The sequence below is a fragment of the Stenotrophomonas sp. 107298_Sma genome, assembly GCF_056480345.1.
This window is the reverse complement of record NZ_CM151094.1, coordinates 3319701-3377371: the sequence shown is the minus strand read 5'-3', so window position 1 is coordinate 3377371 and position 57671 is coordinate 3319701. Positions and strand designations below refer to the sequence as shown.

Sequence of the window (57671 nt, the reverse complement as noted above, 5' to 3'; positions counted from 1 at the left end):
TCGGCACACAGCAGTACCCAGGCCAACAGCGCACCCAGCACGGAAATGATCGAGCCGACGATGATCACTGTCGCGCCCCATTCGCCGACGATGGCACGCAGAACGTAGGCCATCGACGGATTGGGCAGGCCTGCCAGTTCGGCCTGTGAGAGCACGCCCATCGACAGCAGGCTGACCAGCACCAGCAGCAGCCACACACCCACGAAGCCGATCACCGTAGCGCGGCCGACATCGGCGCGGCGGGCGGCACGACGCGAGTAGATGCTGGCGCCTTCGATGCCGATGAATACCCACACGGTGACCAGCATCATGCCGCGCAGCTGCTGGCCGAGATCGCCCAGTGCGGGCGTGCCGAAGAAATCGGCGCGGAACACATCCATGCGGAACGCGCCGGCGGCCAGGATCAGGAACAGTGCGATTGGCAACAGCTTGGCCACCGTCACCAGTCCGTTGACGATGGCGGCAGTACGCAGGCCGCGCAACACCAGCAGGTGTACGGTCCATAGCAACAGCGACGAGGCCGCCACGGCGGCGGGCGTGTTGCCCTCGCCGAAGACCGGCATGAAGTGGCCGAGACCACTGAAGATCAGCACGAAGAAGCTGGCGTTGCCCAGTACCGAGGCGACCCAGTAACCCCACGCAGCAGAGAAGCCGATGTAATTGCCGAAGCCCTCGCGCGCGTAGGCGTAGATGCCGGTATCGAGATCAGGCCGGCGGTTGGCCAGCGCTTGGAACACGAAGGCCAGCATCAGCATGCCCGCGCCGCTCAGGGCCCAGCCGATCAGAGCGGCGGCCGGGCCGGCGCTGCGCGCCACGTTCTGCGGCAATGAAAAGATGCCTGCGCCGACCATCGAGCCGACCACCAGTGCAGTCAACGCGGGCAGGCCCAGGCGCTGCGATGTCGCGGTCATGGAGATCCCCTGCGGCGATGATGCCGCGTGCACACGGTAGCCATGTGCTTGTGAACATGCCTGCAAGGGGCAGAACGACGAAGGCCCGGGCAGATGCCCGGGCCTGCGAAGGTACTGCGTTGACGGATGGCGCTTGTATTACTTGAAGGTGTACTTGGCACCGACGGTGAAGTAACGGCCCAGCGCACCAGAGAAGTGCATCGGGTTGTAATTCACACCGCCATATGTGGTCGGATCGAGAGGAGCAATGCGGTCGAATACGTTGGCCACGGAGGCGTTGAGTTCGAAGGCGTCGGTGATGTTCCAGCGCCCCGACAGGTCGAACGTAGTGAAGGAGGAGATCTTCGTCACCGGCGTGCCGTCTGCATAGAACGCCTGATACGTGCCGCCGCGCTTATCGGTGTTGTCCATCTTGCCGATGTAGTTGGCAACGCCGCTGACGCTCCACGGTCCCTGCCGCCAGGTGGTGCCGAAGTTGATCTTGTCCTTCGGCGTGCCGATGCAGTTGGTGACGTCGCAGTTGCCGTGGGTGCCGGCATAGTCGACGGTCTCAGTGCCTTCGGTTCGCTCGAACTTCAGGATGTGGCTCCACTGCAGATCCATCTCCAGCTGGCCCGGGCCGATGTCGAAGGTCTGGCGGATGTCGGTATCGATGCCGCGAACACGTGAAGAGTTGGCATTCACGTAGGCCGTGTTGACTGCGAGGATATTGCCGCTGTTGGCAACGCCGCCGATGTTGTTGATGTCACGCACCACGTTGCCGGCCCGGATCGCTGCCGTCGTGCTGCCCTGGGCGATTTCGTTGGTGCGCTTGATCTGCCAGGCATCGACGGTCAACGAGGTCGAGGACGTCGGCTGCAGCACGATGCCCACCGAGTAACTCTTGGATTCCTCCGGCTTCAGATCCTTGTTCGGGCGGGTGATGATCGCCACCGTGCGGGCGGTACATTCGTCGGAGTCGATGGCGCAACGAACCGGGTCGGATGCGTTCGAGAAAGCAGCCAGGCCACCGTCACCGTTTTCGGCAGGGTTCGGTGCGCGGAAGCCTTCAGCATAGCTGGCACGCAGTGCGATCCAATCGGCAGGAGTCCACTTCACGCCGAGCTTCGGCGTGGCCTTGCCTTCACCGCTTTCGTACTTGTCGTATCGCAGGGCACCGGACAGTTCCAGCTGTTCCAGCACAGGTGCGGACAGTTCGACGTAACCGGCATACACGTTCTGGGTGCCATCGTAGGCCGAGTAACCCAGGCCGATGATGTCACCCGTGTCGGTGTAGGTCTGCGGGGTCAGGCTGTTGCTGGTCTTGCGCCATTCTGTGCCGATTGCCAGGCCCAGTGGACCACCCTTCAGGTCCATCAGGCTGCGCGACACGGTGAAGTCGAACATGTCCAGGCCGGATTTCGCACGGGCGCTGATGGTTGGTGAGATGTAGTCGTACAACGCCTGCGAATTCAGATTGGCATTGTCGCCGATGCGCCACACGCCACCTGCGCAGTTCGGATTGCCCAGTGCGCACTGCACGGCGCTGTAGCGCAGGAAACCAGTGCGCTTGTTGACCAGGTCGGTCGCCGAATGCAGGTAGGCGGTGTCGTAGCTCCAGTCACCCCAGTTGCCCTTGACACCCACCAGGAAACGGTTGAACTCGTTGGTGTTGTTGGTCACGCGCGGACCGACATCCCAAGCCGAATAGCGCAGCCTCGAGGCCTGGCCGGGAATCGGGTTGTCAGGATGGTTCGGGCCGAGCACGGTGGCTTTGGAGCCACTGTTCGCGGTGACGACGCCGCCCGGATAGCCCCAGGTACCCGCAGCGCCTGACGGGGTGTTGCTGAAGATCGTTTCCTTCTTCGAGTAGCCGATCTCCGTGTAGATCTCGCCGCCTTCGCCGAAAGCGAAGCTGGCACGGCCGAACACGTTGATGTACTTCTCTTCGGGAGTCAGGTCGCGATACTGCTGCGCCGGATCCCACAGGCAGCCTTGCGCCTGCGCGCTTGCATCCGTCTGGCCCGGAATGGTGGTGAGGTTCGCACAGCCCGGCAGCGCAACCAGGAAGGCAGGATTGTCCTTGGTTACATTGCGGTCGTCGAAGACCGAACCATTGGGGCCGACGCCGCCTGCCGTGCCCTTGGACAGATACGCGCCGCCCAGGAACTGCGAATCGGCTGCGTCGTAGCCCCACGGACGTGTGTCGCCGGTGCCGATCCACTTGCGGTTCTTTCGATCGCTGATCTTGATCGCATCGGTCTTGCCGACGTCCAGGCTGAAGAACGCGTTCCAGCCATCGCTGGCCAAGTCACCGGTGCCAGCAGTCAGGGTCGCCTTCTTGGAATCTCCATCGCTGTCGCCGGACAGGCCATAGGACGCACGCAGGATGGCGCCTTGGAAGTCACTGCGCAGGATGATGTTGACCACGCCGGCGATGGCGTCGGAGCCATAGATCGCCGAGGCGCCGTCCTTCAGAACTTCCACGCGTTCAACGGCATCGAGCGGAATGGTGCTCAGATCGGTGAACACTTTCTGACCATCGTCGGCCAGGCCGTAGGTGGCCATTCGGCGTCCGTTCAACAGGACGAGCGTGGAACCCGCACCCAGGCCGCGCAGCGAGATGCCGGCGCCACCACCTGCGAATCCGTTGCCGAAGGTCTTGGGAATGGAACCCGCGCCGTCTGCGGTGATGGTCTGCAGATACTCGGCAAGGGTGGTCTTGCCGGTACGGTCGATTTCCTGGCGGGTCACCACCTGCACAGGGGACGGTGTTTCAGTGTTGGTACGCGGAATGTTCGAACCGGTGACCGTGATCCGGTCCAGGTTGGTGGCCTTTTCCTGCGCGAAGGCGGAGGTGGAAGCCACGGCGCCAACCAGCAGCAGGGTGCCGCCGGTAAGGATATGGGTGATGGACGATGCCAGGGTGCAGCGGCGGCGGCTGGCGGGCCGTTGGATCGGGTGTTTCACAGCTTCTCTCCTAACTGGAAAACCTTAGCGTTGAGGGCTGTCTCCGGAAGGTTCCGGGACGGACCAATCTAGGTTTCCGACAGGTGACGAAGTCGTGAATTTTTGCTTAATTGATAACAGTTGATCCTGTTCCGTCCGTACCCGCCCGGACGGAAGGGCCGGCCCGGCAGATAGCCGGGCCGGCGATCACGTCAGTCCGGCAGCGAGAACTGTACCGGCACCATGCCGATGGCCGGCACGGCCACGCCATCACGCTGGGCCGGCTCGAAGCGCCAGTGCCTGAGCACTTGCTGGCGAGCGGCCTGGTCCAGGCTGCGCGAGCCACTGCTGCGCTCGATGCTGACTGCCACCGGCTGGCCGCTGCGGTCGACCTCCACCCGCAGCAGCACCGTGCCCTGCTCGTGGTTGCGCAGCGCCGGGGCCGGGTAGGTCGGCGGCGGGGCGCTGCGGTACTGCAGCTGGGCACCGGCCAGCGGTGTGGAGCTGTCGATGCTCGCTGCCACCTGCACCGGCGCAGGCTCGGCAGCAGGCAGGATGATGCCCTGTGCCTCCTCGGCAGTGGCGGTGGGAGCGGGCAATGGCGTGGGCACGGTCTGCTGCCGTGGCTCGGCCTTGACCTGTACCTGTTCCGGGTTGGTGGGCGGCTTGGGCGGCTCCGGTGGTCTGGGCTGTTCCTTCGGGATCAGCCGCACCGTGGTGTTGTCGCGGGGCAGTGCGGTGACGGCGTGGTAGGTCGCCGGGATCAGCAACATCAGCAGCGCGATCAGATGCAGGGCGATGGCCGCGCTCCAGGCGGCAACGCGGGCGGGGTCGAAGTGCGGGGATGCAACGGGATACGTACGAACCATGGTCCACCTCCATGCCAGTGACGAAGTCCTCAACGCACCAGGGCCGATCACGGGGTTGCCGCACGCGGCTGGCAGTGCATCAGTAGCGCGGCGCGGCGGCTACTGCCTAGAGGCAGGGGGGCGATCGTTGGGCTGGCCTTCAGCCAGTGCCGGCCGCGGGCATGAAAAAAGGCGGATCCCCTGCGGGATCCGCCTTTGTCGGCAATGACGAACTGGATCAGCGACCCAGTTCGAACACCACATCCAGGTTGACCGAGACGGTCGACTCGCCCGGCGCGACCGGGGTGGCCTTGTCCATCGCTGCGCCGGCCGACATTGCCCGCATCATCGGCATCGGGCGATAGCCGCCGCCGGCATTCTCGGAAATGCTGACGATGCGACGGACCTGCAGGCCCAGCGACTTCGCATAGGTCTGGGCGCGGGCCTGGGCTTTCTTCAGTGCGGCCAGGCGGGCTTCGTCATAGACCGGTTCCGGCTGGTCGATCTCGAAGCTGGGGCCATTGATCTGGTTGGCGCCCTGCGCCGCCAGTGCGTCCAGTACCTTGCCGAGCTTGGCGATGTCACGCACCTTCAGGCTGACCGTGTTGCTGGCCTGGTAGCCGGTGATCTTCGGTGCTTCGTTGTCGGCATAGCGGTACTGCGGGTTGAGGCTGACGCCGCTGGTCTGCACGTCACGCTCGGCAATGCCGGCAGCCTTGATCGCGGCCAGCACCTTGTCCATCTGCTGGGCGTTCTGGCGCATCGCGCTGTTGCCATCGGCGGCCTGGGTGACTACGCCGGCCGACAAGGTGGCCACGTCCGGCACGCGGGTGGCTTCGGCGTTGGACGAGATGTTCAGCAGGGTGCCTTCGGCCGGGGCGGCGATCGACGGCGACGACGGGGCAGCATGGGCGGTCATCGAGGTTCCAAGGGCGAGGGACAGGGCGAGCAGCAGCGGGGTGGCGGTCAGGCGCATGGGATCTCCTTGTTGTGGGGTGAGGGTGGTGTCGTAGCGATGAACGCGTTGTGAGCCTGTTCGGGGTTGGAAGCGTTCCGCGAGGGGTTGCCGACGATTCAGGTGGCGGCCTCAGGTTATGCTGTGCCGATGCTCTATCTTGCTTCCCGCTCCCCCCGACGCAACCAGCTGCTGGCCCGACTCGGACGCCCCTTCCAGGCCCTGGACCTGGAGGTCGTCGAGCAGCGCGCGCCCGCTGAAAGCGCCGAACAGTATGTCTGCCGGGTCGCTGCCGACAAGGCACGTGCCGGCCTGGCCCGGGTGCTGGCCGATGACCCGCAGGCGCGGGTGCTCGGCTCGGACACCGAAGTGGTGCTGGACGGCGAGGTGTTCGGCAAGCCGGCCGATGCTGGCGACGCGCGGGCGATGCTGGCGCGGCTGGCCGGGCGTACCCATCAGGTGATGACCGCGGTGGTGGTGGTCGGCGCGGAAGGACTGGACAGCGAGCTGGTCGTTTCCGAGGTGACCTTTGCGCCGATCGACAGCGCCGACATCGCCGCCTACGTGGCCACCGGCGAGCCGCTGGACAAGGCCGGCGCCTACGCCATCCAGGGCGGTGCCGAGCGCTGGATCGAACATCTTTCCGGCAGCTACTCCGGTGTCATGGGGCTGCCACTGCTGCATACCGATCGTCTGCTGGCGCGCTGCGGCGTGCCGGCCACAACTGCTGATGCCGCCAGGGAGGCTGCCGATGTCTGAGGAAATCCTGGTCAATGTGACCCCGCGCGAGACGCGCGTCGCGGTGATCGAGAACGGCATGCTGCAGGAACTGCACATCGAGCGCGGTTGGCGCCGGGGTGTGGTCGGCAACATCTACAAGGGCAAGGTGCAGCGGGTCATGCCGGGCATGCAGGCGGCCTTCGTCGAGGTCGGGCTGGAGCGCGCCGCGTTCCTGCATGCCAACGACGTGGTGCGGCCGGCCCCGGTGGCCAGCGCCGATACCGAGAACACCACCCTGCCGCCGCCGTCCAGCGTGCCGATCGTCGAGCTGCTGCGCGACGGCCAGGACATCGTGGTGCAGGTGGTGAAGGACCCGATCGGCACCAAGGGCGCCCGCCTGACCACGCAGATCAGCATTCCCTCGCGCTACATGGTGCTGCTGCCGCAGTCCAAGGTGGTGGGCGTGTCGGCGCGCATCGAGGATGAAGGCGAGCGCGCGCGGCTGAAGGCGCTGGTGACCGAGCTGTCGGCCCAGCACGGTGGCTACGGCTATATCGTGCGCACCAATGCCGAAGGCCAGCCGGCCGAAGCCATCGCCGAGGACGTGGCCTACCTGTCGCGGGTCTGGAACGTGGTCGAACGTCGTGGCCGCGAGGCGGCCTCGTGCAGCAACATCTATGAAGACCTGAGCCTGCCGCTGCGTTCGGTGCGCGACCTCATCCGCAAGGACGTTGACAAGGTGAAGGTGGACTCCAAGGAGACCTTCGCCCAGTTGCAGGCCTTCGTGGCCAAGTACATGCCGGTGCTGGCCGAGAAGATCGAGCTGTACAGCGGCGATCGTCCGATCTTCGACATGTTCGGGGTGGAGGACGAGATCGGCCGCGCGCTGGACAAGCAGGTGCCGCTGAAGTCCGGCGGCTACCTGGTGATCGACCAGACCGAGGCGATGACCACCATCGACGTCAACACCGGCTCGTTCCTTGGCCAGCGCAACCTGGAAGAGACGGTGTTCCGTACCAACCTGGAGGCCGCGCAGGCGGTGGCCAGGCAGCTGCGGCTGCGCAACCTGGGCGGCATCATCATCATCGACTTCATCGACATGGATGATCCCGAGCACCGCCGCCAGGTGCTGCGCACGCTGGAAAAGGCGCTGGCGCGCGACCATGCCAAGACCACGGTGTACGACTTCTCGCCGCTGGGCCTGGTGGAGATGACCCGCAAGCGCACGGTGGAAAGCCTGGAGCGCCAGCTGTCGGAAACCTGCCCGCAGTGCAGTGGCCGCGGCACCATAAAGACCACCGAAACGGTGACCTACGAGATCTTCCGCGAGATCACCCGAGCGGTGCGCCAGTTCGATGCCGCGCGCCTGCTGGTGATTGCCTCGACCAAGGTGGTCGCGCGCATCACCGACGAAGAGTCTTCAGCAGTGGCCGAGCTTGAGGAGTTCCTCGGCAAGAGCATCCGTTTCCAGGCGGACGAGCAGTACCTGCAGGAGCAGTACGATGTGGTTCTGCTCTGATCAACGCCGGCAACGCGCCGGCCGAGGCCGATGAGCGCGCCGCCGCGCCTGCGACTGCGAAGGATCCGCCGTCATTTCATTGCCGCCTGTGCGGTCGGCCTGGTCGGGCTTGCGCTGCTGGTGGGAACGCTCAGCCAGCTGCTGCCGCTGGCCGAGCGCCATCCTGAAAAGATTGCTGCGTGGCTGAGCGAGCGTGCCGGCCAGCCGGTCCGTTTCGATCAGTTGCAGACCGCCTGGACCCGGCGTGGTCCGCTGCTGCAGCTGAAGGGCCTGCGCATCGGTGCAGGGCAGGGCCTGGCTATCGGCGAGGCCGAAGTGCTGGTGTCGATGTACAGCGGCCTGCTGCCGGGCCGCTCGCTGACCGAGCTGCGCCTGCGCGGGCTGGCGCTGGACCTGCAGCAGGGCGAGGACGGGCGCTGGTCGGTACGCGGCCTGCCCCGATCCGACAGCGGTGGTGATCCATTGGACGCACTGCGCCGGTTGGGCGAGCTGCAGGTGATTGGTGGTCGTCTGGGCGTGCATGCGCCTGGCCTCGGCATCGACACTACGCTGCCACGCATCGATCTGCGCCTGCGCGTCAACGGCGAGCGTCTGCGGGTGGGCGTGCGGGCCTGGGCCCAGACCGATGCGCTGCCGCTGACCGCGGTACTGGACGTAGACCGCGCAGGCGGCAACGGTCAGGCCTGGTTGGGTGCCGACCCGGTCGATTTCCATGCCTGGTCGCCGCTGCTGGCGGCCGGCGGCATTCGCCTGCGCGAGGGCAAGGGCGAACTGAACCTGTGGCTGACCCTGCGTGATTTCGCACCGGTGGCGTTGACCACCGATTCGGACCTGCGCGACGTACGCATCGACGGCGCGCCGATGCCGGAGCTGGCTGCACCGCAGCTGCAGCTGCAGCGCCTGCAGGCACGCCTCCGCTGGCAACGCCAGGCCGACGGCTGGGCGCTGCAGGTCCCGCGCCTGCGCTTGAAGACGGAAGAGGGCGAGCAGCAGCTCGATGGCCTGCAGCTGCAGGTCGGCAAGCAGCTGCAGATGAGCTCCGGTGAAGTACAGGCCGGTACCGCGCTGCGCGCACTGGCGCTCAGCGACCGCCTTGACCCCGGCCTGCGCCGCTGGCTGTTCCTGTCCAAGCCGCAGCTGGACGTCGCAGAGCTGCAGCTGTCCGGCGAGCGCGATGGCCCGTTGTGGGCACAGGGCGAGCTGCAGTCGCTGGGCTTTGCCAGCGTCGGTCATTCGCCTGGCCTGCGTGGCCTTGGCGGACGCTTCGAGGGCGATGCCAATGGCTTCAGCCTGCAGCTGCAGCCGCAGCGCCAGTTGCAGTTCGACTGGCCGACCGGCTTTGGCGTGCGCCATGACCTGCATCTGGCCGGCCAGGTGGTGGGTTGGCGCGACGAGGGCGGTGGCTGGCGTATCGGCACTGCGGCGATGCGCGTGGAAGGCACCGACTACGCCGCTGACGTGCGTGGCGGGGTCTGGTTCCAGGGCGATGGCACCCGGCCGTGGCTGCAGTTGGCCGCGAAACTGGATGATGTGCCGATGATCGCGGCCAAGCGCTTCTGGATCCACTCCAGAATGAGCAAGGGCGCTACCGACTGGCTGGACATGGCGCTGGCCGGTGGCCAGGTGCGTGGCGGCATTGGTCTGGTCAGTGGTGACCTGGACGACTGGCCGTTCGACAACAATGACGGCCGCTTCGAAGCCACCGGCCACATCACCAACGGCGATATCCGCTTCCAGCACGACTGGCCGCTGATGAGCCAGGTCGACGCCGATATCGCCTTCATCGGGCCGGGCTTCGACATGCGTGGGCGCGGTGACCTGGCCGGTGTGGCCGTGCAGAAATTCGAAGCGGGCATTGCGGACTTCGGCCAGCAGCCGCTGTACGTGCGCGCCGACACCCAGAGCGAGGCAGGCAAGCTGCTGGCGATGCTGCGGCAGAGCCCGCTGCACAAGGATTATGGCGACACCCTGGACAACCTGACCGCGGCGGGCCCGGCGCATGTGACCTTCGACCTGCTGCAGCCGTTGCACCACGATGAAGGTGGCGGCCACCTGCAGGGCACGGTAGATCTGGCGGGGGTGAAGCTGGTCGACAAGCGTTTCCAGCTGACCTTCGACAACATGCAGGGGCAGGCGCGCTACGGCAACGGTGGTTTCGGCGCCGAGGAACTAGCGGTGCGTCATCTCGGCCAGGACGGTCGCCTGAGCCTGCGGGCCGGCGGCTATGTGCACGACAGCAAACTGGCCTTCGAATCGCAGCTGTCGGCCAACCTCGACGCTGGCGTGCTGATCGACCGCGCGCCGGAGATGGCCTGGCTCAAGCCCTACATCAGCGGTGTCTCGCCGTGGACCATTGCGGTCAACCTGCCGAAGGTCGCGCCCGGTGCACCGGCCCCGCCCAGCGAACTGCGGCTGAGCTCGGACCTGGTCGGCACCCGTCTTGACCTGCCGGCGCCGCTGGACAAACCCGCCGGCGAGCCGCTGGCGACCACGGTGGCTGCGCAGTTGCCGATGGGCGCCGGCCGAATCGATGTAGCCTTCGGCCAGCGGCTGGCCCTGGCTGCGCGCAGCCACAACAACCGCACCGGCGTGCAGGTCACCCTGGGCAGCGATCATGTTGACCGGGAGCCCCCACCGAGCGGGCTGACCGTCAACGGCCGCAGCCCGACCCTGGACGCGCTGGAGTGGATCAGCCTGGCCCGTGGTGGTGGCGACGATGATGCGATGCCGCTGCGTGCGGTGGATGTGCAGGTCGGCAAGCTGATGCTGATCGGCGGCGTCTTCGAACAGACCCGGCTGCAGCTGCAGCCCGGCCCGCAGGCACTGGACGTGCGCCTGGATGGACCTACGTTGGCCGGCCGTTTGACGGTACCCAACGCCGAGGGCGGCACCATCAGTGGCCAGCTCGACCGAGTGCACTGGCAGTCGCTGCCGCCGTCCCCCGGGGCTGCCGCGCCGGCGCGGGTGCAGGCCGGTGCCAATGACATGGACCCGGCCAAGCTGCCGCCGTTCGCGCTGGACATCGCCGACCTCAAGTTCGGCAAGGTCGTGCTCGGCCAGACGGTGCTGCGCACGCGGCCGCTGGGCAATGGCCTGAACGTGGATGAGCTGCGCTTCCGCGCGCCGGACCAGGAAATCGACATCAGCGGCCGTTGGCTGGGCCGCAGTGGTGGTGCGCGCACTGAACTGACCGCGCAGGTGCGCAGCGAAGACCTCGGTGGACTCATGCAGAACCTCGACTACGGCGGCCAGCTGCGCGGCGGCTCGGGTCGGGCGCAGTTGCAGGCGTCGTGGAGCGGCGGTCCGTCGGACTTCCAGCTGGGCAACCTGCAGGGCACACTCGATCTGCATGCGCGCAACGGCCAGCTGCTGGAGCTGGAGCCGGGTGCCGGCCGCGTGCTGGGACTGCTCAGCGTCACCCAGCTGCCGCGGCGCCTGATGTTCGACTTCCGCGACTTCTTCTCCAAGGGCTTCGCGTTCAACCAGATCGACGGCAGCATGCAGTTCGGCCAGGGCATGGCACGTACCGACAAGGTGTTGATCGAGGGCCCGGCGGCGAACATCACCATCCGCGGCCAGGCCGACCTGCGCAACCAGCAGTTCGACCAGACCATCGACGTCAACCCGCGTGCCGGCAACCTGCTGACCGTGGTCGGTGCGGTGGCCGGCGGGCCTGTGGGCGCTGCGCTCGGTGCCGCCACCAATGCGGTATTGTCCAAGCCACTGGGTGAAATCGGCGCCCGCACGTACAAGGTGACCGGTCCATGGAAGGAGCCGAAAGTGGAAGTGATCGAACGCAGCCGCGACAAGACTCCGCCGCCCGCGCCGAAGCCGGCGCCGGCCATTCCGCCGACCGTCACCGACCTGCCGCGCTCGCGCTGAGCGTGGCCCTCCTGTTCACGGGGCTTGCCTGAGCGCCCCCGCATCCCCAGATCGAGACCATGACTGATACCGCCCTGACGCTTGCCCAAGACCGCCTGTTGCGCCCCGGTGGCCTGGATACCGCTGGCCTGGAGCGCACCTTCGGCCAGTTGCTCGGCCCTGGTGTCGACTTCGGCGACCTCTATTTCCAGCACGCCCGCCGCGAGAGCTGGAGCGTGGAGGACGGCATCGTCAAGGACGGTGCCCATTCCATCGAGCAGGGCGTGGGCGTGCGCGCGATTGCCGGGGAGAAGACCGGCTTCGCCTACTCCGATGACATCCATGCCGACGCGCTGCTGGCGGCGGCGCAGTCGGCGCGTGCGATCTCGCGTGAAGGCGGTGCCCAGTCCGGGCGTTCGCTGCTGCGCGGCAACGCGCGCGCGCTGTACCCGACCCTGGACCCGATCGACAGCCTGGGCAACGAGGCCAAGGTCGAGGTGCTCAAGCGCCTGGACGGCTACCTGCGTGCCGCCGACCCGCGCGTAAAGCAGGTGATGGTCAGCCTGTCCGGCGGCGTGGACACCGTGCTGGTGGCCCGCACCGACGGCGTGCTGGGCGCCGACGTGCGCCCGCTTGTGCGCCTGAACGTGCAGGTGATCGTCGAGCAGAACGGCCGCCGTGAATCGGGCTATGCCGGCGGCGGTGGCCGCTATGGTTATGCCGAACTGTTCGCCGAGGGACGTCCGGAAGCGTTCGCCCGCGAGGCGCTGCGCCAGGCGCTGGTGAACCTGGACGCGGTGCCGGCGCCGGCCGGTGTCATGCCGGTGGTGCTCGGGCCGGGCTGGCCCGGCGTGCTGCTGCACGAAGCGGTCGGCCACGGCCTGGAAGGTGACTTCAACCGCAAGGGCACCAGCGTCTACGCCGGTCGCATCGGCGAGCGCGTGGCTGCCCCGGGCGTGACCATCGTCGACGACGGCACGCTGGACGGCCGCCGTGGCTCGTTGAACATCGACGATGAAGGCCACCCGACCCAGTGCACCACGCTGATCGAGGACGGCATCCTGGTTGGCTACATGCAGGACAGCCTCAATGCACGGCTGATGGGCATGGCGCCGACCGGCAACGGTCGCCGCGAATCATTCGCGCACCTGACCATGCCGCGCATGACCAATACCTACATGCGCGCCGGCCAGCACGATCCGCAGGAGATGATCCGGTCGGTGAAGAAGGGCCTGTATGCCGTCAACTTCGGTGGCGGCCAGGTCGACATCACCAGCGGCAAGTATGTGTTCTCGGCCACCGAGGCCTACCTGATCGAGGATGGCCGGATCACCGCGCCGGTGAAAGGCGCGACCCTGATCGGCAACGGCCCGGAAACCATGCAGAAGGTGCGCATGGTCGGTAACGACCTGGCCCTCGACGAAGGCGTGGGTATCTGTGGCAAGGACGGCCAGAGCGTACCGGTGGGCGTCGGCCAGCCGTCGTTGCTGATCGAAGGCATCACCGTCGGCGGTACCCAGGCCTGAACCGGGCGATGGCCAGCGCCACCGCCAGGCCCGGCGGGGACTCAGTCCTCGTCGCTGGCGTCGGCCGTGTCGTCGGCCTCGACCTCGTCGTCGCTGGCCTTCAGGCCCAGCGCGGCCGGCAGCATCAGCGTACGCAGCACCTGGAAGATCTCGCGGTAGGCGCGCGGCGGCTTGTTCTTGGCCTTTTCGGCCTGGGCGTTGCGCACCAGCGTGCGCAGCTGCTGGCGGTCGGCCTGCGGGTAGTCATCGAGCAGGGCGGCCAGCGCCTTGTCGCCCTCGGCAAGCAGGCGCTCGCGCCAGTCTTCGGCACGGTGCATCATCGCCACTTCGCGGCGGCCGGTCTCACTGTTGGCATCCAGCGCATCGCGGATCGCATCCAGGGTGGCATCTTCTTCGCGGCGCATGTGCTTGGCCAGGAACGCCAGCTGGCGCTTGTGGGCGATGTGGGCGGTGATCCGCTTGCACTCGGCGATGTGCGGCAGCAGGTCTTCCGGAACCGGCAGGCGCGCCAACTGGGCCGGGGTCAGCGACACCAGCTTCTCGCCCAGGGCCAGAACGTCGAGCGCGTCGCGCCGGTTCTGGCTGCGGCTCTTGTCGTGGAATTCACCGGTTTCTTCGTCGCGTCCGCGCATCGTCCATACCTGATTTCAAAAAAAGTCGCCCGGCGTGATGCCGGGCCCAACCTGTACAGGATAAAGCATTGAACGTGATCGCCCCTGAAGTCGCCGTCGGTGACGACAGCCCGGCCCGGCTGGAACGGCTGGCCGACCTCTCCCAGCAGCTGCTCGACCGTGCCCGCGCGCTGGGCGCCAGCCAGGCCGAGGTCAGCTGCAGCGAGGACCGTGGCCTGGAGGTCAATGTGCGCCTCGGGGACGTGGAGACCGTGCAGTCCACGCGTGACCGCGGCATCGCCGTCACCGTCTATTTCGGCCAGCGCAAGGGCAGTGCCAGCACCGGCGACCTGAACGAGGCCAGCCTGGCGGCCACCGTCGAGCAGGCCTGCGCGATTGCCCGGCATACCGAGGACGACCCGGCCGCCGGGCTGGCCGAGGCCGCGCTGATGGCCACCGATTTCCCGGATCTGGATGCCTGGCATCCGTGGGCGCTGCAGGCCGATGAGGCCGTGGACCTGGCCCTGGCCTGTGAAACCGCCGGCCGTGAGGCTGACGCGCAGATCCGCAATTCCGACGGTGCCTCGGTGTCGAGCATGCAGAGCCTGTCGGTGTACGCCAATTCGCATGGGTTCGTCGGCCGTGAGCGCGGCACCCACCATTCGATCGGATGTGCGCTGATCGCTGGCCAGGGTGATGGCATGCAGCGCGACGGCTGGTACACCGGAGCGCTGGCCCGTGAAGACCTGGAGGATGTGGGCCTGGTCGGCCGCCGTGCCGCCGAACGCACCGTTGCCCGCCTGCAGCCACGGTCGCTGTCCACCGGCAGCATGCCGGTGTTGTTCGCCCCGGAAGTGGCGCGCAGCCTGGTCGGCCATCTGCTCTCGGCCGTGTCCGGCGGTGCGCTGTACCGCCAGGCCAGCTTCCTGCTGGACAGCGTCGGCCAGCAGCTGTTCCCGGACTGGATGCAGATCGAGGAACTGCCGCACCTTCGCCGTGGCCTGCGCTCGGCTGCCTTTGACGGTGATGGCGTGGCTACCCGCGCCTCGGCCCTGGTCCGCGACGGTGTGCTGCAGCGTTATGTGCTGGGCAGCTACTCGGCGCGCAAGCTGGGCCTGCAGACCACCGCCAATGCCGGCGGCGTGCACAACCTGCAGCTGGCCGCCAACGCCGGTTCCCTGCAGGAGATTGCCCGGCAGATGGGCGACGGCCTGCTGGTGACCGAGCTGATGGGACAGGGCGTGAACGGGGTGACCGGCGACTACTCGCGGGGGGCTGGCGGCTTCCGTGTCGAGAACGGCGAGATCCAGTACCCGGTGGACGGCATCACCATCGCTGGCAACCTGCGCGAGATGTTCCGTTCGATCGAAGCGGTCGGCAGCGATGTCGACCCGCGCTCGCACATCCGCACCGGCTCGATCCTGTTGGGGCGGATGACCATCGCCGGTAATGATTGATGGCGTCGATGGCGTAAGCTATGCCCGCCTGACCCAACCAGCTTGGTGCTGGTGGGTCAAGACCACCCAATGAAAAGGAGTTTTGTCGTGAGCGAATTCGATAACGTCCCGCCGCCGCCGGTCACCACCGATGTGCCGGCCGACCAGCGCACCATGGCCCTGGCTGCCCACCTGCTGGGCATCTTCACCGGCTTCATCGGCGCGCTGATCATCTGGCTGATCAACAAGGACGATGCTGCAAAGTCGTTCGTCACCGACCAGGCCAAGGAAGCCCTGAACTTCCAGATCACCGTGACCATCGCCATGGTCATCAGCATCATCCTGATGATCGTGATCATCGGCGGCATCCTGGCCCCGATCGTCGGCATCATCAACCTGGTGTTCTGCATCATCGCAGCGGTCAAGGCCAACAACGGTGAAGCGTACCGCTACCCGTTCACCCTGCGCCTGATCAAGTAAGACCGGCTGCATGCTGAAACGAAAACGCCCGGCATTGCCGGGCGTTTTTGCTTGGCGGCAGCGCCGGGCCATGCCCGTCGAGCGCGCAGCGCGGCAGCATCACCGCCAGCGATCAGTGATCGCGTTCCACCGCCAGCGTCGCCAGCGCACGCAGCGCGTCGGCTTCCTCGCCATAGGCGGCCAAGGTGGCCTGCATGCGGGCCGCGAGTTCGCGCAGCTGGGCCTTCGCACCGTCCATGCCGAGCAGGGCGGGGAAGGTACTCTTGTCCTGCGCCTGGTCCTTGCCGGCGGTCTTGCCCAGCTGCTCGGAACTGGCTTCGACATCAAGGATGTCGTCACGCACCTGGAAAGCCAGGCCGAGCGCATCGGCGAAGCTGTCGAGCTGGGCGAGCTGTGGTTCGTGGGCCTGGCCGCACAGCGCGCCCATGCGCACCGCTGCACGGATCAGCGCGCCGGTCTTCAGTGCGTGCATGCGGGTCAGAGCCGCCAAGGTCTGCTGCTGGCCGGTAGCATCGATATCCAAGGCCTGGCCGCCGCACATACCGGAGGCACCGGAGGCATGCGCCAGGGTCTGCAGGCAGGCCACGCGCAGCGTTGCCGGCAGCGGTGCATCGGCCAGCAGACCAAAAGCACGAGTCTGCAGCGCATCGCCGGCGAGGATCGCGGTGGCTTCGTCGAAGGCGATGTGGGTGGTCGGCTTGCCGCGGCGCAGGGCGTCGTCGTCCATGGCCGGCAGGTCGTCATGCACCAGTGAATAAGCGTGGATCAGTTCGACCGCCATCGCCGCCGCGTCCAGGCTTTCCGTCTGCGCGCCGAACAGCTGGCCGCTGGCATACACCAGCAGCGGGCGCATGCGCTTGCCGCCGCCGAGCACCGAATAGCGCATGGCCTGGTGCAGGCGCTGTGGCGCCTCGGCCGGCGAGGGCAGGGCGGCGTCGAGCTGGCTTTCGATACGGTCGCGCCAGCGCGCGAACAATGCCTCAGCCGTCATGGCTGGGCGGGTCGAAAGGTTCGGCGGTTTCCGGCTGGGCCGGATCGCTGAGCAGGCGCACGCGCAGTTCAGCCTGCTCCAGCGCCTGCTGGCACTGGCGGTACAGACCGACACCGCGTTCGTAAGCACTGAGCGACGCTTCCAGGCTCAGCTCGCCGGTTTCCATCTGCTCCACCAGCTGCTCCAGCGATTCGAGCGACTGCTCGAACTGGGCGACCGGGGAGGCGTTTTCGGGGGACTTCTTGGCCATGCGGCAAGTGTGGACGGGCCGCGCGCGGGGGTCAATTCACCAGCCGCCCGGCCGCCACTGCAGCTGCGCGTCGTGCGCCTGCAACCAGGCCTGCAGTGGTGCGGCGATGACCACGTCGGCGGCGGCCAGCAACTGCGCGCCATCAAAGATCAACGGCAGCTGCGCGCGACGCCACGGCGCAAGATGTTCGCGCTGCAGGCAGTCCTTCAGCGCGTGTGAATGTTGGCGTCCGGGCAGCTGGATGCGCTCGCCACCCACGCGCGCGCGCACCTGCAGCGGGCGTTCGAAGGCAGCGATGCCCTGCAGGCGCAGCTGGCCACCGTCGGGCAGGGGCAGCGGCGCTCGCCCGTCCCATTCGGTCTGCCAGTCGTTCGGCAGCACGGGAAGCTGCGCGGGCAGCAGGTAGGCATGGTCGCGCCATTGCTGGATCGCGTGATCGTGCCAGCACGCGCGCGCCTGGCGGTCGTTGTCGGCCGGCAGCAGTTCGTCCAGTGCCTGCTGCAGCACCGTGGCCGGCAGCGGCGCGGCACCGTGGCCGACCACCCAGGCACGCAACACGCGCGCGGCGCGGCCCGGCGAGACCTGGCGCAGCAGCTGCAGCGACAGCACGCGCGGTGCCACTTCCAGATGCGTGATCAGTTCCGCGTCTTCTTCATCCAGCAGGTCCCGCGTCTGCCTGCAATGCAACGCGCTGCCCGCCAATGCGCTGGCCGCATGCGGCCAGCGCTGGCGCAGCAGCGGCAGCACCTGAAGGCGCAGGAAATTGCGATCGGCGTGGTCATCGCCATTGCTGGGGTCTTCGATCCAGCGCAGTGCGTGCTGGCGGGCATGGTCGAGCAGGGTGCTGCGGGGCACCTGCAGCAGTGGTCGCCACAGACGGTGACCGTCGAGCAGGCTGTCGGCGGACATCGCCGCAAGGCCGTCGACGCCGGAGCCACGCAAGGCGCGCAGCAGGAACGTTTCGGCCTGATCGTCCTGGTGCTGCGCCAGCGCCAGCGTTTCGCCCTCGCGCAGTTCGGCCGCGAACGCCGCCCGCCGTGCCTGCCGGGCCGCACCTTCGGGTCCCAGGCCTGTATCGCTTTCGACTTGCACGCGGTGTACGGCCAGTTCGATGCCCAATGCTATGCACTGCTGTTGGCAGTGCAGTACCCACTTGTCAGCTGCAGCTTGCAGGCCATGGTGGACGTGCACCGCGCGCAGCGGGGTACCGGAGGCCTGTGCACAGCGCCACAACCAGTGCAGCAGCACGGTCGAGTCGACACCGCCGCTGTAGCCCACCAGCACGGGCGCATCCAGCGGAACAAGGGCAGGGAATTCACTCACGTCGGCAAGTATAGGGTTGGTCGGCAGGGCTGCGCCCTGCACCCGCAGACGCGCAAGCAACGGCAACGGCCGAAGCAACAGCAGAAGCGGGTTTCCTGAGGGCAGGCGGGGTGGGTCCGGTTGCGGGGGGGCGCTGCAAGTACATCCATGTAAGCTCGGTCGCCGCATCCATGCGGCTCACGCCCCCGCAACCGGACCCACCCCGCCTTCGACAGTTTCCTGCGAGCTGTCCGGCATGTTGATGGGGTCAGATCCGTTTTCCGCAGGAAAACGGATCTGACCCCGGATTCAATTCGATATCTGACAGATCTGATCCACGCATGGCGTGGATCTACCGGCCGCCGGAAAACTGTCGAAGGCGGGGCACTGTGGGTTTGCGGGGTGTGAGCCGCATGGATGCGGCGATCAAGGCTACATGGACGTACTTGCGCCGTCCCCGCAAACCCACAGTGCCCCGCCATCCCACGGAATGCACGCTGTTGCTTCGGCTGTTGCCGTTGCGTCTGCAGGTGCAGGGCGCAGCCCTGCCGAAAACCTACTTCACTCGACGACCCTTGCGGTCGATGCGGAACCAGTCGCCGCCTTCCATCGGCGTGTGGCCATCGCCATCCGGCGTGCCACGACGGCAGCCATTGCAGACTTCAGCCACGCCATCCTGGAATGGCCACGCAAAATCGAAAGTGCCTGGTACCGTCTGCTGGAACTTCAGATCGAAGTAGGCCACGCGATTGCCAACGCGCCCGCGCAACAGGCCTTCCTGCGGTGTTTCCGGGCCGTTGTCCCAGGTGATCACCGGCAGGCTGCGACCCTTGCGGTTGATGTAGTGGAAGCCTTCGCCTGCGTAGACCACGGCCAGGCCGTGATCGTCGTACGGCAGTTGCGCCAGGATGTCCCGGCTGATCTGCGGCCGGCCGTTTTCGACCTCGCAGCCCGGCAGCATCCAGAGACCATGCTCTTCGGTCATGACCTTGCAGGCCGGTCCCTGCGCCAGCGCACTGCCGCTGGCCAGCACGCCGAGCAGGACCAGCGACCGCGCGAGGCGGCCGCTGGTAGGGGCAGGGCGTGCCGGCCACACCATCACTTGGCCTCGGCCTTGCGCTCGAAGACGGTCGGCGCCGGCAACTGCACCGGCACGCCCTTGTCATCGCAGGTACCGGCCTGGCACAGGCGCTCGCGCAGGGCCGGGGTGGCCTGCACGATCATGTGGTAGATCGCGTTCTGTTCCAGCGTGCCGCGGATCGCCTTGCTGCCGGGGCCACGGGCCCAGATGCCGACGTCCTCGCCACCGTGCGATTCGGACTTCATCGGCACCAGCGCTTCCTGCATGTAGTCCGGATGCTCGGTGTCGACCTCGCGCAGGTTCGGGCGGCCGTGGGCCGGTTCGAAGGTGCTGGGATTGTGCGGGTAGCGCTTGCTGCCGGCCGGCTGCTGGTTGCTGCTGCCGGTGTGGCCCGGGCCGTTGGCGTAGCTCAGGGTGGTGTAGGGCTGGCCGGTGCCGTCCAGCGCGTAGTCGAGCTTGCCGGCGCCATCTTCGCCGCCCTTGTCCTTCACCTTGCCCAGGATCGGGTTGCCGCGCGCCGGGTAGCCGACAAAATTCAGGGTGTGCGAGTGGTCGGCGGTGACAATGATCAGGGTGTCATCGGCCGAAGTCAGTTCGTTGGCCACGCGCACGGCGTCGGACAGCGCCACGGTCTCGGTCAGCGCCCGGTAGGCGTTGCCGCTGTGGTTGGCGTGGTCGATGCGCGCGCCTTCGATCATCAGCACGTAGCCTTCCTGGTGCTTTGAAAGATTCTTGATCGCGGCGGCAGTCAGTTCGGCCAGGCTCGGCTCACCACCCGGATCCTGCGGACGCTCGTATTCGTAGCGCATGTGGTCCGGCTCGAACAGGCCGAGGATGGCCGGCGCATTCGCGGCCGCCGCCAGCTGCTTGCTGTTCCAGACGTAGGCACCCTGCGGATGCGCCTGCTGCCATTCCTGCACCAGGCTGCGGCCGTCCAGGCGCTGGCCGACCTTGTCGTCGTACTCGGGGTCGCGCTCCTCCACGGTGGTGAACTCGCCACGGCCACCGCCCAGGGCGACCAGCGGGCCGCGGCCATAGCGCGAGGTGGACAGCAGCTGCTGGGCGATGTCCTTGCAGCCGGCGGCCTTGGCCGCTTCGGTCAGATCAGTGTCGTTTTCCCAGTTGCGCTCGGGCGAGTGCGCGTAGGTGGCGGCCGGGGTGGCATGGGTCAGGCGCGCGGTGGAGACCACGCCGGTGGCCAGGCCGGCGCTGTCGGCCAGCTGCAGCCAGGTGAGCAGACCCTTGGACAGGCTGTCGGCACAGTCAGTGCGGCTGCCGGCGCTGACGCCGATCGCGCCCATGTGGGTCTTCACGCCGGTGGTGATGGCAGTCATGGTGCCGGCCGAATCCGGTGTCTGCGAATCGGTGTTGTAAGTCTTGCTGAACGCCGTGGCCGGGAAGCGCTCCCAGGACAGCAGGTTCTCTTCACCCGAGCCGCCCTTCTGCTGGCCTTCGTAGATGCGCGAGGCGGCCACGGTGGTCAGGCTCATGCCGTCGCCGAGGAACAGGATGACGTTTCTGGCCTTGCCGGACATCGCGCCGTTGGCGGCGGCCTGGGCGGCGCCGCTGCGGTACCACCACTGCGGGGTCTCGCCGGCCGGATGGGCAACGGGATCGACGGCGACCTTCAGGCCGGCCGGGGCGGACGCGGGGGTGGTGCTGGCGCAGGCGCCCAGCAGCAGGGTGGTGGCGCAGGCGGCCAACAGGGAGACGGAACGGCGCATGGACGCTGGGATCTCACAAACTGTAACGGGACGTTCATTATGCCCGCCCTCGCAAGGCACGCCGATGACACACTGATTTGCCCGCCCGGCGGTCGTTCTGCGGGCCGCCTTGGGCTATCGTGCCAGCATCCCTTCCTTCCCCTCTGGATTGCCTATGAAGCTGGTCTCTGCCTGGCTGCGGATTCCATTCTGGCAGCGCGTGGTCGGTGGCTTCGTGCTTGGCGCGCTGGCCGGCTGGGCGCTCGGCCCGGCTGCTGAAACCTGGTTCGGCCCGCTGGGCGAGCTGTACGTCACCCTGATCAAGATGATCGCGGTGCCGCTGGTGTTCTTCGCGGTCATCAATGCGATCTCGTCGCTGCACGGCCAGAAGTCGGTCGCCGCGCTCAGTGGCCGCACCTTCCTGTGGTTCGTGATCACCGCAGCGCTGGCGGTCTGCGTCGGCCTGGGCGTGGGCACCGTTCTGCAGCCCGGCGCCGGTGGCCTGCAGCTGTCGATGGCGAGCAACTACGTGCCGCGTGAAGTGCCCAGCGTGGTGCAGGTGCTGCTGGACGTGGTACCGGCCAATGTCTTCTACGCGCTGTCCGGCATCGGCACCAAGGTCAACGCAGCGGGTGAAACCGTGCTGGCCGCCGGCCGAGGCTCGATCCTGCCGGTGATCTTCTTCGCCGGCCTGGTCGGCTTTGCCATCGTCAAGCTGGGCGAGAAGGTGACCGAAGCGCGCAAGCTGGTCGGGCAGATGAGCGACATCATGATCCAGGTGACCCGCTTCGTGCTTGAGGTTACCCCGATCGGTACCTTCGGCCTGATCGCCGGCCTGGTCGGCAGCTATGGCTTCGAGAAGCTGCTGCCACTGGGTCATTTCGTGCTGGCGCTGTATGTCGCCTGCGCGCTGCACATCGTGGTGGTCTACAGCGCGCTGCTGCTTGCCCATGGCCTGAACCCGCTGAAGTTCTTCCGTGGTGCGGCGCCGGGCATGCAGGTCGCCTTCGTCAGTTCGTCCAGCTTCGCTGCGATGCCGGTGGCGCTGCGTTCGATCACCCACAACCTGGGTGTGAACAAGGACTACGGTTCGTTTGCCGTGCCGCTGGGCGCGAGCATCAAGATGGACGGCTGCGGCGCGATCTACCCGGCGCTGTGCGCGGTGTTCATCGCGCAGTACAGCGGCGTGCCGCTGACGCCGGAACAGTACGTGGTGGTGCTGATCGCCTCGGTGCTGGGCAGCTTCGGCACCGCCGGCGTACCGGGTACGGCGGTCATCATGGCCACCGTGGTGCTGAGTGCGGCCAACCTGCCGCTGGAAACCATCGGTTACCTGTACGCGATCGACCGCATCCTGGACATGATGCGCACGATGACCAATGTGACCGGCCAGATGCTGGTACCGGTGATCGTGGCCAAGGAAACCGGGTTGCTCGACCAGGCGGTGTACGACAACCCGTCCAGCAACGTGGGCGTGGACGATCCAGATCCGACGCCGCCACGCGGCTGAGGTTGCGTGGAAATGAAAGGCCCGCCCTGACCGGCGGGCCTTTTGTTTGGGGGATGGCGGACGCGTTGCCGACCAAGGCGGCCCCCCCCCCCGGTAGATCCACGCCATGCGTGGATGGAGAGTGCCGACCAAGGTCGGCAGCTACCCACCCATAACGGGCAACAACAAAAAAGCCGCTGCAGGGGCAGCGGCTTTTTCTCCTATCAGGCGGCGCCGTGGCGCCAGCGGGCCAGATCAGAGGTCGACCCGGCGGGCCTGCATGAACTTGTTGCCCCAGTAGCCACTGAGCAGGGTGTCCACGCGGACGTCCTTGCCCGAGCTCGGAGCGTGCAGGAAGCGGCCGTCGCCAACATAGATGCCGACGTGGTCAACACGGCCCTTGCGGCCGAAGAAGACCAGGTCACCCGCGGCCAGCGCGGTGCGGTCATTGATCAGTTCGGCGTTGTCGTCGTGCGCCATCTCGCGCGAGACGCGCGGCAGCTCGATGCCCAGGGCCGAGCGGAACACGTAGCCGACCAGGCCGCTGCAATCGAAACCGCTGTCCGGGTTGCTGCCACCCCAACGGTACGGGGTACCCAGCAGCGTCATTGCGCGGCGCAGCAGCGACTGCACCTTGCCGTTGTCGGCGGCGGTACCGACAACGCTGCCGTTGGCGGCGCTGCTGGTGTCGTAGTTGGCAAGCAGGCGGCTGAGGTCGCCGGCCACTACGGCCGAGCGGTCCATCAGCGGAATGGTGTCGTTGGCGGCCAGGTGCGGCAGCAGGGCGGCCAGCGTGGCGCTGGCGGCGGCATCGACGCGGCTGCGCTGCGGAGCAGCAGCCTCGGCCTTGGCAGCCGGTCGGGCGGTGTTCTCGGCCGCCGGGGCCGGGGTCACATCGGAACGGTTCGGAGCAGTCTGCGACCAGGCCGGAAGGCTGGTCAGACACAGTGCCAAGCCAAGCAACAGCGGGCGGGCACTACGTGAAGATACGGAAGTCTGGCCTTCGCTTTTCAGGTCGTCAGTCGTCACGCGTCGGTCACAGGAAAAAAACGATGGGGCATCATGCCCTGCGGACGCATCTAAAAGTTAAAAATTCCGTTATAAAACCGTTATTTTGATGGTGATGGACGTCACACTTTTGAACATGTCGCCTGTTCATTTTAGCGAAGAACACGTTTTGCGCCGGTGTAGTGGTCTTTCCAATAGGGCCCGCTGAGCGAATCGAGGCGAACCGTACCGCCGGTGCTCGGCGCGTGCACGAAGCGTCCTTCACCTACATAAATGCCTACATGGGTGACGCTGCCGCGGCTGCCGAAGAACACCAGGTCACCCGTGGCCAGGCGCTGCGGATCGATCTTCGGGCCCTGCACCGCGGCCAGGTCGCGCGAGGTCCGCGGCAGCTTCAGGTCCAGCATCTCGCGATAGACGTAGGCGACCAGTCCGCTGCAGTCGAAGCCCGAATCAGGCGTGTTGCCGCCATAGCGGTAAGGCGTGCCGACCAGGCTGATGGCGCGCATCAGCACCGAGTTGGCGGCCTCGGGATTGTCCGGCACCGTCTTCGGCCAGTTCGCCGAGGGCGGTGGTGGGGCCGGGCGCGTGGCCTTGCCGCCGCCACAGGCGGTCATCAACAGGGGCAGGGCCAGCAGCAGGGCCGGGGCGAGGAGCCGGCGCGGGCCGGACGAAACTGGCGTGATCTGCATGATCTCCGGATAATGCGCCACCTTGGATTGGCCGTCATGATGGCGGCGTCCCCGCCGGGCGACAACCCGCCCCAACCCGCCTGCCTCCGGCAGATCCATACAGAGTTGCGCATGAAGATCGAAAAAGACCGCGTTGTCCGCTTCCACTACACCGTTTCCGAAGCCGGCCAGGAGCCGATCGAATCGTCCAAGGACCGCGGCGAGCCGCTGGCGATCCTGATTGGCCACGGCAACATCATCCCGGGCCTGGAAAACGCCATGATGGACAAGGAAGCCGGCGCGACCTTCAATGTCGACGTCAAGGCGGCCGACGCCTACGGCGAGCGCCGTGACGGCCTGTCCCAGCGCGTGCCGAAGAAGCACTTCGGCAACACCAAGCTGGTCCCGGGCCAGCAGGTCGTGCTGCAGACCAACTTCGGCCCGCGTGCGGTGACCGTGCAGAAGGTCGGCATGAGCGTTGTCGACGTTGACCTGAACCACCCGATGGCCGGCAAGGACCTGCATTTCGACGTGGAAATCGTCGACGTGCGCGAAGCCGGCAAGGAAGAGCTCGACCACGGCCACGTCCACGGCGACGGTGGTCACCAGCACTGATCGCAGCGCGATCGTGATGGCTGCAACGGCCCGCTACGGCGGGCCGTTGCGTTTGTGGAACACGGCGCGGCCATCCATGGCGCGCAGGCCAGCGGCATAATGGCGAATCTGCCCGACGGATCCCCCGTGAACGCCGCTTCTCCTTCCCTGCAGCCGGTGGCTTCCGGCGAACGCATCGCGGTGCTGGACATGCTGCGCGGTGCCGCGCTGCTGGGCATCCTGCTGATGAACATCGAGGCCTTCAGCGGACCGCTGGATCTGGCTTTCACCGGCATCGACGCGCATTGGCAGGGCATCGACTATTGGGCTGACGCCTTCGTCTACGTGTTCGTGCAGGGCAAGTTCTTTACCTTGTTCTCGCTGCTGTTCGGTGCCGGCTTTGCGGTGATGGCGCAGCGCGCTGAAGTGGCCGGGCGTGGCTTCACTCCGTTCTACCTGCGCCGCAGCGCCGGACTGCTGCTGATCGGGTTGTGCCATGCGCTGCTGGTCTGGTCCGGTGACATCCTGGTGATGTACGCGCTGGTGTCGCTGCCGTTGCTGGCTTGCCGCGAGGCGCCGCGCAGCTGGCTGCCATGGATGGGCGTGATGCTCTATCTGGGCGGTGTGGTGATGATGCTGATGGTCGGCGCGATGGTATCGATGGCCTCGGACGAGGATGTGCAGAAAATGCTGGCTGAGGCGCAGCAGAGCATCGATCAGCAACGGTTGGTGTACGGGCACGGCGGCTGGATGCAGGCCAACGTGCAGCGGTTGAGCGAGTTCGGCACGTCGATGGGTGCGCTGCTGATCACCGGCCCCGAAGTGCTGGGCATGTTCCTGATTGGCAGCTGGTTCGCCGGCAGCGGTGCGCTGGTGGCGCCGGAGCGCTTCCCGCGGCTGTACGCGGTGCTGCGCTGGATTGCGCTGCCGCTGGGCCTGCTGGTCACGGTACTGGGCGTTGCCTGGAAGCCGTACCTGGTGCCGGGTGCCTACGACCTGCCGGTGACAGCCGCGATGGCACTGGTGACGATCGGCGGTCTGCTGATGTGCTTGGGCTACCTGGCGTGGATCGTGCGCTGGCGCACGCAGCTGGGTTGGCTGGCACCGGTCGGGCGCATGGCGCTGACCCATTACCTGGCGCAGTCGCTGGTCTGCACGCTCCTGTTCTATCACTACGGCCTGGGATGGTTCGAGGTGATGCCTCGCAGCGTGCAGCTGCTGTCGGCATTGCTGCTGTTCGCCAGCCAGGTGGTGATCAGCCATCTCTGGTTGCGTCGGTTCCGCTTTGGTCCGATGGAATGGCTGTGGCGAGCGATGACCTACGGGCAATTGCCGGCGATGCGACGTGTTGCCGGGCAGGGCTGATCGATGCCTGGCACACACGCCGTTGACCTTGATCGCCGCCATCATCTGTGCAGCTGTTGCAGATCATCGGTCGCGTCAGTTCACGTCTGGCCTGCAGTGGGCCGTGTCATGCTCGATATCAGCATGAGTGCCGGCACCGGCCCGCTGATCACCGATCCTGTCTGCGACCGTCCACCCGTGATCGATCCTGCCTCCTACCCACCCGAGCGATTCCGATGAGCACTGCACTCTATGATTACGATCTGATCGTCCTTGGCGGTGGCTCCGCCGGCCTGGCTGGCGCGATCCGCGCCGCGCAGCACGGCAAGCGCGTGGCGATGCTGGAGCCGGGCGAACTGGGCGGGACCTGCGTCAATGTCGGCTGCGTGCCGAAGAAGGCGATGTGGCTGGCGGCCGACCTGCACGAGCGCATCGGCCTGGCCAGTGCGATGGGCTTCGATGTCCAAGCGCGCCCGGCACTTTCCTGGAAGGAACTGGTGATCCATCGCCAGGCCTACATCAGCAACATCCACACCAGCTACCACAAGCGCCTGGATGAGACCGGCGTGGTGCGTATTCCAGCGCGTGGCCATCTGCTGGATGCGCACACCGTGGCCTGTAGCGATGGTGTGCGCTACAGCGCCGAGCACATCCTGATCGCCACCGGTGCGCACCCGTTGCGGCCCGACATTCCCGGTGCCGAACTGGGCCTGGTCTCCGACGATTTCTTCGATCTGCGCGCGGCGCCTGCCGAGGTCGCGATCATCGGGGGTGGTTACATCGCAGTGGAACTGGCCGGCCTGCTGCAGGCACTGGGCAGCAAGGTCAGCCTGCTGGTGCGCGGCAAGCGACTGCTGGAGCGGTTCGACTACGAACTGACCGATCAGTTGGCCGAGAACCTGAAACAGCAGGGCGTGCGCATCCATTTCGACTACCGCCTGCGCGAACTGCAGCGCGATGGTGAACGCGTGCGTGCATTCGGCCATGACGGCCCACTCGACAGCGTGTTCGATGCGGTGTTCTTTGCTACCGGCCGCCGCGGCAACAGCCGTGATCTGGGCCTGGAAGCACTCGGCATCGGCATCGGCGAGCACCAGCAGGTGCAGGTGGACGAGTGGCAGACCACGAACGTGCCGAGCGTGCACGCGGTGGGGGACATCGCCGGCAAGGTCGGCCTGACCCCGGTGGCGGTGGCGGCATCGCGGCGGCTGATGGACCGCCTGTTCGGTGGCCGGCCGCAATCGAAGATGGATTACGAGAACGTGGCCAGCGTAGTGTTCTCGCACCCACCGCTGGGCGCGGTGGGCATGAGCGAAGAAGAAGCACGCGCGTGTTTCGACCAGGTGAGCGTCTACCACAGCCGTTTCCGCCCGATGCTGCAGGCGCTGGCAAATGGCACCCAGCGCAGCCTGTTCAAGATGGTCTGCGCCGGCCCGGAAGAACGCGTGGTCGGCATCCATCTGCTGGGCGAGGCCGCAGACGAGATCCTGCAGGGCTTCGCAGTGGCGGTGAAGATGGGCGCGACCAAGGCCCAGTTCGACGACACCGTGGCGATCCACCCGACGTCTGCTGAAGAAGTGGTGTTGATGCGCTGAGCCGACACTCACGGTAGTGCCGGCCGCTGGCCGGCAACCTCGACAGCAACGGCCGAAGCAACAGCAACAGCAACAGCAACAGCAACAGCGTGCATTCCGTGGAATGGCGGGGTGGGTCCGGTTGCGGGGGACGCTGCAAGTCCCCCTCCGGGGCCCGGCCCAGCCGCTGGCGGCTGTGCGTTCGGGCGCTTGCGAAGCAGTGCTTCGCAAGCAAAGCGCCCTCACCCCCGCAAGCTCGGTCGCCGCTTGCTCGTGTGCGCTGTCCTGCGTACACGGCAAGACCGGGGTTGGGCGTCCTGCCCAACCCGCCCGAGGCGTGCCTCGGGCCCATGCGGCTCACGCCCCCGCAACCGGACCCACCCCGCCTTCGACAGACTCCTGCGATCTGTCCGAACTGCGTTTTGTGTTGCTGTTGGTAGGTGTCGACCTTGGTCGACACGTAGATCCACGCCATGCGTGGATCAGGAGTTGCAGTGAGCATGAACGGACATCGGATCGTTCGCCCGGAAGTGCCATGAGACAATTGGAAGCAATCCGGCTGCTTCCAGCCGCCCATGCGGCCCGTTTTCTTCCTGATGTCCACTTCTTCCCCCCGCATCGCCACCACGTCCCCGCGCATCGCTCTGGGCGGCATCGGCCTGGCTGCAATCGGCGCCATTGCCGCTTCAGGCAAGGCCATCATCGTCAAGCTGGGGCTGCGCCATGGCGTGGATGCCACAACGCTGCTGGCGCTGCGCATGCTGATGGCGCTGCCCCTGTTCGCGCTGATGGCGGTGTGGGCCTCGCGCCGTGCCGCACCGCTGTCCTGGCGCGACCGTGCACGCGTGCTGTGGCTGGGCTTCACCGGCTATTACCTGTCCAGCCTGCTGGACTTCCAGGGGCTGCAGTACATCAGCGTGACCCTGGAACGATTGATCCTGTACTTGAACCCGACCCTGGTACTGCTGATCAACGTGCTGCTGGCACGACAGCGGCCGGGCCGCTGGCAGATCGGTGCGCTGGTGCTGAGCTATATCGGCGTGCTGATCGCCTTCGGCCACGATCTGCAGCGTGAGGGCGGGCAGATCATCCTCGGCAGCCTGCTGGTGCTGGGCAGTGCACTCAGCTATGCGCTGTACCTGTTCGGCAGTGGGCAGGTGGTGGCGCGCATCGGTGCGGTGCGGCTGACCGCCTATGCCAGCTGCGTGGCCAGCGCGCTGGTGCTGCTGCATTTCGCGGTGACCCATCCGCTGCCGCTGCTGTGGCAGGCTCCGGCGCCGGTGCAGTGGCTGTCGCTGGTCAACGCCACCGTGTGCACGGTGCTGCCGGTGCTGGCGATCATGCTGGCGGTGCAGCGCGTGGGTTCGTCGCTGGCCGCGCAGGTCGGTATGCTGGGCCCTGTTTCCACCATCGTGATGAGCCTATGGCTGCTCGACGAACCGATGGGGCCGGCGCAGATCGCCGGCACCGTACTGGTGCTGATCGGCGTACTGCTGGTGACCCGCCTGCGACGCTGACGCCGGAGCAGGCGCGTGCGCGCATCCTGGCGGTGATCCGTGCGATTCCGCCTGGCAAGGTGATGGGCTACGGCCAGGTGGCGATGCGTGCCGGCCTGCCTGGGCGCGCGCGGTTGACCGCACGCATCCTCGGCCAGAACGACGATCCAGACCTGCCCTGGCACCGCGTGCTGCGCTCGGATGGGCGCATTGCCATGGAAGAAGGGTCGGCCGGCTGGCGCGAGCAGTCGCAGCGGCTGCGTGCCGAGGGCGTAGTGGTGGAGAATGGCCGGGTGCGGATGCCCGCGACCGATCCGGTTGCAGCGCTGGATGCGGCCGTGTGGGGCCCCGGTTGAGCGCCGCTGGCGACTGAACAGGCTACGCCTGCCGGTCGCCAACAAGACACGGTGCTGCGGCTATGATGGAGGCCGTTCCATGCCGGTGCTCCCATGTTCCCGCGACTGCCTACCGTTACCAAGGCCCTGCTGATCGCCAACGCGATCCTGTTCCTGCTGCAGCAGCCGTTCCTGCTCGGCATGCAGACCTTCGAGCCGTTCATGCTGCAACCGTTGCAGCAGGGCTTCGACGCATTCTCGCCGGGTGGCAACTTCCAGCCGTGGCAGCTGCTGACCTATGGCTTCCTGCACGGCAGCTTCGGGCACCTGTTCTTCAACATGCTGGCCGTCTTCATGTTTGGCGCGCCACTGGAGCAGACCTGGGGCGAGAAGCGCTTCCTGCTCTATTACCTGGTGTGCGTGGCCGGTGCCGGCGTCTGCCAGCTGCTGGTGGGCACGCTGCTGGAAAACCCGGCCACGGTGCTGGGCGCTTCCGGTGGCGTGTTCGGCCTGCTGCTGGCCTACGGCATGTTGTTCCCGAACCAACGGGTGATGCTGCTGTTCCCGCCGATTCCGATGAAGGCACGGACCTTCGTGATCCTGTTCGGCGTGGGCGAGCTGGTGCTGGGCATGACCGGCTGGCAGCCGGGCGTGGCCCATTTCGCGCACCTGGGCGGCATGCTGTTCGGCTGGTTGCTGATCCGCTACTGGCGCGGGCAGCCGCCGTTCAACAAGCGTCGTCCGCCCGGCCCGCCGAAGCGCCCGAACCATCTGCGCAGCGTGAAGTGAGGCGCGATGCGCCTCGCTTCACGCGAGTAGGTGCCAACCTTGGTTGGCACGCTTTGAACGGGATCATTTGACGCTGTAGGTGCCGACCGTTGGTCGGCACGCATTGCCCGGTAGTTGCCAACCTTGGTTGGCACCTACCAACAGCAGATCGCGGCAACGGCAGGGCAAACCCGCATCCGCGCGTGGCGAGGATCTACAGATCCTGCAACACCACCTGGGCGGCATTGTGTCCCGGCGCACCGGTCACACCGCCACCGGGATGGGTGCCCGACCCGCACAGGTATAGTCCGGGCAGGGCGCCGCGATAGCCGGCCTGGCCGACCATCGGTCGAGCCGAGAACAGCTGGTTGGCACTGAGCGCGCCATGAAAAATGTCGCCACCGATCAGGCCAAAGGTCCGTTCCAGATCCAGCGGTGACAGCACCTGTCGACCGAGAACACTGTCGGCGAAGCCGGGTGCATACCGTTCAACGGTGGCGATCATCAGGTCGGCAACGGTATCGCGGTGATCATCCCAATGGCGGCCTTCAGGCAACACCGGCGCCACGTGCTGGCAGAACAGGCTGGCCACATGCTGGCCGGGCGGCGCCAGCGAATCGTCCAGCGTACTGGGAATGAGCATTTCCACGATCGGTTCGCGCGACCAGCCGTCGCGGCGCGCATCCAGCCAGGCCCGGTCCATGTAGTCCAGGCTGGGCGCAATGATGATGCCGGCGCTGAGGTGATCGCCGGGGCCGGGCAGGGCGCGGAAGTCCGGCAACCGCGACAGCGCCACGTTCATCCGGAAGGTGCCGGAGCCGCAACGCCAGTTCGCCATCCGCTCGCGCGTAGCTGCCGGTACCTGCGAAGGTTCCAACAATTGCTCGTACAGCAGTTTTGGATTGACGTTGGCGATCACTGCTCTTGCACGCAGGATTTCACCGTTGGCCAGTTCCACGCCCACCGCGCGGCCCTGTTCGATCCGCACGCGCTGCACCCCGGCCTCCGCGCGCAGTTCCGCGCCGGCCTCGCGTGCCGACGCCGCAATCGCCTGGCTGATCGTTCCCATGCCGCCGATCGCGTGGCCCCACGCGCCTTTCACGCCATTGCACTGGCCGAATACGTGGTGCAGCAGCACGTACGCACTGCCCGGTGTGTACGGGCTTGCGTAGTTGCCGACGATGCCATCGAAACCAAACAGCGCCTTGATCGGCGCGCTCTCGAACCAGCGATCCAGATACTCGGCCGCCGACAGCGTGAACAGGTCGAGCAGTTCCTGCCGCAGCGAGGTATCCAGCGTAGCCAGTTCACGACCGAGGCGGCCCATCTGCCACAGGGCGGGCAGGGCACGCCAACCGCCCGTCACGCCCAGATCCGGTGGCGCACGCAGAGCCCACGCGCGCAGTACGTCGGCGAAGATCTCCAGGCGCGCCTCGTACGCTGGCAAGCGCTGCGCATCCTGTTTGGAGAACTTCGCTACTTCGGCCTGGGTGCGGCCCAGCGCCGACAGCAGATAGCGGTCATCAGGCAACGGCAGGAAGTTGTTGGCCGGACGCGCGACGATGCGCAGCCCATGTGCATGCAGCTGCAGGTCATCGATCACCTGCGGTTGCAGCAGCGAGACCGTGTATGACGCCACCGAATTGCGGAAACCGGGATGGAATTCCTCGGTGACTGCCGCGCCGCCGAGAACGCCACGACGTTCCAGCACCAGCACTTTCTTTCCGCCGCGCGCCAGATAGGCCGCGCAGACCAGGCCGTTGTGGCCACCGCCAACGATGATCGCATCCCAGGTCATCAGCACCTCGGAAAAAGGGACGGAGGGAGTTAAGTCGCAATCTGCATCTGAGCACAGGACAGGGGCAGAAACGACTTAATCCCCTCCGTCCCCTTTTTTGATTGCCGCTTCGATGGTGGCGATGTCGATCTTCTTCATCGGCATCATCGCGTTGAAGGCGCGCTTGGCCAGTGCCTTGTCCTTGCTGGTCACCGCTTCGATCAGCATGCGCGGGCTGATCTGCCAGGAGATGCCCCAGCGGTCCTTGCACCAGCCGCATTGGCTCTCCTGTCCGCCGTTGCCGACGATCGCATTCCACAGGCGGTCGGTCTCGGCCTGGTCCTCGGTCTGGATCTGGAAGGAGAACGCTTCGCTGTGCTTGAACGCGGTGCCGCCGTTGAGGCCGACACAGGGAACACCACAGACCGTGAACTCGACCGTCAGCACATTGCCTTCCTTGCCGTCGGGATAGTCACCGGGGGCGTGATGCACGGCGGTCACCGCGCTGTCGGGCAGGAGGCTGGCGTAGAAGGTGGCGGCCTCGAGCGCGCCGTTGTCGTACCAGACACAGATCGTATTCTTGTGTGCCATGTCGGGGCTCCGCGATGGACGAAGCCGCAGCGATAGCACGCCCGGTGTTAACCCGGGATCGTGCTGCACCCGCAAAAAAGGGCGCCCGAAGGCGCCCTCTGCATTACCGGTGCGGCAGTTGGCTCAGCGCCAGACCTTGATCTGCTCGGCTTCGCTGCGCTGCATCGGCTGGCCGGCCTTGCAGCTGAAGGTGGCGCCAAATGCCGGCAGGTTGGCCAGCGTGCCGTTGCTGCGCCACAGGCCCGGCGCACGGATGTCGGCGGTCAGGCGGCGCACGGCTTCGTTCGGCGACAGCTGCTGTGCCCACAGCGCCGACCAGGCGCGGAAGAAGCCCTGCTGCTGTGCCTGCTTGGCCTTCGGCTCCTGTGCGAGATAAGCCGCCCAGGCCAGCTCCAGGCCGGCGATGTCGGCCAGGTTCTCTTCCTGGGTCAGCGTGCCGTTGACCTTGGCACCCTTCACGCCCGGGAAATCATAGCTGCCGTACTGCGCGGCCACGCGGTTGCCGAGCAGGGTCCAGGCGGTCTTGTCGGCCGGGGTCCACCAGCTGCGCAACTCGCCCTTGGCGTCGACCAGCGCACCCTTGGCATCGATCGCACGGGTCAGTTCGTGGCCAACCAGGCCACCGAAGCTGCCGAACTTGTCGGCGGCATCGGCCTTGGCGTTGAACACCGGGCCCTGCAGGATCGCGGCGGTGACGATCAGGCGGTTCTGGGCCAGGTCGTAGGCCAGCGACGGCTGCTGCGGCAGCACGTCCCAGCGACGGTCGGCGTTGCCCTTGCCGATGCGCTTCATTTCCTCGCGATGGCGCCAGGTCGAAGCGATCAGCATGTTGCCGCCGAACGAGCCACGGCCCATCGGCTGCACGCTGTAGTCGAGGTCGCGCAGCGGGGTGCCGATCTCGATCTTCAGCGCGGCCAGCTTGGCCTGCGCTTCGGTCTTGGCCTCGGCGCTCATCCAGCTGCTGTTCTTGACCGCTTCGATCTGCACTTCACGGACCTTGTCGACGATCCACGCCGCCTGGCGACGGTCTTCGGCCGGCAGGTAACGGGCGGCGTATTCGCGACCGACCATCGGGCCAGCGGCCACGTTGATCGCATCGAGCACGTCTTCCCAACGCTGCGGCGGCAGGGTCTCGCCACGCAGCACGCGGCCGCGGAATTCGAACTCGGCGTCGCGGTAGGCCTTGGACAGGTACGGCGCCATCGAGTCGCCCACGCGCCAGCGCAGGTAGGCCTTCCACTGGTCCGGCTTGAGCTTGGTGACCATGCCGTCGAGCTGCTTGAACAGGCCCGGGTCGGCCAGCGAAACCAGGTCGTCATCCACGCCCTGTGCCTTCAGGAAAGCGTCCAGCTGCAGGTTGCGGTAGCGGCTGTTGAGCTCCTTGGTGGAGATCGGCGCGTAGTTGTTGAACGGGTTGTTGATGCCGGCCAGCGACTGCGCATTGCGTGCCAGCTCGGTTTCCAGCGCGATCACCGCCTGCGACTCGGCATCCAGCTTGGCGGCCGGGGTGCCGGTCAGCGCCAGGATCTGCTTGACGTAGTTGCGGTAGCGCCCCATCAGGGCCACGGTGTCGGCATCTGTACGGGTATAGAACGCCGGATCCGGCAAGCCCATGCCGCCCTGCATGAAGTAGCCGATGTGGCGGTCAAGTGCCTTCAGGTCGACGTCCGGGCCGAAGTTGAAGGCCACCGGGATGCCGACCTGGTGCAGTGCCGCGATCGAGGCCGGTACATCCTTGGCCTTCTTGATCGCGTTGATGCGGGTCAGCAGCGGTGCGATCGGGTTGGAGCCGTCCGCTTCCACGGCCGCTTCGTCCAGGCCACTGGCCCAGAAATCACCCAGCAGCTTCTGCACGTTGCCCTGCGGCGACTTCATCGCCGCGTCGAGCAGTTCGCGCTGCTGCTGGCGGCTGCGGTCGACCAGCTGGCCCAGCGCGGTGATGGCGCCGGTCTGCGGTACCGGGTTGGCCTTCAGCCAGCCTGCATTGGTGGCGTCGTAGAAGTCGCTGCACTGGGCGCTGACAGCCGGGGCGCGCGCGGCCTTTTTCTTGGCGGCGAATGCATCGTGGGTCGGGACCAGGGTCGCCAGGCTGATGCCCAGGGCGATGGCAAGCGGACGGAAATTGGGCATGTGGAACGAATCCGTGATGGATTGAGGGCGCGCGCACTATAGCAAGCTGTGCATCGACGCGGCATGCAGGCGTCACGCCCTGTTCGCGGGTCACCGGCATCAGTAGATCCAGGCCATGCGTGGATGACATGCAATGCGCCGCCAAAAGCAGAGGCCCGGGAATTCCCGGGCCTCTGCAGGTCTACCTTGGCATCAGCCAGGGCTTACCAGATCACCACCTGCTGTTCGCCGGCGCGGACCATCGGCGAACCGGCCTTGCACTGGAACGCAGCGGCGAAGGTCGGCAGGTTCGACGGCGCACCCATGGCACGGAACTGCGCCGGGGCGTGCGGATCGGTGGCCAGGCGGACCTTTGCGTTCTCCGGGGTGTACTTGGTGCGCCACACGGTGGCCCAGTTGAAGAAGAAGCGCTGGTCGCGGGTGAAGCCGTCGACCTTCGCATCTTCCTTGCCGGCGGTGGCCTTCTGCAGGGCATCGTAGGCGGTGGCAAGGCCACCCAGATCGGCGATGTTCTCGCCCAGGGTCAGGTGGCCGTTCACCGCCTGGCCGTCGACCTTGTACTGGTCGAACTGCTTGACCAGCTTGCCGGTCAGGCCTTCGAAGTTCTTCTTGTCGGCCGGGGTCCACCAGTCTTCCATGTTGCCGGTCGGCCCGAAGCGCGCACCCTGGTCGTCGTAACCGTGGGTCATTTCATGGCCGATCACCGCACCGATGCCGCCGTAGTTCAGCGCGTCGTCGGCCTTCGGATCGAAGAACGGCGGCTGCAGGATGGCAGCCGGGAACACGATCTCGTTCTGCAGCGGGTTGTAGTAGGCATTGACCGTCTGCGGGGTCATGCCCCACTCGGTCTTGTCCACCGGCTTGCCGATCTTGGACAGGTTGAACTTGTAGTTGAATTCGCTGGCGGCGCGCACATTGCCCAGGAAGCTGTCGCGCTGGGTCTGCAGGCCCGACCAGTCACGCCACTTGTCCGGGTAGCCGATCTTCGGGGTGAAGGTTTCCCACTTGGCGATGGCCTTGGCCTTGGTTTCCTCGCTCATCCAGCTCAAGCCCTGGATGCGTTCCTTCAGCGAAGCCGCCAGGTTCTTCACCAGCTCTTCCATCTTCGCCTTGGCTTCCGGCGAGAAGGCCACCTTCACGTACAGCTGGCCGAAGGCTTCGCCGGCATCGTTCTCGATGGTGCCCAGCACGCGCTTCCAGCGCGGCTTCTGTTCCTTCTGGCCATTGAGGGTCTTGCCGTAGAACTCGTAGTTCTCCTGCACGAAGGCGTCGGCCAGGTACGGCGAAGCGCTGTCCACGGTGTGGAAGCGCAGGTAGGCACGCCACACCGACGGATCGGTGTCGCCCAGCGCCTTGCTCACTTCCTCATGGAAAGCCGGCATGGCCAGCGAGAACTTCTCCGGCGCGGCTACGCCCTGCGACTTGAAGAACTCGGTCCAGCTGAAGTTCGGGGTCAGCTTGTCGGCGTCGGCCAGGGTGACCGGGTTGTAGAACAGCTCGACGTTGCGCGACAGCTCGACGCGCGACTTGGAGGCCTTGGCCAGGCGGGTCTCGAATTTGACGACTTCTTCGGCCTGCTTGGCCGCATCGGCGGCGGCGACACCGGACAGCTCCAGCACCTTGGCGACGTGCGCCTGGTAGGCCTTCAGCTTGTCGGCGTTCTTGGCATCGGTGTAGTAGGTGCTGTCCGGCAGGCCCAGGCCGCCCTGGCTGGCGTAGGCCAGGTTGACGGCCGAGTTCTTGAAGTCGGCTTCGGCGCCGAAGCCGAACAGGACGTTGTCGCCCTTGGCGGCGCTGCTGCGCAGGTAGTTGGCGATGGCCGCCTTGTCCTGCAGGCCCTCGATCGCGGTCAGGTCGGCCTTCAGCGGCTCGATGCCCTGGGCATTGATCTTGGCTTCGTCCATGCCGGTGGCCCACAGGTCGCCGACGATCTTCTCGATATGGTTCGGGTTCTTGACCTGCGCGACCTGCTCGGCCAGCTGGTGCTGCACGGCCACCGAACGCTCGTCGAGGATGGTGAATGCGCCCCAGCTGGTGCGGTCGCCCGGAATCTCATTGGCCGCCAGCCACTTGCTGTTGACGTAGTCGCCGAACGCGCCGCAGGCGTCCTTGCTGGTGTCCAGATCGCTCGGCTGGAAGGCGTTGTAGGCCGGCAGCTTGCTTTCGTCCAGCGTGTAGTTGGTGGCTTCGGCGGTAGCCGGCGTGGAGGCGGTGGCGTCCTTGGCCGGGGTTTCGTTCTTGCCGCAGCCGACCAGCGCGGCCGAAACGGCCAGGGTCAGCAGCACGATCTTGGGAGTACGGGTCACTTGAATGGCCTCCAGGCCGAGTGAGTCAGGGAAGGGCCGCGGGGACGGCCGTGGGCCGAACGATACGCCGCCGGCCTGCCCTGCAAGGGTGTCGAAGGTCATGGCCGGGCGCAAGGGCCGCTGCCTTGCCCGGAAAAGACAGACCCGGCAAAAGCCGGGTCTGTCGGGGTACTGCTATCCGCCCAGGATCAGAACTTGTACTTCAGGCGCACGAACGGGGTGCGGCCGTAGTAGTCGTACTGGGTTGCGAACGGGTAGGTGTTGCCGTAGCGCGACGAGTAGACGCTGCTGGAGATCAGCGGCGGCTTGGTGTTCAGCACGTTCGCCACGCCCACCAGGATCTGCCAGTCGGCCTGGTCGTAGCTGACCGAAGCAGTGTGGTAGAAGCGGCTTTCCAGAGTGGTATCGCGGTAGGAGTTCGGACGGCCCTGGTAGGTGAACTTTTCGTCCAGGTCCGGATCCTTGGTCTGGGCGATGTACTGCGTCAGCCAATTGTAGGTCCAGTCACCACGCTTCAGGCTCAGGCCCAGGTTGCCGACCAGGTCCGGACGGCCAAGGTCACCCAGGCGGTCGGACGAGGACAGGCCGCTGGCAGCGGCGCTGTCGAACAGCTCGGCGGTGTCTTCCACCGTGTAGGTGATCTGCGAGTCCAGCGAGAACTTGCCGAAGCTGAACTCATGATCCCAGTTCAGGGTCATGTCCCAACCGCGGGTGCGCTGGCGGTTGATGTTCAGGTACTGGGCATACACCTCGGTCACCATGTTCGCGTTTGCGCTGGTGCTGGGATTGCGGCGCAGCAGATCGCAGTAACGGTTCGGATAGGTGGTCGACTCGTAGCAGCCCTGCAGGATGGAGGGCGCACCGAGCGAGGTGATCTGATCGCGCACTTCGTAGTCGAAGTAGTCGATGGCGATGCTCAGGTCGGCGAACGAAGGCGTGAATACGAGGCCGACGCTGCGCGCGCGCGAGGTTTCCGGAGTCAGGTTGCCGTCCTTGCCGCCGCGGGTATACACGGTAGCGCTGGAGTTGCCGGCACCGGTGTAGTCGGCCGGGATGCCTGCCGCGCCGCAGTTGGCCTGGATGCGGGTGTTGTTGCTTTCACCCCAGCGGATGCAGGGGTCGATCTGCGTCTGCGCCAGGAAGCCGGTCTGATTGCCCAGGTACATTTCGTACAGGCCCGGTGCGCGGTACGACGTGCCGATGGTGCCGCGCAGGCGCAGCGAGGGAATGATCTGCCAGTTCAGGCCGAGCTTCCACACGTTGTCCGAGCCGGAGATCGAGTCGTACTTGAAGACGCGGCCTGATGCATTGGCCGACAGCGATTCAACACCCGGCAGGCCCTTCAGCAGCGGAATGTCGAATTCGACGAAGGCTTCCTTGACCTTGTCGTCGCCCTTGGTGCGATCGGCGGTGGTCGAGCCCCACAGATCGTAGTTCTCCGGTGCCGGCTTGTCGTCGATCTTGTAGTTGCGGTACTCGAAGCCAACTGCGGTGGACACGGCGCCGGCCGGCAGGTCGAACAGTTCACCACTGAACACCGCGTTGACGGTGGTCTGGTCGTAGGTGGTTTTGCCGTTGGCCCAGACGCCGAGGATGCTCACCAGTTCGTCGACCTTGGCACCGCTCAGATAGCCCGGATCGAAGTAGTTGGCGGCCATCGTGGTGCCGGCCCCCGGACGACCGATATCGCCGCTGATCGAGTTGCGGATGCCGAGGGTGCTGTACTTGCCGCTGGACCGGCTGTAGTTGGCGTTAACTTCCCACGCCCAGGTGTCGGTGCCCTTGATCAGGCCATCGAGCTTGTTGGCGAAGTAGAAGTAGTCAACCTCGGTGTTGGAGATGTTCTTGAACGGCATGATCGGCTGTGCCGTAGCCGTTGCACTGCCCGGCAGGCGGACGGTCGGGAAGAACTGGCGCCACTGGAAGTTGTCGGTGGTGCGGTTGTTGTACAGGAACTGGGTTTTCCAGTTGAACGAATCGAAACCGAAGTCAGTGGCGAAGTAGACTGACTTTCGCTCCTGCTTGTTGACGATGTGGGACTTGCCGTACTCCTGGAAGTTGTACGGTTCTTCATAGGTGGCAATCGGATTGCCGTTGGCATAGGTCTGGTTGGCGCGCGGGCGGTAGCCCGGGAACGGACCTACCGTGGAGCCATCCGCGCTGGGCACGTAGCGTGTGGTGACCCGGTTGTTGGTCACGTCCACTACGTTGTGCAGCATGTTCTGGCAGCCACCCAGGTTGGTGTTGGCCAGGATCGAGCGGTCGACACGGTCGACGCGGTTGCCATCTGCGTCCCAGACCAGGTCTTCGGCGCACTTGAAGTAGTCGCGGTCACCGCGAGTCAGCTCATTCTGGCGGTACCACTCGACGGCGGCGACGATGCTACCGCGCTCGAAGTTCCAGCCATTGGCCAGCGACGCGGAGAACACTTCCCCGCCGCCTTCGGTCGGTACGCGGCCGGTAACGGTCAGTTCCGGACGATCGAAGTGCTTCTTGGTGATCAGGTTGACCACGCCGGCGACGGCATCGGAACCATAGATCGAGGACGAACCGTCCTTCACGATCTCGGCGCGCTGCAGCACGGCGGTCGGCAGCACGTTCAGGTCGAATGCACCGACGGCACCACGGGTGCCGGCCGGGCCCGGGCGCTGGCCGTCCAGCAGGACCAGCGTGCGGTTGGCACCCAGCCCACGCAGCGAGAAGGTCTGCACACCGGTACCGCCGTTGGTGTTGAAGCCACCGAACTGGTTGGTGATCTGGGTTTCAGCGGCACCAATGGCCGACTTCTGCAGGAACTCGGCGACGTTCACCTGGCCCTGGGTTGCATTTCGTTCTGTATCGATGGTGAAGACCGGCGAGGTGGTCTCGTAATCGGCACGACGGATCAGTGAGCCGGTGACCGTGACCTTGTCAAGGTTGGTCGCCTTCTTGCTTTCATTGGAGGCGCTTGACGCCGCCGATTCCGTTTGTACTGCTTCCTGGGCCAGGACCGGGGCTGCCTGCAGGCAGGTGAGCACTGCCAGGGCGAGCGGCAGGCGGCTTGGCGTAGTAAGGCGGTTGGTTTTGCGCATGTTGCTGGACCCCCATTTGTTATGCTTCGGTTAATGGAGTGTATGTGTCGCGTAAAGTAAATGCAACGTGAATGGACACTCTCTGTAAACTGTTGTTGCTAATGGAAAATTCAGGTTTCAGTATGAAAAACCCCGCCGACCAGAGGTCGGCGGGGTTGTCGGGATTGCCGGGGCGGCAGCGGACTTGCCGAGGATCAGAGGCCGCCGGGACCGCAGTCCTTGGCGAGGAAGTCAGCCATCAGCGGCAGGGTTGCCTGGAAGTGGCTGGGGTACCACGGCATGCTGTGTGGCATGTCCGGGATAAGCTCGAACTTCGCTGGCACCTTGTCCTTGACCGCGTTGTAGAAGTTCCTGGCGTGGAAGGCCGGGGTGCGTACGTCGCGGTCGCCAACGAAGGTCAGGAGAGGAATGTTGGCCTTGGCCGTGTTCTGCATCGGGTCCATGCCCTTCACCGTCTGCCCCTGCAGGATGCGTTGCAGCCTGTTTTCGCTCCAGGAGACACCCAGCCGTGCGAGATCTGTGACGGGAGCGCCAGCGATTGCACACTGGAAGGGCGACGGGGCGCGCACGGTCGCTGCAGCTGCGGCAAAGCCGCCGTAGGAGTAACCGAAAATGGCCAAGCGATCCTTGGCGGCGATGCCCTGTTGTACAAGCCAGGCGGCGGCGTCGTCATTGTCGTCCTGCATCGACAGGCCCCACTGCTTGTCGCCGGCGAGCCAATGCTCTCGGCCAAAGCCGGTGGAACCACGGTATTGCGGGCGGATCACTGCGTAGCCGCGCGAGGTGAAGAAGGGCACCCAGCCCGAGACATCCCATCCCGTGTAGTCACGTGCCCAAGGGCCGCCATGCGGGTGCACCAGGGCCGGAAGCGGTGCATCTCCCTGTTTCCAGCCGGCGGGCAGATCGACAATCGCCGGTATCCTGCGGCCGTCGCGCGCGGTGTAAGTGACCCAGCGCTGCTCGCCGATCTGCTTGCCATCGATCCAGGGGCGTTCGCTTCCCAGGGTGGTGACCTGCTTGCGATCGCTCAGCATGCGGTAGGTCGTAGGCAGGTTGGCCGCGTTGGTAGTGAACAGGACCCGCGACAGGTCGTCGTTGTAGCCGGTGATGGCAATGTAGGTGTCCGGGTAGGCCTTCTTCAGGCCCTCGTACAGCCCCTTCATCTGCGGGTCCACATACACGGCTTCACGGCGCGGGCCCTCGAGGTAGAAGCCAAGGACCTGGTTGAAGTTGCTCGGCTTGGTGCCCAGGATCAGGCCGCCAATCGGGTACTGCGGGTGGGCCGCCAGCGGTTCGCTGTCGAAGGTGCGGGTGACCGGGTCATACAAGCGGGCCTGTACCTGCTCGGAGAACCTGTCGGTGAGCACGTACAGCTTGCCTGTCTGGTCGTCGATCCCGGCCACATCCATGGTGTAGCGATCGCTCAGGCGCGTGGTCAGCGGGTCATGCTTCTCGAACTGGCCGCTGCTCTTGTTCTTGATCAAGATCTGCTGCTCGTACTCGTTCGAGCCGGCAGGTTCGATCTGGGTGCGGGTCAACAGTTCGCCATCGCGAGGATGGAACAGGCCCGGGGTGGAACGGGCGTCGCCGCGGAACAGCAGTCCGGTCTCTCCGGTGCGCAGGTTGAACAGGTAATAGTTCGACGAAAGCGTGGATTGGTTGACCTGCGAGATGATCACCTTGTCCGGGTCCAGCGGCAGCGAATGCACCAGTGAGGCCGTGCCGGCGATCTCCAGGCAGCGTCGCGTCTGCTCGCTGATGCCAAGCTTGCGGCTGTTGTCGGCAAAGGCTTCGTCGAACTTCGTCTGGCTGCTGTCGGTCAGGTAGGCCTTGGCCAGGAAGGTCTTGGTCGAGCCCACCGAATTACCTTCGCCACAGCCGGCCAGCTGTGCGGTCAGTTCCTGGCGACCGATCACCAGGCTGCGTCCTGCTTTCAGGGCGCTGGCGGCAATGAACTTCATGCGGTCGCCGGAGGGCGTGATGGCGACCGGCCCCGCCCCCATCTTGTCCAGGTTCCAGTTGGCCAGGGCGGTGTCGCCGTTGTTGCTGCCAGGCGCAGCGATGATGGCAACCAGCTGCTTGCCGTCAGGGCTCATCGAGACCGACTGGATCGAAGGGATCCTGGCGAAGTCTTCAACCGGCAGGGGAGTGGGGGCGGCCATGGCCTGACTGGCGGCGAGCGCCAGGACAGCGACCAGTGCGGCAGGGGTCACAGCGGGGTGGTTCATCTTCGGGACGTCCTTGGCGTTGATCCATCAAGATGACCTGAAGATGAACGAGTGCCCGCGGTCCGTCAACTCTGTGTGAATTCTCAGTTCCGCCCGGCCCAATGGGCGCCCCGCCAAGGCGGGGCGCCCACAAGCGTGGTCGGCTTGCTTACTTGCCGCCGAACTCGTACTTGGCCTGCACATAGATCGCACGCCCGTAGGCGTTGTACAGGTAGTTGTTGTACGGCTGGCCGCTGGTGCCGGCGAAGCTGAAGCGCTGGTTGTCCGGCATCTTGTTGAACACGTTGTTGACCATCAGCGACAGGGTCAGGTTGTCCAGCGCACGGTAGTTCACGCTCAGGTTGTAAGTGGTGTAGGAGCCCCACTTGCCTGCCTTGTAGCCGGAGCTGTGGACGTAGTCGTAGCCATTGCCCACATACGCCATGTAGTTCGGCGTCTTGCCGATGTAGTTGGCGTACAGGGTGGTGGTCCACTTGTCCTTGGCCCAGCCGACTGAACCATCGGCACGCACCTTGGCGTACGAGTCGTACACCCACATCGCGTACGGGTCACGCAGCAGGTCCAGGAACTCATCGCCCGGCTGCGGCTGCAGTTCGCGCTTGAGCATGTCGGTGTAGTTGCCCGAGAACTGAAGCGAACCGAAGCGGCCCATGTCGTGCACGTACTTGAAGCTGGCGGTCAGCGCTTCCAGGTTCTGGCGGGCGACGTTCATCTTCGGGGTGTAGATCTCGTCCAACACGCCGGACGCATCGCGGGTGATCCAGTCGTTGACGTTCTGGCAGCTGGCCGAGGTGTTGTTGGCCTGGCCGCCACGGCAGTAGTACTCGGCCAGCAGCAGCTGGTCGGAGCTGAGCGTATCGACCTCGTTCTTGATCTTCCAGTTGTAGTAGTCCACCGACAGCGACAGGTTGTTGATCGGTGCCCACACAACACCTGCATTCCAGACGTCGGCGGTGATCGGTTCCAGGTCCGGATTGCCGGCGCGGGTGCCGAACACCGAGACGCTGTCATACGGACAGCCGGTGGTATTGGCCGGGTCGTAGCCCAACTGGCCGCAACGGTAGTAGTCGGTGGAGCCGTTGGCGTAGTAGCCGCTACGGCCCTGGAATGCGTCGGACAGGGTCGGAGCGCGGAACGCCGTGCCGTACTTGCCGCGGAACAGCAGGCTTTCGATCGGACGGAACTCGATGCCGATGCTGTAGGTGGACTTGTCGACGGTGTTGCTGCCGATCTTGAAGGCGTCGTAGCGGCCGGAGCCGGTGACGGTCAGCGTGTCATGCAGCGGCAGGCGCAGTTCACCGGTCACTGCGTAGTTGCTGCGGTGGCCGGCACCGGAAACCGCCGTGGTGCCCCACACGCTGCCATCCATCAGGCCCGGATCAGGGCTGTAGTCCCAGCCTTCGCTGCCGCCTTCAACGACCACGGCCAGGCCGGCGTCGCCACCCGGCAGCTTGAACAGCGAACCGTTGGTGACCTGCGCACGGGCCAGGTTCTGCCAGGTACGGCTTTCGCTGTAGCTGTAACCGGTGAAGCTCTGGAAGTCGCCAGACGGCAAGGGTGAGTAGAACGCTTCCCAGTTCGGGCTGTAGATGTCGTAGCCGGTGCTGGTGGTGCCCAGTACCGGACCCAGCACGCGCTGCTCGAAGTAGTCGTTGATCGGGTCGTTCCAACGCACGAAATTGCGCTCGGTCAGCTTGTACTCGCCGCGGGTGAAGCTGAGGCTGTAGTCCCAGTTGCCGGCCGTGCCGCGCCCGCCCAGCGTTACCTGGTAGGCCTTGTTGCGGTCGGTGTTCATGATGTCGCGGTAGCCGCCGCCGCCGATGTCCTCCGGAGCGAACACGCGCTGCAGGTTCATGTACTGGCCACTGGCCTGGTCGTAGAAACGGCCCCAACCGGACGAGGTGCCCCACCAGGTGTAGCCGGAACCCGTCGCGTACTTGACCTCTTCCAGGCTGTACAGCGCATCGCCGAACAGCTGGAAGTTGTCATTCACGTCGAAGGTGGCAGAGCTGTAGATCTGCGCGCTTTCCTTGCCGTTCTTGATGGTCTTGTAGCCGGTGCCATAGGTCGAGCCACATGCCTGGCCGGTGGGCCGGGTGCCGAGCACGGTGGTGCCATCGAACTGCCCGGCCACATTGGCGCACAGGTTCGGGTCCATCATGGCGTAGGCGTTGTTGGCAGCCGGCAGCAGCACCAGGAAGTCGTTGGAGACGTACTGCGGGCTGTAGCCGTCGGGATTGTTGACCTTGGTCAGGTCACGCTGGTAACCCCAGATCGGGCTGGTCTTTTCGTACTGCACGTTGACCAGGGCATGGAAGCGATCATCGACGCCATTGAAGCCGCGGGCGCCGCTGAGGCGGAAGCTGTTGCCGCCGCCTTCACTGTAGGCGCCGCCACGTACGTTGAGGACGCCACCATCCATGCGTTCCTTGAGGATGATGTTGACCACGCCGGCGATCGCGTCCGAACCGTAAAGGGAGGACTGGCCACCCGGCAGGATCTCGATGCGCTCGACGATGTCGATCGGAATGCCGCTGATGTTGTTGAACGTATCGCCGCCGTTGTACAGCGCCGGATACGAAAGCATCGGGCGGCCATTGATCAGGTATTTGGTATAGCCCGGGCTGAGGCCGAACATGCCGGCCGCTTCGGCGCCCTGGGTGAACGAAGCCGAAGTCTGGCCACCCTGCAGGCCGCCGGTGGACAGCGAGGACTGCTGCAGTACGTCGGCGACGCTGGTGAAGCCTCGGGTCTGGATGTCCTCGGCGGTCACGGTCAGGACCGGTGTGTGGTTCTCGATCTCGGTCTGCGGAATCAGCGAGCCGGTGACGGTGACACGGTCGAGCTGGGTCGGCGCGTTGCTGCTCTGTGCCAGGGCGGTGCCCGAGGCGAGGAGGGTGCCGAGCAGGGCGAGGGTCAGTGGGTGGCGTGGGAGTGTGGAACGATGGCGAGACATGGTGAATCCCCGTAGTGAGCAATGTCTTGGCGACCGGCGTCCTTGCCGGTTTAACAATCTGTTCAGTTGCATTCCATTCAGTTGGACCGTAACACGCGTTTAACGCGTTCAACACGCAGCCGTCATCTCGTCAAGCGGTCTTTGAGTTCAAAACAGCCCTGAAATCAATGGCTAACGACAATTGTTTTGGTGTGTTTCAAAACATGGCAATGTGCGATGGATCCTTTCGTACTGCACGCAACGCTTCTGCATCAATGGGTTGCGCTAGCTGCGACGCCGATGTCCGTTGCCTGGATCGCGGCCGCTCGACCGCCTTCTGCGAGCAAAAAAAAGGCCCCGCCGAAGCGGGGCCTGGTCCAGACACGAAGTCCGGAAAACGACGGGATCAGAAGTTGTACTTGACCTGGGCCGAGATCTGACGGCCGTAGACGCTGTAGAAGCCGTCGTTGAACGGGGTCGATTCGTTGCCCGGGTAGTTGTAGCGCTGGCCTTCCGGCAGCTTGTTGAACACGTTGTTGACCATCAGCGACAGGACCAGATCTTCCTGTGCCTGGTAGTTCATGCTCAGGTTGTACGTGGTGTACGAACCCCACTTGCCGGCCTTGGCGCCGGAGGAGTGGACATAGCCGTAGCTGCGGCCGGTGTAGGCCAGGTAGTTCGGGGTGCTGCCGACGTAGTTGGCGTACACGGTGGTGGTGAACTTGGCGATGTTCCACGCCACCGACAGATCGCCGCGGACCTTGGCGAAGTTGTCGTAGTACCACATGTTGTACGGATCGCTCAGCAGGTCGAGCTTGGCGGCACCCGGCATCGGCTGCACTTCACGCTTCAGCATGTTGGTGTAGTTGCCGGAGAACATCAGCGAGCCGAAGCGGCCGATATCCTGCTGGTACTTGGCCGCCACGGTCACCGCTTCCAGGTTCTGGCTGGCAACGTTGAGCTTCGGCGTGTACACGCGGGTCAGGTTGCCACCGGCATCGCGGGACACCCAGTTGGTCACGTCACCGCAGCTGGCCGAGGTGTTGTTCGGCAGGCCGTTGTGGCACTGGTACTCGGCCAGCAGCAGCTGGTCGCTGCTGAGAGTCTTGACCTCGTTCTTGATCTTCCAGTTGTAGTAGTCGGCCGACAGCGAGAAGTTGCTGACCGGGGCCCACACCACACCTGCGCTCCACACATCGGCGGTGATCGGCTTCAGGTCCGGGTTGCCGGACTTTTCGCTGTACACCGAGGTGTTCTTGTAGAACGAGCAGGCCTCATCACGCAGGCCATAGCCCAGCTGGCTGCAGCGGTAGTAATCGTTCTGGCCGGACGAGTACGAACCGCTCATGCCCTGGAAGGCATCGGACAGGGTCGGTGCGCGGAAGGCGGTACCGTACTTGCCGCGCAGCAGCAGGCTCTCGATCGGACGGAATTCCAGGCCGATGCTGTAGGTGGCCTTGTCGACGGTCTTGTCGGCGATCTTGAAGGCGTCATAGCGGCCCGACGCGCTGACGGTCAGCTTGTCGTGCAGCGGCATGCGCAGCTCGCTGGTGACCGCGTAGTTGCTGCGGTGGCCGGCACCGGCGACGGCGGTGGTGCCCCACACATTGCCATCGACGAATGCCTGGTCCGGCGAGTAGTCCCAACCTTCGCTGCCACCTTCCAGCACGACGGCCAGGCCGGCGTCACCGCCCGGCAGGCTGAACAGCGAGCCGTTGGTCACCTGCACGCGGCCCAGGTTCTGCCAGGTCTTGCTGCGGTGGGTACCGTAGCCGGTGAAGCTGGCGAACTGGTCCGGAGTGATCGGCGAGTAGAAGGCCGCGTAGTCCGGGTTGTAGATGCCGAAACCGCCAGCCGAGGTGCCCAGGCGCGGGCCCAGCACGGTCTGGCCGAAGAAATCTTCGATCTTGTCCTTCCAGCGCACGAAGCGGTTCTGGTCCAGGCGGTACTCGCCACGGGTGAAGCTGGCGCTGTAGTCCCAGTCGCCGACCATGCCCTTGCCGCCCAGGGTGACCTGGTAGGCACGGCTTTCGTCGGAGTTCATGATGTTGTTGTAGTGGCCCGGGCCGATTTCTTCCGGCGCGAAGGCACGCTGCAGGTTCACGACCTTGCCCAGGCCCTGGTCGTAGAAGCCGCCCATGACCGACTTGGTGCCCCACCAGAGGGCGCTGGAGCCGGAGGTGAACTCGGTCTTTTCCTTGCTGTACAGCACGTCGGCGAACAGCTGGAAGTTGTCGTTCACGTCGAAGGTCATCGACGAGTAGAACTGGCCGCTGTTCTTGCCGTTCTTCAGGGTCTTGTAGCCGGCGCTGTACACCGAACCGCAGGACTCGCCCGACGGGCGCTGGCCGACCACGGTGGTGCCGTCATACAGCCCTGCCACGTTGGCGCAACGGCTCGGGTCCATCATCAGCAGCTTGTTGTCAGCGTTGGTGATGACGGCGAAGTCGTTCGACGGAACCTGGGCGGTGTAGCCGACCGGGTTGTTCTGGCGGGTGATGTCGCGCTGGTAGCCCCAGATCGGGCTGCCATTCTCGATCTGCACGTTGAACAGTGCATGGAAGCGGTCATCGAAGGCATTGATGCCCTTGGCAGCGCTGAAGCGGATGTTGCTGCCACCGCCTTCAGTGTAGGTGCCGCCACGGAGGGTCATGGTGCCGCCGTCCATGCGCTCCTTCAGGATGATGTTGACCACACCGGCGATCGCGTCCGAGCCGTACAGCGAGGACTGGCCGCCCGGCAGCACTTCGATGCGCTCGACGATGTCGATCGGAATGCCGCTGATGTTGTTGAAGGTTTCGCTGCCGTTGTACAGCGCCGGATACGAGAGCATCGGGCGGCCGTTGATCAGGTACTTGGTGTAGCCCGGATTCAGGCCGAACATGCCGGCTGCCTCGGCGCCCTGGGTGAACGAACCCGAGGTCTGGCCGCCCTGCAGGCCGCCGGTGGTCAGCGACGACTGCTGCAGCACTTCAGCAACACTGCTGAAGCCGCGGGTCTGGATGTCTTCGGCGGTGATGGACATCACCGGGGTCTGGGTTTCAACCTGGGTCTGCGGGATCAGCGAACCGGTGACGGTGATCTTGTCCAGGTTGGTCGCCTTGTCCTGGGCCATTGCCGGAGAGGCGGCCATCAGAGCGGAAATCAGGGCGACGGCGAGCGTATTGCGACGTGCGGTGTTGCTTACGTATTTCATGTAGTTCCATTGGAGAGCAAAAACAAAATCGGCACTGCGCATGCGCCATCGTGCGCGCTGGAAAGCCAGCTTCGCAGCCCAAAACAGTGCTCTGCGAACGTAACATGAACTTAACAATCTGTGCACGAATCTGTAGCAACCCTGAATTTCAGTCAGGTTGCGTCCAGCTTGTATGATGTTGGGTTATTACCCCTGACCCCGCCGGTGCTCGTTGTGAACAGTTCTCCCCGCCGTCCCCATGCCAGCCAGGTCCAGAAGGGACTGACGCCGCATGCCCGCATCCGCAACGTGATCGCGGTCGGCTCGGGCAAGGGCGGTGTCGGCAAGTCGACCACGTCGGTCAACCTGGCCGTGGCGCTGCAACAGTTGGGCGCGCGCGTCGGCGTGCTCGATGCAGACATCTACGGCCCGAGCGTGCCGGCCATGCTGGGCCTGTCCGGTCGCCCGGAAAGCCCCGACAACAAGAGCATCGAGCCACTGCGCGCATTCGGCGTGGACACCATGTCGATCGGCTATCTGATCGAAGAGGACACGCCGATGATCTGGCGCGGTCCGATGGCCACCTCGGCGATGACCCAGCTGTTCAACGACACCCTGTGGGACGACCTGGACTTCCTGCTGATCGATCTGCCGCCGGGTACCGGTGACATCCAGCTGACCCTGACCCAGAAGATCCCGTTGGCCGGGGCGGTGATCGTCACCACGCCGCAGGACATCGCCACCCTGGATGCGAAGAAGGCGCTGAAGATGTTCGAGAAGGTCGAGGTGCCGGTGCTGGGCATCGTCGAGAACATGGCAGTGCATACCTGCAGCAACTGCGGCCATGTCGAGCACCTGTTCGGGGAGGGCGGTGGCGAGCGCATGGCCGCGCAGTACGGCGTGCCGCTGCTGGGTTCGCTGCCGCTGCAGATCGGCATCCGCGAGCAGGGCGATGCCGGGACGCCCATTACCGTCGCCCAGCCGGACTCGGTACCGGCGCAGGCCTATCGTCATGCCGCACAGCGCCTGATCGAGGAAGTGGGCAAGCGCCCGCGCGCCTCGATCCCGATCCTGTCGTCGCTGCTGTAAGGGACGGGGCAGGGGCCGGCGACGATGCCCGGCCCCCTGCTAGAATCCTCGCGCCCCCTCGTATTCCCCAGGACAAAGCATGAGCATCAAGAGTGACCGTTGGATCCGCCGCATGTCCGAGCAGCACGGCATGATCGAGCCGTTCGAGGCCGGGCAGGTCAAGCAGGCCAACGGCGAGCGCATCGTCAGCTACGGCACCTCCAGCTACGGCTATGACGTGCGCTGCTCGCGCGAGTTCAAGGTGTTCACCAACATCAACTCGACGATCGTCGATCCCAAGCATTTCGATCCGGGCAGCTTCGTCGACATCGTCGGTGACGAGTGCATCATTCCGCCGAACAGCTTCGCGCTGGCACGCACGGTCGAGTACTTCCGCATTCCGCGCGACACCCTGGTGGTGTGCCTGGGCAAGAGCACCTACGCGCGCTGCGGCATCATCGTCAACGTGACCCCGCTGGAGCCGGAATGGGAAGGCCACGTGACCCTGGAATTCAGCAACACCACGCCGCTGCCGGCGCGCATCTACGCCAACGAAGGCGTGGCGCAGATGCTGTTCTTCCAGGCCGCAGCCGATGACGTCTGCGAAACGTCGTACCGCGATCGTGGTGGCAAGTACCAGGGCCAGACCGGCGTGACCTTGCCGCGTACCTGACTGCCTGCGTCAGCGCGTATCGGTAGCGCCGGGCCATGCCCGGCGTTTCCGTTTGTGGGGCTGCGCGCTGCTTTCGCCGGGCAGGGCCCGGCGCTACCTTATTTCCCGCGACCAAACAGCATCGCGATACCGACGCCGACCAGCGCCACCGGCCACCAGGTCAGCAGCAGCTTGGACAGGTTCAGGTGGGTCCAGCCCAGGTTGCTGGCGAGCATGAACAGCCCGACCAGGATCAGCAGGACGGCGGCAACGAGGTTGAATCGCATCGGTCGGCAACGGCTCAGGACTGGGCCGGATATCCTAGCCGTTCCTTCCAGTAGGCGACATGCTGGTCCAGCGCCGCCGGCTCGTAGCGGTGCGCTGGACCGCTGCCCCAGACCGGTCCCGGCCAGGCCGGATCGCCGTCGTGGCGGCCGATCACGTGGAAGTGCAGCTGGCGCACGATGTTGCCCAGCGCGCCGATGTTGATCTTCTCCACCCCGTCGGAACCGTGCAGGGCCTTGCAGGCGCGGTTGAGCTCTGTGCGCAGCTTGTCCTGCTGCTCGCCGTCCAGCTCGATCCACTCGGTCACCCCGGCCAGGCGCGGTACCAGTACCAGCCAGGGAAATCGTTCGTCGTTCATCAGCCGCACTTGCGACAACGGTCCTTCCGCCACCAGCACGCTATCGGTGGCCAGGCGTGAATCGAGTTCGAAATCGCTCATCCAAGATGCTCCGAGAAGAAGTCCAGGGTGCGTTGCAGCGCCAGGGTGGCGCTGTCTGGATCATACGCATGTCCGACCTCCCGGTTGAAGGCGTGATCGGCCGGATAGACGTAGGTGGCCATCTGCGGCAGCTTCTGGCGATGGGCCTGGATGGCTTCCGGCGGGATGCTCTTGTCCTGGGCGCCGAAGTGGAAAATCACCGGGGCTTTTGGCGTCTCATCGAGGAACTGGACGTTGCGAGCACCGTAGTAGCTGACCGAAGGCAGGCCCAGGCGCAGTGCGGACAGCAGGGCGACGCTGCCGCCCCAGCAGTAACCGACCGTGCCGACCTTGCCGTAAGGGGCCAGCCGGGTCGCTGCGGCACGGACCACCTCCAGTGCCTTCTCCATGCCCAGAGCGGTCACCCGCTCCAGGCCCTGCTTCACGCCGTCGGCGTCGTAGGGCAGGGCGTCCGGATCGGCATCAGCGCCATCGACCAGGTCGAAGAACGACGGCGCCAGCACCGCATAGCCTTCGGCGGCAAAGCGCTCGGCCACGCTGCGGATGTGCGGGTTGGCGCCGAAGATTTCCTGCACCACCACCAGCCCGCCGCGCGGGGTGCCCTCGGGCAGGGCCTGCCAGGCGCGGACAGGGCCATGATGCGTATCCAGGGTGATCCACTCGGCCATCGTCATCTACCTCGTTGTGGGGAACCGGACTGCATTGTCGGTGCTGCGCGGGTTAGCGCGGTGTCAGCGGCTGTGCGTGATCAGGCGGCTGGCCATTCAGAGCGCGGCCGCCAACCCCGGTATACTGGCGCCCTTTCAGGCCCCGGCCCCCAGGAACCCCTGCCACGACGGCAGGGGCCCAGGCCCCCAGAGTCCCGCGATTCCATGTCCCAGCTGAACCCCAAAGTCGGCTTCGTCAGCCTTGGCTGCCCGAAGGCCCTTGTCGATTCCGAGCGCATCCTTACCCAGTTGCGGTCCGAGGGATACGACATCGTCCCGTCCTACGATTCGGCCGACGTGGTGGTGGTCAACACCTGTGGCTTCATCGATTCGGCGGTGACCGAATCGCTGGACGCCATCGGCGAGGCGATGAACCAGAACGGCAAGGTGATCGTCACCGGCTGCCTGGGCAAGCGCCCGGAACAGATCCGCGAGGCCTATCCGAACGTGCTGGCGGTGTCCGGCCCGCAGGACTACCAGAGCGTGATGGAGGCCGTGCACGAAGCGCTGCCGCCCAAGCACGACCCGTTCGTGGATCTGGTGCCTGACTACGGCATCAAGCTGACCCCGCGGCATTACGCGTACCTGAAGATTTCCGAAGGCTGCAACCACAAGTGCAGCTTCTGCATCATTCCGTCGATGCGCGGCAAGCTGGTCTCGCGCCCGGTTGATGAGGTGCTGCGTGAAGCCGAGCGCCTGGTGCGCGGCGGCGTGCGTGAGTTGCTGGTGGTGTCGCAGGACACCTCGGCCTACGGCGTGGACGTGAAGTACGCCGAGAAGATGTGGCGCGACAAGGCCTACCAGACCCGCCTGAAGGCACTGTGCGAAGGCCTGTCCGAGCTGGATGCGTGGGTGCGCATGCACTACGTCTACCCGTACCCGCACGTGGACGAGGTGGTGCCGCTGATGGCCGAGAACCGCATCCTGCCGTACCTGGACATCCCGTTCCAGCACGCCAGCCCGCGCATCCTGCGTCTGATGAAGCGCCCCGGCGCGGTCGAAAAGACCCTGGAGCGCGTGCAGAACTGGCGCCGCATCGCGCCGGACATCACCGTGCGCTCCACCTTCATCGTCGGCTTCCCGGGCGAGACCGAAGCCGAATTCGAAGAGCTGCTGTCGTTCCTGGACGAAGCGCAGCTGGACCGCGTCGGTGCGTTCGCCTACTCGCCGGTCGAAGGTGCCACCGCCAATGACCTGCCCGATGCAGTGCCGGAAGAAGTGAAGCAGGAGCGCCTGGCCCGATTCATGGAAAAGCAGGCGCAGATTTCCGCCGCACGACTGGAAGCCAAGATCGGCACCGTGCAGCAGTGCCTGGTCGACGCCATCGAAGGCGATATCGCCGTGGCCCGCTCCAAGGCCGATGCCCCGGAGATCGACGGCCTGGTGCATATCCAGAACGCCGATCAGGTGCCGCTGCGCGTGGGTGAGTTCGTCGACGTGGAAATCACCGAGAGCGACGAGCACGACCTGTACGGTGACGCGCTGCCGGCCGCCACCCGCCCGGCATTCGATCTCAAGATGCTGTGACCGCAGCGACGACCGCCGCCGGTGACGGCAGCGGTGTCCGTCGCTTCGTGCCGCCGCCGCGTGCGGCGGTCGACGCCACTGTATTCGAGCACCCGGTGTTTGCGGGGTTGAAGGACTTCCATGACCTGCTGGCTGGCCGCGAATGGCCAGCCATCGCCGATCTGGATGTGCGGCTGGGGCTGCCGGGACTGCACCTGGTCGAGCAGGATGCCACGCTGCTGGCCGACGGCCTGCACTACGAAGTGCGCATCGCACAGGGGCGCCTCGCGACCCGTGCCGACAATTGGCACGACCTGTTCAATGCGCTGGTGTGGGCACGCCATCGGCAACTCAAACATGCACTCAATGCGCGGCAGTGCATGCATATCGAGTCCATGCCGCCGGGCCAGCGCAACCGCGCGCAGGCCGCGCTGACCCAGTTCGACGAAACCGGCGTGATCGTGCGCGTGCGCAATCACGCGTTGCTGGCTGCGTGGGATGCGCACGACTGGCGCGCGTTGTTCGAACCTGCGCACTGGCAGAGCGGCGACATCGCCATCGCTGCGGTATTCGGCCATGCATTGATGGAGCAGGCGGTGCTGCCTGGACGCAGGCTGGTGGGCAAGTGCGTGGTGGTGCAGGGTGATGCCGACGCGGAGTGTGTCGATGCCGTCGCACGGGCCATCACCGTGGGCGGGGTACTGACGGATCCCTTGCAACTGCGGCCCCTGCCGCTGGCTGGCATTCCCGGCTGGTACGAGGTGCAGGATGCTGCCTTCTACGCAGATGCCGACTATTTCCGCCCGCTGCGTGCCGGCCGCGCGTATCCGGCGCCGTTGCCTGGCGGTAGAGTCGACTGTTAGTCGACTGCTCTTCCTGCAGCACCGCGAAAACCCCGCGCTGCGCGCGATAGTCGACTCTACAGGGGCTCGTAGTCCACGCCGATCACCGCAAAAGTATGCGGCCCGCTCGGCAGCTCCACCGAGAATTCATCATCCAGCCGTTTCTTCAGCAGCGCACGCGCCAGCGGTGAGTCGATGCTGATCCAGCCCAATCCCGCATCGGTCTCGTCCGGGCCGACGATGCGGTAGCGGCTGGTCTGCCCGCTGTCCACGTTCTCCAGTTCCACCCACGCACCGAAGAACACCGCCTGCGGATCGGTCGGCGTGGTATCGACCACCCGCAGCGACTCCAGCCGCTTGGTCAGGTAGCGAACGCGACGGTCGATCTCGCCCAGCTGCTTCTTGCGGTAGGTGTACTCGGCGTTTTCCGAACGGTCGCCTTCTGCAGCCGCCGCGGCCAGTGCTTTCACCACTTCGGGGCGCCGCACACGCCACAGCTCATCCAGTTCAGCCTTCAACCGTGCATGGCCGGAGGCGGTGATCAGTGCGGTGCTCTTTTCTGCAGGGGGACGCCAACGCGACATATGGTGCGATTTCTTTTCAGGGGAGCGATGGAGGCGTGGGGTCGGATCCCTTTCCACGGGAAAGGGCTCTGACCCCAGCAGGGGCAGCTAGCGTTTGCCGCCGAAAATGCCACCCAGGATGCCGCGCACGATCTGGTTGCCCAGCTTGGTGCCGACCGTGCGCGTGGTCTGCTTGGCCATGGTCTCGATCATGCCCTGGCGGCGCTTGGTGCCGAAGATCGCGTCCTTGATCGACTGGCCGAAGCCACCTTCCTGCGCCTCGTCCTGCTCACGGCTGCGGGCAGCGGGAGCCTCTGCTTTCTCAACCGCCTTCTGCGCACGTTGTGCCAACAGTTCGGCAGCCGATTCGCGGTTGATCGCCGTGTCGTAACGGGTACCGACCGGGCTGCCGGCACGCACCTGGGCGCGCTCGGCCTCGGTGATCGGCCCCATCCGGCAGCGCGGCGGTGCGATCATCGTCTGCTGTACCGGCATCGGCACGCCCTTGTCCTGCAGCGTGGAAACCAGCGCTTCGCCAGTGCCGAGCTGGCTCAGTACCTTCACCACATCCAGTTTCGGATTGGGCACGAAGGTTTCGGCGGCGGTCTTGACCGCCTTCTGGTCGCGCGGGGTGAACGCGCGCAGTGCATGCTGCACGCGGTTGCCCAGCTGGCCGAGGATGTTGCCCGGCACGTCGTCCGGGAACTGCGAGCAGAAATACACGCCCACGCCCTTGGAGCGGATCAACCGCACCACCTGCTCGATGCGCTGCACCAGCGAGGCGGGTGCATCGTCGAACAACAGGTGGGCCTCGTCGAAGATGAAGACCAGCTTCGGCTTGTCCAGGTCGCCCACTTCCGGCAACTGCTCGAACAGCTCCGACAGCAGCCACAGCAGGAAAGTGGAGTACAGCTTGGGCTTGAGCACCAGCTGGTCGGCGGCCAGGATGCCGATCACGCCGCGGCCGTCGTGATTGACCCGCATGACGTCGGCCAGTTCCAGCGCGGGTTCGCCGAAGAAGTTCTCGCCGCCGTCCTGCGCCAGGCGCAGCACCGAACGCTGGATGGCAGCGATCGACTGTGCGCTGACCAGGCCGTACTCGGTGGAGATGTCCTTGCGTTCCTCGGCAACCAGTCCGAGCAAGGCGCGCAGATCGTCCATGTCCAGCAGCAGCAGGCCGCGGTCGTCGGCCAGCTTGAACACGATGTCGAGCACGCCGGCCTGGGTGTCGTTCAACTCGAGGATGCGCGACAGCAGGGTCGGGCCCATTTCGCTGACGGTGGTGCGCACCGGGTGGCCGAGCTTGCCGTACAGGTCCCAGAAAATGGTAGGGCTTGCCGCTGGCGCATAGTCGGCTACGCCGATCTCGGCGGCGCGCGCGAGCAGGTTCTCGGCGCCGGTGCCGGGCACGGCCAGGCCGGATACATCGCCCTTCACATCGGCCAGGAACACCGGCACGCCCAGCCGCGAGAAGCCCTCGGCCAGGGTCATCAGGGTCACGGTCTTGCCGGTACCGGTGGCGCCGGCAACCAGGCCGTGACGGTTGCCCAGTTTCGGCAGCAGGGTGACGGCAACATCGTCGGTGATGCCTTTGCCGAGCAGAATCGGATCCATGGTCCAGCCCTTGTGGTGAATAGCCCAATGTTAACCGCCGGCGGTGACGGTCCGAAGGTCCGCTTGCCCGGACCTTGGCGGCGCCGCTACTCTGCCTGCCTGTTTCGCACACAGTGCCATCAATGCCCGTTCCTGTCCTGATTTCCCGCGGTTGGCCGCTGCTGGCCCTTGCCGGCCTGGTTTCCCTGGCACCCGATGCCCATGCACAGCGGGTCTCGGCCCGGGACAAGGTGAAGGTGGATGCGCTGCAGCAGCGCATGACCGCCGCCGAGAAGCGCTACAGCGATGCCCTGCTGCTGGTCGCCAATGCCGACCCCAAGGGCAGCAACGAGGCCGATGCCGCGCTGGAGGACATGGAAGATGTCCTCAACGACTGCGTGAAGCAGAAGGGCTGCCAGATGGGCACCCTGCTGGCCAGCTACAAGCGCCTGCTCAAGCACGATGCCGATGCAGCTGCCAGCGATGACGTGGCCGATGAAGGTGGCGACCGCCTGGAAGCCGACCCCGACCATATCGGCCCGCTCACCGCCGACGTGCCCGAGGCGGCCCGCGCCGCTGCGCTGCTGAACGACAAGCGGCACGCCTTCGACAGCATGGTGGAGTACAACCCGGCGGTACAGGCCGGTATCCGCCGCTGGCTGACCGACATGCGCCCGGCGCTGATGACCACCTACGAGAACTACCAGAACCTGCGCGCGGTTATGTGGCCGGAGTGGGAAAAGCGCGGTCTGCCCGAGGCATTGCTGTTCGGCATCATGGCCAAGGAATCCAATGGCCGCGTACATGCCTCTTCGCGTGCCGGTGCCGCCGGCCTGATGCAGTTCATGCCGGCCACTGGCCGCCGCTTCGGCCTGGGCCCGGATGGCACCGGTTTCGACACCCGCTTCGATGCACGCAGTGCTGCAGAAGCCAGTGCCACCTACCTCAACGAGCGCATGCGCGAGCTCAACAACAACGTTGAACTGTCGCTGGCCGGCTACAACGGCGGCGAAGGCCGCGCAGCGCGCGTCTACAAGCAGTACCCGGGGCAGAGCTTCTGGGTGGACAGCGTCTACAACCAGTTCCCGGGCGAAACCAAGGACTACGTGCCGATGGTGATCGCCGCGGCGTGGATCTTCCTGCACCCGCAGCAGTACGGCGTGGAGTTCCCGAAGATCAGCGCGCAGCCGGCAACCATCCGCCTGGCGCGATCCACCACGATCTATGAACTGACCATCTGCCTGGGCAGCCATGGCACCCGCGATGGTTACATGCGCGCGCTGCGCAATCTCAACCCGCGCTATGAGGCTGATGGCTGGATTCCGGCCGGCACGCTGATCAACGCCACTACCCGCATTGCCGGCCTGTACCAGCGCAACTGCGTCAGCGGTCCGCGTGCCGA

43 protein-coding genes (2 of these 43 cut by a window edge) are annotated in these 57671 nt (G+C 65.7%); 18 read left to right on the top strand and 25 right to left on the bottom strand.

Features of this window, described 5'->3' with window-relative positions; all coding sequences use genetic code 11:
- The 4 genes from ACZK2G_RS15875 to ACZK2G_RS15860 all read right to left on the bottom strand — a co-directional run.
- On the bottom strand, nucleotides 1-911 hold the 5' portion of the coding sequence (locus ACZK2G_RS15875; protein ID WP_478473813.1) for a basic amino acid/polyamine antiporter. Its footprint begins 511 nt before the window's first position; the window shows 911 of its 1422 coding nt (coding positions 1-911); its start codon is at nucleotides 909-911; its stop codon lies off the left edge, out of view.
- 138 nt (nucleotides 912-1049) lie between these two features.
- A complete protein-coding gene (locus tag ACZK2G_RS15870) occupies nucleotides 1050-3860 on the bottom strand; it encodes a TonB-dependent receptor (protein WP_046983564.1) in 2811 nt (936 codons plus the stop codon).
- 191 nt (nucleotides 3861-4051) lie between these two features.
- Nucleotides 4052-4708, bottom strand: a complete 657-nt coding sequence (locus ACZK2G_RS15865) for an energy transducer TonB (protein ID WP_046983565.1) — start codon at nucleotides 4706-4708, stop codon at nucleotides 4052-4054.
- 217 nt (nucleotides 4709-4925) lie between these two features.
- Nucleotides 4926-5663, bottom strand: a complete 738-nt coding sequence (locus tag ACZK2G_RS15860) for an SIMPL domain-containing protein (RefSeq protein WP_046983566.1) — start codon at nucleotides 5661-5663, stop codon at nucleotides 4926-4928.
- Between the two features lie 129 nt (nucleotides 5664-5792).
- Between ACZK2G_RS15860 and ACZK2G_RS15855 the strand changes: the two genes are divergently transcribed.
- The 4 genes from ACZK2G_RS15855 to tldD are packed head-to-tail and all read left to right on the top strand — an operon-like array spanning nucleotide 5793 to nucleotide 13268.
- Nucleotides 5793-6401, top strand: a complete 609-nt coding sequence (locus tag ACZK2G_RS15855; RefSeq protein WP_046983567.1) for a Maf family nucleotide pyrophosphatase — start codon at nucleotides 5793-5795, stop codon at nucleotides 6399-6401.
- The gene (rng, locus tag ACZK2G_RS15850) at nucleotides 6394-7881 is read left to right on the top strand and encodes a ribonuclease G (protein WP_478473811.1); all 1488 of its coding nucleotides are present in this window, start codon (nucleotides 6394-6396) and stop codon (nucleotides 7879-7881) included. Before ACZK2G_RS15855 ends, rng begins: the two co-directional genes overlap by 8 nt.
- A 30-nt stretch (nucleotides 7882-7911) precedes the next feature.
- Entirely contained in the window at nucleotides 7912-11763 is a 3852-nt protein-coding gene (locus tag ACZK2G_RS15845) for a YhdP family protein (RefSeq protein ID WP_136639647.1), read from the top strand.
- A 59-nt stretch (nucleotides 11764-11822) separates the two neighbouring features.
- Nucleotides 11823-13268: a metalloprotease TldD gene (tldD, locus tag ACZK2G_RS15840; RefSeq protein ID WP_046983570.1), complete on the top strand. Its 1446-nt coding sequence runs from the start codon at nucleotides 11823-11825 to the stop codon at nucleotides 13266-13268.
- A gap of 41 nt (nucleotides 13269-13309) precedes the next feature.
- On the opposite strand, the gene yjgA is transcribed toward tldD, so the two are convergent.
- Complete coding sequence (yjgA, locus tag ACZK2G_RS15835; protein ID WP_012511756.1) at nucleotides 13310-13900, bottom strand: ribosome biogenesis factor YjgA; 591 nt, start codon at nucleotides 13898-13900, stop codon at nucleotides 13310-13312.
- A gap of 68 nt (nucleotides 13901-13968) precedes the next feature.
- Here yjgA and pmbA point away from each other — a divergent pair, with 68 nt between their 5' ends.
- Together pmbA and ACZK2G_RS15825 are read left to right on the top strand one after the other, a co-directional pair.
- Nucleotides 13969-15336, top strand: a complete 1368-nt coding sequence (gene pmbA, locus ACZK2G_RS15830; protein ID WP_136639648.1) for a metalloprotease PmbA — start codon at nucleotides 13969-13971, stop codon at nucleotides 15334-15336.
- A gap of 87 nt (nucleotides 15337-15423) precedes the next feature.
- Entirely contained in the window at nucleotides 15424-15795 is a 372-nt protein-coding gene (locus tag ACZK2G_RS15825; protein ID WP_012511754.1) for a DUF4870 domain-containing protein, read from the top strand.
- 112 nt (nucleotides 15796-15907) lie between these two features.
- Here ACZK2G_RS15825 and ACZK2G_RS15820 read toward each other — a convergent pair whose 3' ends face one another.
- From ACZK2G_RS15820 to ACZK2G_RS15800, 5 genes are all read right to left on the bottom strand, one after another.
- Nucleotides 15908-16786, bottom strand: coding sequence for a polyprenyl synthetase family protein (locus ACZK2G_RS15820; protein WP_046983572.1), 879 nt, complete (start codon nucleotides 16784-16786; stop codon nucleotides 15908-15910).
- Complete coding sequence (locus ACZK2G_RS15815; RefSeq protein ID WP_006381978.1) at nucleotides 16776-17036, bottom strand: exodeoxyribonuclease VII small subunit; 261 nt, start codon at nucleotides 17034-17036, stop codon at nucleotides 16776-16778. The genes ACZK2G_RS15820 and ACZK2G_RS15815 overlap by 11 nt, the downstream gene beginning before the upstream one ends.
- Nucleotides 17037-17072: 36 nt before the next feature.
- Nucleotides 17073-18359 (bottom strand): tRNA lysidine(34) synthetase TilS, encoded by a 1287-nt coding sequence (gene tilS / locus ACZK2G_RS15810; protein WP_478473807.1) that lies wholly within the window; start codon nucleotides 18357-18359, stop codon nucleotides 17073-17075.
- A gap of 535 nt (nucleotides 18360-18894) precedes the next feature.
- Nucleotides 18895-19437, bottom strand: coding sequence for a WG repeat-containing protein (locus tag ACZK2G_RS15805; protein WP_478473806.1), 543 nt, complete (start codon nucleotides 19435-19437; stop codon nucleotides 18895-18897).
- Nucleotides 19437-21143, bottom strand: coding sequence for an alkaline phosphatase (locus ACZK2G_RS15800; protein WP_478473805.1), 1707 nt, complete (start codon nucleotides 21141-21143; stop codon nucleotides 19437-19439). The genes ACZK2G_RS15805 and ACZK2G_RS15800 overlap by 1 nt, the downstream gene beginning before the upstream one ends.
- A gap of 154 nt (nucleotides 21144-21297) precedes the next feature.
- Between ACZK2G_RS15800 and ACZK2G_RS15795 the strand changes: the two genes are divergently transcribed.
- A complete protein-coding gene (locus ACZK2G_RS15795) occupies nucleotides 21298-22632 on the top strand; it encodes a dicarboxylate/amino acid:cation symporter (protein WP_046988032.1) in 1335 nt (444 codons plus the stop codon).
- Between the two features lie 234 nt (nucleotides 22633-22866).
- On the opposite strand, the gene ACZK2G_RS15790 is transcribed toward ACZK2G_RS15795, so the two are convergent.
- On the bottom strand, nucleotides 22867-23625 hold the full coding sequence (locus ACZK2G_RS15790; RefSeq protein ID WP_426355739.1) for a C40 family peptidase: 759 nt from the start codon (nucleotides 23623-23625) through the stop codon (nucleotides 22867-22869).
- 146 nt (nucleotides 23626-23771) lie between these two features.
- Complete coding sequence (locus ACZK2G_RS15785) at nucleotides 23772-24311, bottom strand: C40 family peptidase (protein WP_012511748.1); 540 nt, start codon at nucleotides 24309-24311, stop codon at nucleotides 23772-23774.
- Between the two features lie 111 nt (nucleotides 24312-24422).
- Between ACZK2G_RS15785 and ACZK2G_RS15780 the strand changes: the two genes are divergently transcribed.
- The 6 genes from ACZK2G_RS15780 to ACZK2G_RS15755 all read left to right on the top strand — a co-directional run bounded on the left by ACZK2G_RS15780 (nucleotide 24423) and on the right by ACZK2G_RS15755 (nucleotide 30422).
- On the top strand, nucleotides 24423-24905 hold the full coding sequence (locus tag ACZK2G_RS15780) for an FKBP-type peptidyl-prolyl cis-trans isomerase (RefSeq protein WP_012511747.1): 483 nt from the start codon (nucleotides 24423-24425) through the stop codon (nucleotides 24903-24905).
- A gap of 99 nt (nucleotides 24906-25004) precedes the next feature.
- Nucleotides 25005-26249 carry a DUF418 domain-containing protein gene (locus ACZK2G_RS15775; protein WP_478473802.1) on the top strand — a complete coding sequence of 415 codons (1245 nt, stop codon included), beginning with the start codon at nucleotides 25005-25007 and terminating at the stop codon, nucleotides 26247-26249.
- A gap of 215 nt (nucleotides 26250-26464) precedes the next feature.
- The gene (gene gorA / locus ACZK2G_RS15770; RefSeq protein ID WP_478473801.1) at nucleotides 26465-27823 is read left to right on the top strand and encodes a glutathione-disulfide reductase; all 1359 of its coding nucleotides are present in this window, start codon (nucleotides 26465-26467) and stop codon (nucleotides 27821-27823) included.
- A 575-nt stretch (nucleotides 27824-28398) separates the two neighbouring features.
- Nucleotides 28399-29319, top strand: coding sequence for a DMT family transporter (locus ACZK2G_RS15765; protein WP_046983623.1), 921 nt, complete (start codon nucleotides 28399-28401; stop codon nucleotides 29317-29319).
- Entirely contained in the window at nucleotides 29226-29654 is a 429-nt protein-coding gene (locus ACZK2G_RS15760; RefSeq protein ID WP_428705144.1) for an MGMT family protein, read from the top strand. The genes ACZK2G_RS15765 and ACZK2G_RS15760 overlap by 94 nt, the downstream gene beginning before the upstream one ends.
- Nucleotides 29655-29747: 93 nt before the next feature.
- Nucleotides 29748-30422 carry a rhomboid family intramembrane serine protease gene (locus tag ACZK2G_RS15755; RefSeq protein WP_005410509.1) on the top strand — a complete coding sequence of 225 codons (675 nt, stop codon included), beginning with the start codon at nucleotides 29748-29750 and terminating at the stop codon, nucleotides 30420-30422.
- Nucleotides 30423-30615: 193 nt separating this feature from the next.
- Here the strand turns inward: ACZK2G_RS15755 and ACZK2G_RS15750 are convergent, their stop codons facing one another.
- The 8 genes from ACZK2G_RS15750 to ACZK2G_RS15715 form a co-directional block, all read right to left on the bottom strand.
- Complete coding sequence (locus tag ACZK2G_RS15750; RefSeq protein WP_046983624.1) at nucleotides 30616-32199, bottom strand: phytoene desaturase family protein; 1584 nt, start codon at nucleotides 32197-32199, stop codon at nucleotides 30616-30618.
- 75 nt (nucleotides 32200-32274) lie between these two features.
- Nucleotides 32275-32769 carry a VOC family protein gene (locus tag ACZK2G_RS15745; RefSeq protein WP_046983574.1) on the bottom strand — a complete coding sequence of 165 codons (495 nt, stop codon included), beginning with the start codon at nucleotides 32767-32769 and terminating at the stop codon, nucleotides 32275-32277.
- Nucleotides 32770-32892: 123 nt separating this feature from the next.
- Nucleotides 32893-34899, bottom strand: coding sequence for a M13 family metallopeptidase (locus ACZK2G_RS15740; protein ID WP_046983575.1), 2007 nt, complete (start codon nucleotides 34897-34899; stop codon nucleotides 32893-32895).
- Nucleotides 34900-35102: 203 nt separating this feature from the next.
- Entirely contained in the window at nucleotides 35103-37205 is a 2103-nt protein-coding gene (locus tag ACZK2G_RS15735; protein ID WP_478473797.1) for a M13 family metallopeptidase, read from the bottom strand.
- 188 nt (nucleotides 37206-37393) lie between these two features.
- Nucleotides 37394-40276, bottom strand: coding sequence for a TonB-dependent receptor plug domain-containing protein (locus ACZK2G_RS15730; RefSeq protein ID WP_478473795.1), 2883 nt, complete (start codon nucleotides 40274-40276; stop codon nucleotides 37394-37396).
- Between the two features lie 194 nt (nucleotides 40277-40470).
- A complete protein-coding gene (locus tag ACZK2G_RS15725) occupies nucleotides 40471-42504 on the bottom strand; it encodes an alpha/beta hydrolase family protein (protein WP_046983577.1) in 2034 nt (677 codons plus the stop codon).
- Nucleotides 42505-42652: 148 nt separating this feature from the next.
- On the bottom strand, nucleotides 42653-45460 hold the full coding sequence (locus ACZK2G_RS15720; RefSeq protein ID WP_046983578.1) for a TonB-dependent receptor domain-containing protein: 2808 nt from the start codon (nucleotides 45458-45460) through the stop codon (nucleotides 42653-42655).
- 385 nt (nucleotides 45461-45845) lie between these two features.
- Entirely contained in the window at nucleotides 45846-48635 is a 2790-nt protein-coding gene (locus ACZK2G_RS15715) for a TonB-dependent receptor plug domain-containing protein (RefSeq protein ID WP_046983579.1), read from the bottom strand.
- A gap of 213 nt (nucleotides 48636-48848) precedes the next feature.
- Between ACZK2G_RS15715 and apbC the strand changes: the two genes are divergently transcribed.
- Together apbC and dcd are read left to right on the top strand one after the other, a co-directional pair.
- Complete coding sequence (apbC, locus tag ACZK2G_RS15710; RefSeq protein WP_049447715.1) at nucleotides 48849-49703, top strand: iron-sulfur cluster carrier protein ApbC; 855 nt, start codon at nucleotides 48849-48851, stop codon at nucleotides 49701-49703.
- A 79-nt stretch (nucleotides 49704-49782) separates the two neighbouring features.
- The gene (gene dcd, locus ACZK2G_RS15705) at nucleotides 49783-50355 is read left to right on the top strand and encodes a dCTP deaminase (RefSeq protein ID WP_012511735.1); all 573 of its coding nucleotides are present in this window, start codon (nucleotides 49783-49785) and stop codon (nucleotides 50353-50355) included.
- A 98-nt stretch (nucleotides 50356-50453) separates the two neighbouring features.
- On the opposite strand, the gene ACZK2G_RS15700 is transcribed toward dcd, so the two are convergent.
- The 3 genes from ACZK2G_RS15700 to ACZK2G_RS15690 are packed head-to-tail and all read right to left on the bottom strand — an operon-like array spanning nucleotide 50454 to nucleotide 51726.
- Entirely contained in the window at nucleotides 50454-50621 is a 168-nt protein-coding gene (locus ACZK2G_RS15700) for a LiaI-LiaF-like domain-containing protein (RefSeq protein WP_046983580.1), read from the bottom strand.
- Between the two features lie 14 nt (nucleotides 50622-50635).
- A complete protein-coding gene (locus tag ACZK2G_RS15695; RefSeq protein WP_006381641.1) occupies nucleotides 50636-51058 on the bottom strand; it encodes an HIT domain-containing protein in 423 nt (140 codons plus the stop codon).
- Nucleotides 51055-51726, bottom strand: a complete 672-nt coding sequence (locus ACZK2G_RS15690) for a dienelactone hydrolase family protein (RefSeq protein WP_253078232.1) — start codon at nucleotides 51724-51726, stop codon at nucleotides 51055-51057. Before ACZK2G_RS15690 ends, ACZK2G_RS15695 begins: the two co-directional genes overlap by 4 nt.
- A 204-nt stretch (nucleotides 51727-51930) precedes the next feature.
- Here ACZK2G_RS15690 and rimO point away from each other — a divergent pair, with 204 nt between their 5' ends.
- Nucleotides 51931-53292 carry a 30S ribosomal protein S12 methylthiotransferase RimO gene (gene rimO, locus ACZK2G_RS15685; RefSeq protein ID WP_049436796.1) on the top strand — a complete coding sequence of 454 codons (1362 nt, stop codon included), beginning with the start codon at nucleotides 51931-51933 and terminating at the stop codon, nucleotides 53290-53292.
- Nucleotides 53289-54134, top strand: a complete 846-nt coding sequence (locus tag ACZK2G_RS15680; protein WP_253078231.1) for a DUF3025 domain-containing protein — start codon at nucleotides 53289-53291, stop codon at nucleotides 54132-54134. Before rimO ends, ACZK2G_RS15680 begins: the two co-directional genes overlap by 4 nt.
- 56 nt (nucleotides 54135-54190) lie before the next feature.
- Here ACZK2G_RS15680 and greB read toward each other — a convergent pair whose 3' ends face one another.
- Nucleotides 54191-54697 carry a transcription elongation factor GreB gene (gene greB, locus ACZK2G_RS15675; protein WP_006381559.1) on the bottom strand — a complete coding sequence of 169 codons (507 nt, stop codon included), beginning with the start codon at nucleotides 54695-54697 and terminating at the stop codon, nucleotides 54191-54193.
- An 87-nt stretch (nucleotides 54698-54784) separates the two neighbouring features.
- Nucleotides 54785-56290 (bottom strand): helicase HerA-like domain-containing protein, encoded by a 1506-nt coding sequence (locus tag ACZK2G_RS15670; protein ID WP_136639371.1) that lies wholly within the window; start codon nucleotides 56288-56290, stop codon nucleotides 54785-54787.
- 122 nt (nucleotides 56291-56412) lie between these two features.
- Between ACZK2G_RS15670 and ACZK2G_RS15665 the strand changes: the two genes are divergently transcribed.
- Nucleotides 56413-57671 carry the 5' portion of a transglycosylase SLT domain-containing protein gene (locus ACZK2G_RS15665; protein ID WP_006381476.1) on the top strand. The gene runs 346 nt beyond the window's last position, so the window shows 1259 of its 1605 coding nt (coding positions 1-1259); it begins with the start codon at nucleotides 56413-56415; its stop codon lies beyond the right edge, outside the window.

What these genes read in the sequence shown, in the direction of transcription:
- ACZK2G_RS15865 (WP_046983565.1), bottom strand. Translation starts at nt 4,708, where the DNA reads ATGGTTCGTACGTATCCCGTTGCATCCCCGCACTTCGACCCCGCCCGC.
- ACZK2G_RS15860 (WP_046983566.1), bottom strand. Translation starts at nt 5,663, where the DNA reads ATGCGCCTGACCGCCACCCCGCTGCTGCTCGCCCTGTCCCTCGCCCTT.
- ACZK2G_RS15855 (WP_046983567.1), top strand. Translation starts at nt 5,793, where the DNA reads ATGCTCTATCTTGCTTCCCGCTCCCCCCGACGCAACCAGCTGCTGGCC.
- rng (WP_478473811.1), top strand. Translation starts at nt 6,394, where the DNA reads ATGTCTGAGGAAATCCTGGTCAATGTGACCCCGCGCGAGACGCGCGTC.
- ACZK2G_RS15845 (WP_136639647.1), top strand. Translation starts at nt 7,912, where the DNA reads ATGAGCGCGCCGCCGCGCCTGCGACTGCGAAGGATCCGCCGTCATTTC.
- tldD (WP_046983570.1), top strand. Translation starts at nt 11,823, where the DNA reads ATGACTGATACCGCCCTGACGCTTGCCCAAGACCGCCTGTTGCGCCCC.
- yjgA (WP_012511756.1), bottom strand. Translation starts at nt 13,900, where the DNA reads ATGCGCGGACGCGACGAAGAAACCGGTGAATTCCACGACAAGAGCCGC.
- ACZK2G_RS15820 (WP_046983572.1), bottom strand. Translation starts at nt 16,786, where the DNA reads ATGACGGCTGAGGCATTGTTCGCGCGCTGGCGCGACCGTATCGAAAGC.
- ACZK2G_RS15815 (WP_006381978.1), bottom strand. Translation starts at nt 17,036, where the DNA reads ATGGCCAAGAAGTCCCCCGAAAACGCCTCCCCGGTCGCCCAGTTCGAG.
- ACZK2G_RS15805 (WP_478473806.1), bottom strand. Translation starts at nt 19,437, where the DNA reads ATGGTGTGGCCGGCACGCCCTGCCCCTACCAGCGGCCGCCTCGCGCGG.
- ACZK2G_RS15800 (WP_478473805.1), bottom strand. Translation starts at nt 21,143, where the DNA reads ATGCGCCGTTCCGTCTCCCTGTTGGCCGCCTGCGCCACCACCCTGCTG.
- ACZK2G_RS15795 (WP_046988032.1), top strand. Translation starts at nt 21,298, where the DNA reads ATGAAGCTGGTCTCTGCCTGGCTGCGGATTCCATTCTGGCAGCGCGTG.
- ACZK2G_RS15785 (WP_012511748.1), bottom strand. Translation starts at nt 24,311, where the DNA reads ATGCAGATCACGCCAGTTTCGTCCGGCCCGCGCCGGCTCCTCGCCCCG.
- ACZK2G_RS15780 (WP_012511747.1), top strand. Translation starts at nt 24,423, where the DNA reads ATGAAGATCGAAAAAGACCGCGTTGTCCGCTTCCACTACACCGTTTCC.
- ACZK2G_RS15775 (WP_478473802.1), top strand. Translation starts at nt 25,005, where the DNA reads ATGGCGAATCTGCCCGACGGATCCCCCGTGAACGCCGCTTCTCCTTCC.
- gorA (WP_478473801.1), top strand. Translation starts at nt 26,465, where the DNA reads ATGAGCACTGCACTCTATGATTACGATCTGATCGTCCTTGGCGGTGGC.
- ACZK2G_RS15765 (WP_046983623.1), top strand. Translation starts at nt 28,399, where the DNA reads ATGTCCACTTCTTCCCCCCGCATCGCCACCACGTCCCCGCGCATCGCT.
- ACZK2G_RS15760 (WP_428705144.1), top strand. Translation starts at nt 29,226, where the DNA reads ATGGCTGCTCGACGAACCGATGGGGCCGGCGCAGATCGCCGGCACCGT.
- ACZK2G_RS15755 (WP_005410509.1), top strand. Translation starts at nt 29,748, where the DNA reads ATGTTCCCGCGACTGCCTACCGTTACCAAGGCCCTGCTGATCGCCAAC.
- ACZK2G_RS15750 (WP_046983624.1), bottom strand. Translation starts at nt 32,199, where the DNA reads ATGACCTGGGATGCGATCATCGTTGGCGGTGGCCACAACGGCCTGGTC.
- ACZK2G_RS15745 (WP_046983574.1), bottom strand. Translation starts at nt 32,769, where the DNA reads ATGGCACACAAGAATACGATCTGTGTCTGGTACGACAACGGCGCGCTC.
- ACZK2G_RS15740 (WP_046983575.1), bottom strand. Translation starts at nt 34,899, where the DNA reads ATGCCCAATTTCCGTCCGCTTGCCATCGCCCTGGGCATCAGCCTGGCG.
- ACZK2G_RS15730 (WP_478473795.1), bottom strand. Translation starts at nt 40,276, where the DNA reads ATGCGCAAAACCAACCGCCTTACTACGCCAAGCCGCCTGCCGCTCGCC.
- ACZK2G_RS15725 (WP_046983577.1), bottom strand. Translation starts at nt 42,504, where the DNA reads ATGAACCACCCCGCTGTGACCCCTGCCGCACTGGTCGCTGTCCTGGCG.
- ACZK2G_RS15720 (WP_046983578.1), bottom strand. Translation starts at nt 45,460, where the DNA reads ATGTCTCGCCATCGTTCCACACTCCCACGCCACCCACTGACCCTCGCC.
- ACZK2G_RS15715 (WP_046983579.1), bottom strand. Translation starts at nt 48,635, where the DNA reads ATGAAATACGTAAGCAACACCGCACGTCGCAATACGCTCGCCGTCGCC.
- dcd (WP_012511735.1), top strand. Translation starts at nt 49,783, where the DNA reads ATGAGCATCAAGAGTGACCGTTGGATCCGCCGCATGTCCGAGCAGCAC.
- ACZK2G_RS15700 (WP_046983580.1), bottom strand. Translation starts at nt 50,621, where the DNA reads ATGCGATTCAACCTCGTTGCCGCCGTCCTGCTGATCCTGGTCGGGCTG.
- ACZK2G_RS15695 (WP_006381641.1), bottom strand. Translation starts at nt 51,058, where the DNA reads ATGAGCGATTTCGAACTCGATTCACGCCTGGCCACCGATAGCGTGCTG.
- ACZK2G_RS15690 (WP_253078232.1), bottom strand. Translation starts at nt 51,726, where the DNA reads ATGGCCGAGTGGATCACCCTGGATACGCATCATGGCCCTGTCCGCGCC.
- rimO (WP_049436796.1), top strand. Translation starts at nt 51,931, where the DNA reads ATGTCCCAGCTGAACCCCAAAGTCGGCTTCGTCAGCCTTGGCTGCCCG.
- greB (WP_006381559.1), bottom strand. Translation starts at nt 54,697, where the DNA reads ATGTCGCGTTGGCGTCCCCCTGCAGAAAAGAGCACCGCACTGATCACC.
- ACZK2G_RS15670 (WP_136639371.1), bottom strand. Translation starts at nt 56,290, where the DNA reads ATGGATCCGATTCTGCTCGGCAAAGGCATCACCGACGATGTTGCCGTC.